This is a genomic window from Photorhabdus kleinii (genome assembly GCF_025384885.1).
Lineage (GTDB): Bacteria > Pseudomonadota > Gammaproteobacteria > Enterobacterales > Enterobacteriaceae > Photorhabdus > Photorhabdus kayaii.
The window spans coordinates 1-46,023 of record NZ_JAJAFY010000039.1; the positions used below are offsets into that span (position 1 = coordinate 1).

Here is a 46,023-nt window from a genome sequence, read left to right on the forward strand (position 1 = left end):
CCCGGTCACATAGTTTGCTATGCTCCCGGGGATTCACTCCCTTGCCGTCTCGATGCATCTTGAAATCCATAGGGTATATGCTGATTCTAAGTCAGACTTATGACTTAATGTTAACAAAAACCATTATAAGAATGAATTGTTTCTTCAAGCCACTGTCATTATTTTGGCTGTTCCGGCCATTCAATATCGGCAGCCTGTGAAGTATCAATCCTGTTCAGCATTACTCTATACTTCTTCCATACCAACAGAGCCGCTTCCTCTTCTTTAGTCGCAATTCCTAAATCAACAGCATCTTGTAATGGTGCTATCTGCTGGCTAGCTTCCACAATAAATTGTTGTTTTTTACTTTCAATATATTGCTGCAACTCTTCTTTTGTTGGTGGAGGAATATCGGCCCATTCCGGTAAACCATTTTGACCTGCTATACGATACTTTCCTTCTGGTACATTATTCGCAGCGTATTCTTGATAAATATCAATACTAACTTCCATAATATCATCAGGCAGTGAACCAGAAGCAATATAATTTTGTTTCAATTCTATTGGGTAGAATGCATTTGTCTTTGCACTATAAAAATACATAATTAATATCCTATCGCCAAATATCTCACTAAATTATTTGATAGTTCGTGTATAGAATTTCTGCACGTCACAATAAATTGACTTGCAGAAATAGGCATAGCAGCAACCCCAGATCCATAATTACCAAAATCAGGATATGTTGCAACAATCTGAAAACAAGCATTAGGAAATGGGATGGTGAAATTTCTGTAATCATTTATATTCATAGAGCCGCTTGCTTGCCCCCATTGAATAATTATTCCCGTATCACCACATTTCCACCAACCGTTTACAACCTTATTAGCAGTATTTACATTAAGATTACAACATTTCGCAATTTTTTGTTCTAACACGTTTTTTAATTGTGCGGTAATTTTGGTTACATTGCCATCATCCACAACATCAGTGCCAGATTCTGTCGCAATAAAATCAGCTACAGCAGATGATATGGTTGATGCTTGACGTAATATCTTATTTAATACGTGATTAGGAATATACTGATTGTCTGGAAACCCAACCAACAAATTCGGATATGTTTCATAGCTTTGTTGACTGGGCACATTAGCGTTACCACTGATAGCAAAAGCTTTAAAATCATTTTTGGCACTCATATACATCTCCTTAAATTAAATGACATTATTTCATAATAAACAGATTGAATTATTAATAAAGATGATCTTTCATAATTCACATCAATAATAATTTAGCTTAGAAAAAGAATAACGAAATATTTTTATCACTAAAAGGGATAACTGTTTTCATATAATTAGCAACAATAAACAAGCCGATATATACCCCTCTGGCACGAAAAATAAGTCCATCATTCCACAATCCTACATAATCTGTTTATTCATATCATTTTTCATTATTTCGGCTGATCCGGCCATTCAATATCTGGAGCCTGTAAAACATCAACTTTGCTCAACATTACTCTATATTTCTTCCATTCCAATAGAACTGCTTTTTCTGCTTCGGAAGCAACGTCCAAATCAACAGCGTCTTGTAGTGGCGCGACAAGATTGTTAACTTTAGTCAATAACTGAGACTTATCATATTCTGCTTGCTGTATTAACTCCTCTTTGGTTGCAGCATAAATACTATCAGATCCTACTGCCGTATTCTCCCCAACAACCTTGTCAGAAGGTTTATTCAACGAATTATATTCTTGCGCCCAAGGCGTCCACGGATTATCGTGAAATTGGCTACGCGTATATACTCGACTACTGTTATAAATAAAATAACGTTGAATAACGCCTGCCGCTTTCAACACAATAAGCGAACCAGCGAACGGCTCAGGGTAATTCGCTCCATTTTTGGCATGAGCATTATACTCTTGATAATAAATCCCGGGTGTTTTATAACTATTTAAATCCGCGTTATCACCTAAATTAATCGACTGCTCGGCGAAGATATCTTGAGAAGTAATATTGATATCCGCAGCCAAAGCTTTTCCATTAATCTTGCGGAGCCCTGTGATATATCGAGAATCAGACTCTGCTTTTGCATACGCTCCAACCTCTCCTGCAGTAGGTCTATTCAGTGTGTTATATTCTCTCGTCCAAGGCGTCCATGGGCTTTCATGAAATTGACTACGTGTATATACCCGACTGCTGTTATAGACAAAATAACGTTGAACAACCCCGGCCGCTTTCAACACAACCAGCGAACCAGCGAACGGCTCAGGGTAATTATTACCATTTTTGGCATGAGCATTATACTCTTGGTGATAAATCCCCGGTATTTTATAATTATCCAAATTCGCATTGTCACCTAAATTATGCGCCTGTCCAGCAAGGATATCCTGAGAAGTAATATTAATATCCTCAGTTAATACTTTCCCATTAACTTTTCGGACATTTGGTATTCTGGTATTAATACTTTCACGTAATGAATTTATTATTTCCTGAGCCAATTTTTGCGTAACCGCTAATGTATCACTGTTGCCCACTACATCGGTAAGCTGAACAACACCTTTTCGTGTTAATGAGGCATTTGGAACTTCTGTTGTAATTTTTTGTTCTAAGGCTCTATTTAGTTGATCGGTAAGTTTAGCTATATTACCATCATCCAAAATATCATTGCCAGATTGTGTCGCGATAAAATTAGCTACCACAGATGATATTGTTGATGATTGACGTAATACCTTATTTAATAAATTAACAGGAATATTATCTGGTGGAAATCCAATCTGTAAGCTCTGGTTTTCTTCATACTTTACTTGACTCACTACATTAGCATTATCACTAATAGAAAAAGCCTTAAAATCATTTTTGGCACTCATATACAATCCTCAAATTGAATAATATTATTTTGAGAGGAAATTCAAAAATAAAAACATCTATTTTGCATTGTAAATTACATATCAATATCCTATTGCAAACCAAAACGCAGAGCTTTCAGTCTCGTATGCCCAATAACTAAATCCTGTTACAGACAATTGTCTTGCAACAACATTATATGATGACTCTAGGTTAGATTTATCACCTAATGTCAACGAAACATTTACACAAGCATTAGGAAACTGAATAGGAAAATTAACTGGTGTATCATATGCTGCCCAGTTCAAAGTTCCCCACTGATAAATCACCCCTGTATCCCCACATTTCCACCAACCATTTACTGATTTCAAAGCTGTATTTTTATTTCCTTTAGCATTAACCAAGTTATCTACTTCTGCTTTTGTATACCCGCTAATAACCTTGTCAGCAGGTTTATTCAACGAGTTATATTCTTGCGCCCAAGGCGTCCACGGATTATCGTGAAATTGGCTACGCGTATATACTCTACTGCTGTTGTAAACAAAATAACGTTGAATAACGCCTGCCGCTTTCAACACAATAAGCGAACCAGAAAGCGCTTCAGGGTAATTAACGCCATTTTTAGCATGAGCATTATAATCCTGATAATAAATTCCTGGTGTTTTACAGTGATCTAAATTTACATTATCACCTAAGCTAATTGCCTGCCCATTCAGAATATCCTGAGAAGTAATAGTGACATCCGTAACTAAAGATTTTCCATTCACCCTGCGAATTCCCGCAATATATCGAGAATCAGATTCTATTTTTGTATATGCACCAATCTCATCAGCAGTCGGTTTATTCAGCGTATTATATTCTCTAGTCCAAGGTGTCCACGGATTATCATGAAACTGACTACGTGTATATACTCGACTACTATTATAGACAAAATAACGTTGAACGGTCCCTGCCGATTTCAATACAACAAGGGCGCCGGCGAGGAATTCAGGATAATTAAGGCCATTTTTGGCATGAGCATCATACTCTTGATGATAAATTCCCGGTGTTTTATAGCTATTTAAATCTGCCTTATCACCTAAACTAATCGCCTGCCCACCCAAAATATCCTGAGAAGTAATAGTGATATCCTCAGACAATGATTTTCCATTAATTTTTCGGTTATTGGATACCTTAGCATTAATACTTTCACGCAATGAATTTACTATTTCCTGAGCAAGCTTTTGCGTAACAGCTAATGTGTCACTATCGCCCAGCACATTAGTAAGCTGAACAACGCCCTTTTGTGCTAATGAGGCATTTGGAACTTCTGTTGTGATTTTTTGTTTTAAAGCCTTATTTAATTGCTCGGTAAGTTTAGCTACATCGCCATCATCCAGAACATCACCGCCAGATTGTGTCGCAATAAAATTAGCCACGACAGATGCGATTGTTGACGATTGACGTAATACTTTGTTTAGCAGATTACTCGTAATATTATCTGGTGGAAACCCAACCTGCAAATTCTGATCTTTCTCATATTTCTCTTGACTCACTACATTAGCATTATTACTAATAGAAAAAGCCTTAAAATCATTCTTAGTACTCATATACACCCCTTAGATTAAATAGCATCATCTATACCCGTCATCTTTCAAGTTGCCTTTTTGTTGGCTGCACTCACTCACCCCGGTCACATAGTTCGCTATGCTCCCGGGGATTCGCTCCCTTGCCGTCGCGATCCATCTTGAAATCCATAGGGTATATAATCAATATATTGAATTATTATTAAAGTAATCATTCATAATTTAAAGCAGCCATAGTTTAATTCATAAAAATAATAATAAAACGTTCTTCTAACTTAGAAGAATAATTATTTTTATATCATTAGCGGTAAGAAAAACCCCAACAACTTTCATCTGTAAATATATTCAAGTCATTCATATTCAATATATAAATTATTTCAATCCGTCATTACTTATTTTTATATTTCAACTTCATAACAAATAAAACCACAGTATAAATGGCCTGTTTATTCAAGCCATTTTCGTTATTTTGGCTGTTCCGGCCATTCGATATTGGGAGCCTGTGAAGTATCTATCCTGTTCAGCATAACTCTGTATTTCTTCCATGTTAATAAAGCATCTTTTTCAGCTTCTGTAGCAATATCTAAATCAACAGCATCTTGCAGTGGTATTACCTTCTTATTTACAATGAATAAAAGTTGTTGTTTCTTATTTTCTGCGTCGTTAATGACGACTTGCTGAATATCATTTTTCCATCTTTCTTCATCATCTTTCGAAATTGACCATTCTCCATTCCACCTATGATATAAGGCAATGATAAATTATTATTTTGATAATACTAAACTACATCGGCCATTTATTGGCGCGGTTGATGCTAATCTGGATAGTGAACCTCCAGTGAATGCTTTACGAATACAACCACTATTTAAAGATGGATTTTGGCCGTGTGAAAAGTCAGGACAATGGGAGCTCGTTGAAAATAAAAAAGGAATCATGATTTATGATATTGAATCAGGGCAATCACAGGAAAATAGAGAAGTCATTATTCCTGATGGTTTTACAGAACAGTCAAGGCCGTCGCTATACTCCCAAATAAATTATAGGTATCATACTGACGTTTAGTGGGCGATTTTCATCTGCCGTCGGTACTACTTGTGATGCATCAAAAGTTGCATATGAGAATATCGAATATTGATCAGGCACATTCTTATGATGAGCACTTGCATTATTACTTGCTTTAACGCCATAAAATGCTCCGCTGACACGAGAAAATAGTCCAGTCGCCCACCATCCTACATCACCTTGAATATTTCTAATCGCATCTTCCTGTATAACACCAGGCTGCAAACCAGCACGCATAAATACTCCGCGCCCATTAAAAAACAGATTAGGGAGGTTTATATTTCCATCACTCTTTTTAATTCTCCATACCTTCTTATATTCCACTGGTAAACTATTTAACACCCTACCGACATTTGAATCAATCGCGTAAACATCACCGTTTGCAATGTACTCACCTTTAGCCAGAGCTGATGCCGGATATGCAGATAAATAAATATTTCCCGGTCTATTAGATGTTCTACTATTGATTTCTTCAAACAATGAATTGACTATTTCCTTAACTAACTTTTGCGTAACAGCCAATGTATCGCTATCACCAATTACATCGGTAAGTTGAACAACACCTTTTTGTGTTAATGAAGCATTAGGAATTTCTGTTGTGATTTTTTGTTTTAAAGCCTTATTTAATTGATCAGCAAGTTTGTCTACATTACCATCATCCAGAACATCATCGTCAGATTGTGTCGCAATGAAACTAGCCACAACAGATGATATGGTTGACGATTGACGTAATACTTTATTTAGTAAATGAGTGGGAACATCATTTGGTGGAAACCCAGCCTGCAAACTCTGATCTTTCTCATATTTATCTTGACTCACTACATTAGCATTATTACTAATAGAAAAAGCCTTAAAATCATTATTAGTACTCATATACACCCCTTAGATTAAATAGCATCATCTATACCCGTCATCTTTCAAGTTGCCTCTTTGTTGGCTGCACTCGCTCACCCCGGTCACATAGTTTGCTATGCTCCCGGGGATTCACTCCCTTGCCGTCGCGATGCATCTTGAAATCAATAGGATATATAATAAATATATTGAATTATTATTAAAGTAATCATTAATAATTTAAAGCAGCCATAGTTTAATTCATAAAAATAATAATAAAATGTTCTTCTAACTTAGAAGAATAATTATTTTTACATCATTAGCGGCAAGAAAAAAACCAACAAATTTCAACTGTAAATATATTCGATTCATTCATATTCAACATATAAATTGTTTCAATACGTCATTACTTATTTTTATATTTAAACTCCAGAACAAATAAAACCACAGTATAAATGGCCTGTTTATTCAGGCCATTTTCGTTATTTTGGCTGTTCCGGCCATTCGATATTAGTATCCAATAGCAATCCAATGGACCGCTCGTGCCCGGTAATCAGTGTTTAGCGCACCAATAGTTGTTGCTGTAAAAGATACCGGTGTAATATTACCAACTTCAACAAAACAACGATCGAAGATCGAAGACGAAGGTTTTCTTCTACCGTCAGTTGTCGCAACCACAGTTGTACATGCATTAGGAAAGCTAATAGGAAAGTTAGCCAAATAATTATCATTACCTAGTAAAATACCCCACTGATAAATTATTCCTGTATCACCACATTTCCACCAGCCATTTGCAGATTTTAAGGCTGTATTTTTATTGCTATATCGAGCATCAGATTCAGATTTAGTATAACTTCCCACATCCCCAGAATTCAGGCTAATATCATTCGACAGCACTTTCCCATTCACTTTGCGGCTATTAGGTACTCTGGTATTAATATCTTCACGTAATGAATTTACTATTTCCTGAGCAAGCTTTTGTGTCACTGCCAATATGTCACTATTGCCAACGACATCAGTAAGCTGAACAACACCTGATTGGGTTAATGAAGCACTGGGAATTTCTGTTGTGATCTTTTGTTTTAATGCCTTATTTAATTGCTCAGCAAGTTTGACTATATCACCATTATCCATAACATCATCGCCAGATTGTGTCGCAATGAAATTAGCCACAACAGATGATATGGTTGACGATTGACGTAATACCTTATTTAATATGTGAGGCGTCATAGAATATGGTGGAAACCCAGTTTGCAACTCCGTGCTCCCTTCATATTCTTGCTGATTTATTACATTAGCATTACTATTAGTAGAAAAAGCTTTAAAATCATTTTTAGGACTCATATACACTCCTTGAATTGAATAATATTATCTCATAAGAAAAATATTAAATTATTGTAAACGTGACTTTTATCAATTCATTGCAACAATAATCCAACGCATAAAAATAATAATAAAAACGTAAAGTTAATAAACCCTTTAAGCACAGTTTTGTCTTGCCAGATTTGTATCAAACTGGTAGGTCGCTTGATTTCGACTGTTCAGCTATATGTTCTATCCTTCCTCATGTAACAACTGATGAGTTATACAATTAATGTAAAATCTTAAAGATAACTGTCAGCCATACTGCTCAGTATCTTCCTCTGCAAGATACGCTCACTTCATCACCTAAAACATCGATACAAAATTATTTTAATATTTAAAATAATTTTTAAAAACTGCTTGACTATGAAGTTTTTCTGATTAAAATCACAGCCACAATTTAGATTTTCGTGAAACAAATCACACTTTACCAATAAAAGAGAGTTCATCATGAAATCTGTTACATCTTTCATATCAAGTGTTCATCGTGTTGTTGTCTACTTGTCAACACCTTGCTTTCTGTAAGTCTGCTTTTTAACCGATACGTGTAAGGCCAGTTTCCAAGCTGGCTTTTATGTGCAGGACTTAACCCCCAGCCAAATTAACCGGCTAATCCATTTTTTTATTTCCTGATTTCGTTTCAACATTCTGATAATAGTTGATGGACTTCAGTGCATTTTCCTTTGGAAAAGGAAAGATGTTAAGGTAATAGCAACTCACCTTCCCTCCTGAAAATGCACTTATTAGTTTCGCCGAATCCATTTGTTATTAATAATCCAATGCGTTAAAAATTCACTTCTTCAACAAAGCAACTTCATCCGCATTTTTCTGGCACAACAGAGTAAGATGAGTAATAGAACGGGTAAGATTATCTATAGTACTCTCCAGCTTTTTAATATCCATTTCCAGTTGCTTATTTTTTATATCCAATGCATTCATTCTTGCCAATTCAGCATATAATTGCTGGCCATTCACCGCCTCCGTACTGTTATTGGAAATATCCCCAGCAGCAACATTCACAATCTTACGTTGATTACCCGGTCTTCCTACAGAAACAACATTCGATTTGCTGGCAACAGAATTTGCGCCTAATGCAATGCCCCCGCTTGCTGTTACAGAGGCGTTTTGACCAATCGCAATTCCCTGAGACGCACTAATACTCACCTTTTGCCCCACGATAATAGAAGACGGAGAGCTGGATTTAGAGTCTGATCCTAATACAATACCCCTACTTCCTGTTACAGAAGAGTTTTGACCAATCACAATTGCCTGAGACCCACTGGCAGAAACCTTTTGCCCCAGAGCAATAGAAGACGAGCCGCTGGATACAGAACTGTCTCCTAATGCAACGCTAGCACTTCCTGTTGCAGAGGAATTTTGACTAATTGCAACTGCCTGATTCCCCCTGGCAATCGCTTTTTCCCCCAGAGCAATAGAAGCTGAACCACTGGATATAGAGCCTGATCCCACTGCAACACTCGAACTTCCTGTTGACGTGGAGTTTTGACTAATCGCTACTGCCTGAGTCCCACTAGCAACAACCTTTTGCCCTAGGGCAATAGAAGCTGAACCACTGGATACAGAATCAGCGCCAATCGCAATGGGCCATTTGACTTTATCATCCTTATTCTCTTTCTCTTCTCTACCCGCCAGTTGATTTTGCCCAATAGCAATAGCACCCTCACTAATTGATTTAGAAATTAGTGGTGAAGCACCAATCGCTATAGCATATATTGCTGGTGCTTCTGCATTCCCAACAACAACGGAATCTTTACCAACTTTCTGATCAGTTATCTTCATATCCTCTGTAGACATATATACCTCTTAATTCAGGAATTAAATTATTACTGGATTAATATATCCAACAATATAACTTAGTATTTTCCATCAAAAAAAATCAAATGGAATATAATAATTTCCTTTCAAATTTGTCACCATAAAATATTAAACAAACTTAACGGAATTTTAAAAAATCATTATACCACACAAACTTATTACGCGAACATAAATTAACACCATCATCGTCAAAATAAATATTATACCAAAAATTCAACTTGTAAATAAATTAAAACCATGTGGTTATGAAATATATTTCATGGGTTTATTTAATATATCACATAACTTCATTAAATATGATGACTTATCGAACCCGTTAAATGCAAACCAATACTATGTTATTTGTATATATTTTCGTTGACCTCAATACAACTATTTATATAATTTACTCGATCAAATGCAATTAGCATGCAAAACCGAGCAGGACAATTATTCTGTTATTCACTGTGACACACCTGATAAACCATTATCAAATAATAATCCCATCGCTAAATCATATATTCTCAGCCTAATAGCCAAGAATATATGAAATAACAACCAACAGATATTAATAATTCAATGCATCGAGAAGCCGTTTCTTCAATGATGCAACATCATCCACGCTATTCTGAACCAACAGAGTAAGATTAGCTATATCACTTTCCAGAGATTGAATCTTCTCTTCCAATTCCTTATTCTTTGCATCTAATAATATGTCAATCCTTGCAGATTCAGCATATAACTGATGACCATTAACCGCCTCATTACTGTGATTTGAAATCTCCCCGGCCGCAACATGTATAATTTTACGTTCATGGCCGGTTTTTCCTACAGAAACAACATTCGGTTTATTAGCAATAGAATCTGCACCTAATGCAATGCTCCCTTTTTCTGTTGCAGAGGAGTGTTGACCAATCGCCACGGCCTGAGCCGCACTAGCAGTCACCTTTTGTCCCAAAGCGATAGAAGCCAGGCCGTTGGATACAGAGTCAGCACCAATCGCAATAGGCCAAACGACTTTCGCATCACCTTGTTTACCCGCAATTTGATTTTGCCCAATCGCAATAGCCGCTTCACTGATTGTTTTAGAATTTCGGGGTGAAGCACCAATTGCGATAGAATGTACTGCTGGCGCTTCTGCATGTCCAAGTACAACTGAATCCTTGCCAGTTGTTTGTTCAGCTACATTGGTATTTTCAATAGACATATTAAACCTCTTAATTTATAAATTAAATAACCATGCGTTGTTTGAAACTTAATAAAATGTGCAACAGAATGTGATATTGATTACGTGAACGCATTTCACATATCAAAACTTAAATTAACGTTATACTTATTCCGCCGACAATATTAGATGTAAATTCCAACTTGTAAATAAATTAAAATTATTGGATGGTGGAATACATTTCATGGAATTTATTTCATGTATTATCAAGCTTTATAGAATATATATTCGATAAAGTTCATCATAACCAATTAATTAGTCACCACAATATTAATTGATTTTTATATATTTAACCTAAGTAAATACAGAAGAAAATTTCATTGTTGATTTTCAATTATTTAAAAAATAATTATCCAGTATATGTTCAACACTACAACTACAAAAATATAATCAAATTTGATTAATTATAATTTTAATAATAAATACTCTCAATGAAAATTTTTACCACTGATGATTTCGCAGCCTTCATGGATGATAATTCACTAACCAAAGAAATTCCCAATAAGCTGTTGAAAGTTTATAATCTATTGGTCAAAAATTTTCTTAATATCAATGGCAGAGCGTTTTCACAAATCTGGCACAATATCAAATATAACTATGAAAAAAAATTAACGTACTGGTTAAACAAGATAAAAACGTGAATCACTCTTTATCTGATGTGATGACTGTAAAACACATAATTTAAGTGAAAGCATGTCTTACAGATCGCATTTCACTAACCGTATCAGCCAGTTCAATTAATTCAGCAGGGTAATCTTGTCCGGTAATAATCACTGTCTGATTAATTGGCCGTCCGTTTAATGCCTTGATAATTTCATCAAGTAATAGATAACCGTTATTTATCGCGCAAGCCAATTCACTCAGCACTACCAATGATAATTCAGGATCACGCATCATGCGCAACGCATGCTGCCAAACCTCAGTACAAGCGGCAATATCCTTAGCACGACTTTGCATTTCTCCAGTCAAGTTCATTGATATTAGTTGAAATTCTACCCCATGCGGCTGCAACAAAACACGCTCACCGGCTAACCATTCATCCCTAATAAATTGGATAACGCCAGCCTTTAATCCATGACCCAATGCTCGTGTAACCGTTCCCATTGCTGCGGTGGTTCTCCCCCTGCCATTACCGGTATAGATAATGGCAATTCCCCGGTTTTCCTGAGCGGCTGCAACTTGTGCCATAAATCTCTCTTTTTGCCGCTGTTTTCTCTGTTTATATCGCTCCTCACTCATTTGTCCGGCTCCAATATATTAGTCAGTCACAGAACAACTGTTTGTTTTGTTTGTATTCGCTTGAGATGACTCAGAGAATAATGTTTCTACCACCCGATCAACTTGTTGACGATCTTGACTGACCAACGATTGCATTAATCGCTCATTAGTGAAAAACCGCTCCCAAAAGTGACGACGTGCAGCCAAATGATGAAAATGTCGTTTTACCCGCTGGCGAAGTGTTCCACCGTAGGCGGCCAGACGACCAAGATGCATCGGTAACAACCGTTCGAGTTTTTCGCGCCATAATCTGACCAATACCGGCGCATTACCCCCGGAGGAGATAGCTATCACCAAGGGTGAGCGATCAATCACTGACGGTGTGATAAAACTGGCTTGCTGTGGCTCATCCACCACATTACAAAAAATGCGGCGCTCCGTTGCACAATCACACACATAGCCATTCACCGCCGCATCATTAGTAGCAGCAATAACCAGCCAACAATGTTCAAGCCAGTGAGGCTCAAACTCACCGCGAATGAGTGTCACTTGGCCATTATCCCCCCATATCTCAAATTGCGGGGTAAATTCCCGTGCGTTAACTAATAGATGTGCGCCAGCATCTAATAACAGACGCGCTTTACGCTCGGCTACCTGACCGCCTCCAACCAGCAGACAGGTTTTATCCCGGATCTGGCAAAACATCGGCAAATAATCCAACATAAGTCTCCTCCTACAGTTAACGCACACCACCCGGTATCATGGTCAGCAAGTGCTGACGAGGATAAAAACGAATTATGTCCTTCTGTTTCAGCCACCAGCATAGGTACTCAACATCATGATGGTGACGATCACACAATAACCCGACGACACTGCCACTATGAGCAACATTCAGCCCATAGATCCCACTCCGCTCTACCAATTCCAACAAACTGTCAAACGCCGGTTTTACCAACAACTTTTGACTGGCCTGTGCACTGAGCGTCGTGGCTTCTCCCAACCGCCAGTAATTCCGAGTCGTCACAGCCTGACAAAATAGTTTCCAAGCATGCTCTAGCACTGCGGCATTTTCCAATAATACCGGATGGCGATCTAAACGGTGATAATCAGCCGTGATCAGGGTTTCCGGGCTTTCCAATAACAAAATGTCTATAGATGGCTGCCAGTCACAAGCAATTTGAGTGGTACCTGTTTGATGATCGAACAAGGTAAGCCGGCTGAACAACGTGCTATCCGTAGGCTCAAGCTGTACGCAAAAGCTAGCCAGTGTCGTTTCATCAAGTGTTTTCCCCAAATAACGCGCCGTCGCCAGCGCTGTAGCGGCAATATCAGCGGTACTACTTGCCAGCCCTTTTGCCATCGGGATCGTAGAAGTCAAGGCGATCCGTAAACCTCGCGCCATCTCCACCGACAAACCAAAATACGCCAGGACGGTTTTCATCACTTGGCGCATACGGGGACGTTCATCTTTTCCCGGCACGCCATCTGTAACAGACACCTCGCTGAACCAATTCACCGGACAAGAGATCAATTTCTCACCACCAAGAATCCACCCTTGGATAAGTTCACCACACGATGCAGGACAACGCGCTTCAGCCATAGCCGAATACCTGACGTAACGCCGATACCAGACGGCGATTATCATGCTCGCCCTTGATGGCGACCCGATAATGAGCTGCGTTCAAGCCCGGATAATTAGCACAATGGCGAATTAATATTCTCTGTTTCAGCAATACTTGTTGAAGATCGATTTCTGGGCGCAGGCAACGCAGGAAGATATAATTTGCCGCGGGAGGCCAAACACGTAATGCCGGTAATGCAGACAATGCCTGATAAAGCCAACGTTGTTGCTCAGCTAGCCAGCGGTGTGTTGCTTGAATGTAAGCGTTATCATTAAGAACAATTTCACCAGCCAACGCCGCAAAAGCATTAATGGTCCACGGCTCCCGCCAGCGCTTCATTGCCCGAATCCCCGTTACATCACTGCTGACCAGATAACCAAGACGCAACCCCGGAATAGCAAAAAATTTCGTTAGTGAACGCAGAATATAAAGACGAGGAAAATGCGCTATCTGAGGAATAAATCCAGCAATATCCGGGAGAAAATCGATAAACGCCTCATCAACAATCAACGCAATATTATGCTGACGACAACGTTCAAATATCGCCTGCAATAGCACAGCATCTGGCATCAACCCCGTCGGATTGTTCGGTGTCGCAAGAAACAAACAGTCAGGCCGATGGCGCTCTAATGCCATCAACAAGCGTTCATCAGGTTGATAGCTATCAGCTTCACTCATCACATATTCATCAATCTGGCAAGCCACTCGCTGCAAGGCGCGTCGATATTCAGCAAATCCCGGTATCAACAACATGGCTCGGCGCGGCTTAAGATAATTCACCACAGAATAAATCAATTCAGTAGAACCATTACCCGCCATCAGGTTTTCGACAGCGCAATGATGAGCCTGCGCTAACGCAGCATGTAACCGGCAATATTCTGTATCAGGATAGTACTCTGCGCATTGCAATTGGTCGATAATGGCCGTTTTCAGGGATTCCGGCATTCCTAACGGATTGATATTCGCGCTGAAATCAATCATCTCTTCGACTGTAACACCGATTTTCAGCGCCATTTCCAGCACATTACCGCCATGTTCGCTCATCAAATAGTATCCCCAAATGTTAAACAGAGAATCAGAGTGCCATCAGTGATGGAACAGAAGACAACAATAGATGATCCCGGCTAAAAGCCAGTGTTTCCCGCAAACGCACCACATCACCAATCACAATCAATGCTGGTGCAGTCAATCCCTGAGCGGCTACCCGCTGAGCCAAAGTGAGCAGGGTTGCGCTGGCAACCTGCTGTTGCTGATGGCTAGCATACATCACAACCGCCGCCGGCGTTGTCGGCGCTTTACCGCCTGCGATCAATTGCTCACAGATACTCGCCAGTTGAGTCATTCCCATTAAGATCACCAACGTACCTTCCAGCTTTGCCAGCGTCGCCCAATCCTGTGATTCATTTCCCTGACGCAGATGGCCGGTAATAACATGAAAACCTGATGCATAATCACGATGGGTGACCGGGATCCCGGCACAAGCCAGACCACCAATGGATGAACTGATGCCCGGTACCACTTCAAAAGGGATTTTCGCCAGTGCCAAAGCTTCCGCTTCTTCACCACCACGGCCAAACACATAGGGATCTCCCCCTTTCAGCCGGACGACATTTAACCCTTGTTGCGCACACTCTACCAAGATTTGATTAATTTGCCGTTGCGGCACTGGGTGATAGTTCGGCGTTTTGCCGACATTAATCATTTTGCAATCATCAGGTGCTTCGGATAACAGCTCCGGGCTGACTAATCGATCATACACCAGCGCCTCAGCCTGACGGATACAATGTAATCCTCTGACAGTAATTAGCGCCGCATCGCCGGGACCGGCGCCTACCAACCAAACTTTTCCGCTATTCATCATTTTTCTCACCCCGTAACGAAAGTCTGTTGGAAGATATATAACCGATAGCCAGCAACGCGATCTGGTGTAAGATCAATAATTCTTCATTTTTGTTAATGTATTGATGATAACCATCTGTCCTGACATCTTGGAGCCTTATCTGCTTGTTTCTCTTAGTAACTTACCCCTGCATCTTGTATCTATACCCTATGGATTTCAAGATGTATCGCGGCGGCAAGGGAGCGAATCCCCGGGAGCATAGAGAACTATGTGACCGGGGTGAGTGAGTGCAGCCAACAAAGAGGCAACTTGAAAGATGACGGGTATACGCCATTTTTATTATAATCCCTAATGTTTCTGTGATTACAGTTGTCTTTCTAACCAAATTGCTGATATTTAATACTGATTAATAAAAAAAAATGCCAACATACGCCTTATTGCAGACAAGAGGCGTAGCGATGGAAGCCAAGGAGTTATTTAGTGTCGGTATTGACATCGGCACCACCACCACACAAGTGATCTTTTCGCGTCTGTCACTGGTGAACCGTGCAGCGGTATCACAAGTGCCACGCTACGAGTTTGTTAGCCGCGAGATTATCTGGCAAAGCCCGGTATTATTTACCCCTGTAGACTTTGCCGGACAATTACGTGAAGACGAACTGTTCAGTCTGATCCAAGCACAATATCAGGCGGCAAACATCGCACCGGAAAGTGTCGATTCCGGTGCAGTGATCATTACCGGTGAAACCGCGAAAACATGCAATGCACGCCCTGTAATTATGACGCTGGCACAAAAATTAGGGGATTTTGTTGTCGCAACAGCGGGACCCCATTTGGAATCGATGATTGCCGGTTTGGGCTCCGGCGCTCAAGCTCTTTCACAGCAGAAAATGACCAGAGTGCTCAATATTGACATCGGCGGCGGTACAGCCAACTACGCGCTATTCGATGCCGGGCGACTTATCGCCTCCGCTTGCTTAAATGTCGGCGGCCGCTTATTGGAGACCGATCTTCAAGGGAACGTTTTACGGGCACATCCGCCCGGAGCACTCATCGTTGATTCACTGTTTGGCGAAAACACAGATATTCAACATCTGACAGCCACGCAATTACAGCAAATTGCTACGCGGATGTCGCAATTGTTGTGGGAAGTCGTCACCGGGCAACTCACACCTCTGGCGCAACAATTACTGATGACCGAGCCGCTGCCAAACTGTGATCAACTCTACGCCGTCACCCTCTCCGGCGGGGTAGGAGAATGTTATCGTGAAACATCGGATCATGACCTATTCCGTTTTCACGATTTAGGGCCATTGCTGGCACAAGCTATCCATCGTGATAATGATTTCGCCAAACTGCCGCTGCAAATGCCAAAACAAACCGTGCGCGCTACCGTCATTGGTGCCGGCGCTCATACATTATCGTTATCCGGCAGCACTATCTGGCTCGATGCACTATCGCTACCACTGCGCAATATTCCCGTCGTCCATCCTGACACAGAAGCCACTGAATCACTGGCAGAAGCCTGGCAACATGCACTCACACAAATGGATCTGAATGCCGAGCAGGATCTATATGCATTGGCCCTACCCGACGCCTTGCCAGTGAATTATGCCGCCGTGCAGACATGCATTACCGCTTTACAGAACTTTGCCAGACGCTATCCCTCTTCTCACCCGCTGCTCATCGTTGCAGGTCAAGACTTTGGTAAGGCATTGGGTATGCTGTTACATCCTCTGATGGGAGAACGGCCGCTGGCGGTTATTGATGAAGTTATCACCCGCACCGGGGATTATATCGACATTGGCACGCCACTATTTAATGGCACTGTGGTTCCCGTCACTATCAAATCACTGGCTTTTCCTTCCTGAGAGAGCGTAAACATGAAATTGAAAACTCAGCTTTTTGGTAAGACCTATCAGTTTAAAGATGTCAAACAGGTGCTGGCAATGGCTAACGAATTGCGTTCCGGGGATGTGCTAGCCGGGGTGGCTGCCGAAAGTTCCCAACAACGCGTAGCGGCTAAACATATCCTCTCGGAAATGACGATTGCGGATATTCGCATGAATCCGATCATTCCTTATGAAGAGGATTGCGTGACTCGCATTATTCAAGATGACATTAATGAAATTGCCTACGCCCGCATAAAAAACTGGAGCATTGGTGAACTGCGTGAATACATACTAAGCGATGATACCAGCGTGGATGATATCGCCTTTTTACGTAAAGGAATCAGCTCCGAAGTCGTTGCCGCCGTGGCAAAAATCAGCTCCAATGCGGACCTGATCTATGGCGCGAAAAAAATGCCCGTGATCAAAAAAGCCAACACCACCATTGGGACGCCGGGAACGTTCAGCGCCCGGCTGCAACCTAACGATACCCGCGACGATGTACAAAGCATTCTGGCCCAGATTTACGAAGGGCTATCATTTGGTGTTGGTGATGCAGTCATCGGCGTCAACCCGGTAACCGACGATGTAGAAAACCTCACCCGCGTACTAGATACCATCTATGAGGTAATCGACAAATTCTCCATTCCAACACAGGGCTGTGTCTTAGCCCATGTCACGACCCAGATAGAAGCCATTAAGCGTGGTGCACCGGGTGGTTTGATTTTCCAAAGTATTTGCGGCAGTGAAAAAGGGCTAAAAGAGTTTGGCGTAGAATTGGCTATGTTAGATGAAGCCCGTGCCGTTGGCGCGGAATATTGCCGTCTTGCTGGCGATAACTGTCTCTATCTTGAGACCGGACAAGGCTCCGCCCTCTCCGCCGGTGCTCACTTTGGCGCTGATCAAGTGACAATGGAGGCACGAAACTACGGTTTGGCGCGCCACTATGACCCATTTCTGGTGAATACTGTTGTCGGTTTCATCGGGCCAGAATACCTCTACAATGACCGCCAGATTATCCGTGCCGGATTAGAAGATCACTTTATGGGAAAACTCAGCGGCGTTTCAATGGGATGTGACTGCTGCTATACCAACCACGCAGATTCCGATCAAAACCAGAATGAAAACCTGATGATCCTGCTGGCAACCGCAGGATGTAATTTCATCATGGGAATGCCGCTCGGTGATGACATTATGCTCAATTACCAGACATCCGCTTTCCACGATACCGCCACTATCCGCCATCTGCTCAATCTGCGCCCGTCACCGGAGTTTGAACGCTGGCTGGAACAGATGGGGCTGATGGCAAATGGCCGCTTAACATCACGTGCGGGCGATGCATCGTTCTTTTTCTGATTCTTTGCTGAGATAAATCATCATGAACCAAAAAACAATTGAAGAGAATGTAAGCGAGCGGGTATCTAACCTGAAACCCCATGCATCCCCTGAAATCACTAACGAAACTGAAAGCTGTACGCCGGATTTAGGCTCCTTAGAAGCCAAACAATGGATCGGTGTCCAAAACCCGAACCGGATAGAAGTATTACAGGAATTACGCCGCAGCACTGTAGCAAGAGTCGGTACCGGCCGCAGCGGCCCACGCCCACGTACTCAGGCATTGCTGCGTTTTCAGGCTGATCACTCCCGTTCTAAAGATACGGTGTTAAAAGAAGTCCCGGTTGAATGGATAGAGAAACAAGGATTGCTAGAAGTGCAATCTCAAGTCAGCGACAAAAATCTCTATCTGACTCGCCCGGATTTAGGGCGAAAACTCAGTGCGAATGCGGTAGAAACTTTACTGACACAGTGTAAAACAGCGCCTGATGTACAAGTTGTTATCTCCGATGGCCTGTCTACTGATGCCATTATCACCAACTACGAAGATCTTGTGCCACCACTGTTAAAAGGGTTGGAACAAACAGGAATGTGCATCGGCACACCGTTTTTTGTGCGCTATGGTCGCGTCAAAATCGAAGATCAAATTGGCGAGTTACTAAAAGCTAAAGTGGTTGTTTTACTGATTGGAGAACGCCCCGGATTAGGGCAATCGGAAAGTCTCTCCTGCTATGCCGTTTACCAACCGACTGTAGAAAAAACGGTTGAAGCTGACCGCACTTGTATCTCTAATATTCATCATGGCGGCACACCACCAATCGAAGCCGCGGCAATTATTGTCGATTTAGCTAAAAACATGCTGGAACAGCAAGCTTCCGGCATTGCTCTTAGTCGTTGATGGAATGGTAGCTATATCCGTCATCTTTCAAGTTACCTCTTTGTTGGCTGCACTCGCTCACCCCGGTCACATAGTTACCTATGCTCCCGGGGATTCATTCCCTTGCCGTCGCGATGCATCTTGAAATCCATAGGGTATATACCCCTTTTACCTCGTTAAGAAAATCATCAATATAAAGATAAAAAATAGGATGGCAGGCCAGAACCTGCCCCCTGATTTATTCATTATAGCCGAACCATAAATGCGATATAACTTCAAGTTCTACATTTTGAACAAGGATACTCATGTTGGTGAATACAATTTTATAGTAATTAAGAATATTAGGAGGTGATGCAAGTATTTCAGTCTTACCGGGGTAAATATCAACATAGCTATACATATTATAATTCCCAAGTGGACCAGCCCAAAAATTTACAGCCCTAATATTTGCCAAGCTATTGTTTTTTATAATTGCGTCAGTGAAATCAGTGGGGAATATTGCATTACCCTTACTATAAATTTCAAATGGCTCGTTAGAGGTCATATATACCATTTTTGATGGCATTCCATCTTTTTTCCACAAAGGGTCCATTACAAATTCAATTTCTGCATTTTCGGTATTGCTAAGATTGGAGACTACAATTTTATAGCGGTAAAGAAGGCTACTTGGTCCTACGAATATTTTAAGTTCGCTAGGATAAACATCAATATGACTATACTGCTGATAATCTCCAATCAAACCAGCCCAGTAATTGATAGCCCTAATTGGTACCATACTCTTGTTTTTTATAATTGCCGTTGGGACAGCACTTGGCATTACAATATTGCTATTACTATAAATCTCAACGGTTCCAAGAGGAGCTATAGATATAGTTTTTTTCAATGACATTATTCTTTTCCTCATTATTTCTGTTATTTAGTAACATATATAACCGGTAGTTTTACCTGTAAAATTTAACTTAACACCTTCCACAAATAGTTAAATGTTGAAATTTGTCAGCACAGTGAAAAAATACAGTCAACGAATTCATTGTATATAATTTGTCATTCAACCGTGTAATACGTAACAACTGAAATAAGATATTTTTTCCACGTTATCTATTCTGATAACACTTTATCCTCTAATTTCTCTTACAAGGACATCACCATATTACTAAGTACAACAAACTTTTGAAAAACAGATCTAAAGAATACATTTATTAGGTATAATAAAAAAATAGTTATGTTACACTAAGTCATTATATCAACGAAAACATTATGAGATTAAATAAATGGATTTTGCAATCCTTTCTATCATTAGTATCGTTCTTCTATATCATTTCAACAATAATATGAATATGCTATATACCCTATGGATTTCAAGATGCATCGCGACGGCAAGGGAGCGAATCCCCGGGAGCATAGGTAACTATGTGACCGGGGTGAGTGAGTGCCGCCAACAAAGAGGCAACTTGAAAGATAACGGGTATATAGACTCAGAGTTGGCGATTATCGGGTTTTGTTTGAATTACTGGATGGAGAACCTAAAATCCTAGAAATTCAGGAAATTAGGCGACGCCAGACAAAAACCTATTAACAAGTAGGTGAGTTTTTCCATCTAACCATTTACCCCTAAGGGCTACGTGACTACGTAAATATACGGAGCAAAAGAATATGGCTAGTATTCAATTTATTACAGACGAACATGGCAAAAAACAAGCCGTTATTTTGCCAATGGACGAGTACGAAAGACTGTTGGCAGCCGCGGATGCGGATCATGATAAAGATTATCAAATTATTCCCTATACAGCGGGGCCAAATGACGATGAAACTATTCCTCATGAAGTCGTTTCTATCATGGTAGACGATGAAGTTTCACTACAAGCCGCTTGGCGCATTTATCGTGGACTATCACAAGCTGAGGTAGCGGAAAAACTGGGTATAAAACAAGCTGCTGTTTCTCAGTTTGAGAAATCAGATCGCCCACGCAAAGCAACGATTGAAAAATTAGCGGCTTTATATGATTGCCGGGTAAATCAACTAGTGCTCGACTGATTAAAGTTGGTAAAAAATTACAGATACGATTGGTATAATTTACAGAGGCATCAGATTTGGCGCCTCGGAAATCTTGCTTATTCTACCAATTATATTTACTCAAAATCCATTCAGTAATAGCAATATAAACGGCATTCATAAGTTCACTGTAAAATAGAAAATGTAATCTTAGTTTCATTATTACCAGATAATTTAGTAAAAAAAACATTATTAATCAGTAAAACAAGAATTAAATTTATAGGAAATATCGAATAATTTAACCACCACTTAAATAACTTTCCAACCATGCTAAAGTTAAAAAAATCAAAAAAATATAATAGAATAATCATTAAGTAATATTAGAAATATTATTCCTGTAAATAATTTTATACAATTTAATGTATAGCAAGTAATAAAATAAAAATCTTTAATCCATAAAAAATACAATATTTTACGTGTTTTTATTAAAAACTTATTCACTTTTATATTATAACCAATATTTTTCACAAAAGTGTTAATACAGAAATCCAACTAATCCGCAAAATACAGGGTTAAAATCAGCATTTATTAGGTATAATAAAATCATAATTATGTTATGATAAGTCATTATATCAACAAAATATTATGAGATTGAATAGATGGATTTGGAAAAATTAAGAAAATTAACCCTCAGTAGTGGATTCACATTTAAAGAGCTTCTTATGTTGCAAAGGACTTTTAAAAATCTTGACGATGACGAAAGAAGATATGTAATAAAGTATTATACAAAAAGCGATAATATTTATAATGTCATAATAGTGCTTGCTGAAGATGCCGGCGATCCAGTGTTATTTTTTTCTCTCATGTATATAGGCATCATAATAATGGAAATTTTCCTTCACAACGAAAATACAGTATCCTATTTATCATTAGTATCGATTCTTTATATCATTTCAACCATTATATGCATATGCTATAAATCTTTTTATCACCGCTATCGTTATAATTTTTGCACATGTGTAAAATTAGTCATTTTCTATATTCGCCTCAAAATAAAAGAACAACTCAAACAGCTATAAGAAATAAGCATGTTACGGTAAAAAATTTATATAATTAAAAAACGAGTTTAAAAAAATGGATTTAATTGACTTAAGAAAATTAATATTAAATAGTGGATTCACCTTAAAAGAATTGCTTAAGATAAAGAGAAGCTTTATTATTCTACACAAAGATGCCCCTGGTATTTATCATAAATACCAAAGCAGAACAGATTGTTTTTGTCATTATCTGTTATTTATAGCTGATGAAGTCTCTTTACCATTAACATTTTCTACTTCAGTTTGTTTATTTATAATATCAGTTATGTTTTTCAGTGATATGGCATATGGAATTCCATTAATGTCATCTATTTATTTATTTTTTGCCATTTCTGCTTTTATTTATTACAGCCTCTCAGTTAGCTGTAATTTAATCACAGGTTCAAAATTGTTAATTTTCTATATTCGTTTTAAAATAAAAACAAGCCCAACTCTTAAATTCATCAATAAAACATTGATAAAAATAACCAATTATAAAACCAAATAAAATTGAGCCTAAATAAATGAACCTAACCGATTTGAGAAAATTAATATTAAATAGCGGATTCACCTTAAAAGAATTACTTAAGATAAAGAGAAGCTTTATTATTCTACACAAAGATGATCCTGATATTTATCATAAATACCAAAGCAAAACAGATTGTTTTTGTCATTATCTGTTATTTATAGCTGAAGAAGTCGCCACACCATTAATACTTTTAACTTCAGTTTGTTTATTTATAATATCAGGTATGCTTTTCAGTGAAAAGGAATATAGTATTTCATTAATGTCATTTATTTACTTACTCTTTTTTACCTCATTCTCAATCTATTATAGCCTTTCCGTTAGCTGTAATCCTATCACAGGATTAAAGTTAACAACACTCTATATTCGTTTTAAAATAAAAAACAGATTTCAATCATCATAAAGCTTATATATGTCCTCTACTAAAAGTTTGACTTTATATATACTACCAGATATTTGAATGGTTAAAATAGGATTTGGTGTTAACCGCCATTTTCTAGTAAAATCCGAATTAATATATCTGAACAATTTCCCCGTTCCCGGTTTAAGCTTGAGCATTCCATACGTTCCATATAAACTTGCCACTAAATCAACCGAACTATAAGCAACATCAGCTACATCATCACCATAACCTAAAGCATGAGAGATATGCCTATATCTTGATTCTCATAAAGAATCGGAGTAATAGATTCATAAGCATTATGAATCCCATGTGCCAACAAAACAACCCCCATAGACTTAACCTTTTTAGATTTTAGCAATTTACTTGAATTAAAAATTGCAATACCAGCAGCTGACTGAACAATACCAGCAACAACCCCACCGCCTATTTTTGCGTATTTAACCACACCGTGATCTTCAAATATATCGGTTACAATATATTTGGTATAATCCTTACGCCTTAAAGCCTGATATTCTTTTTCCGTTATTTCATATTCATCTTTTACTTCATAAACCAATCTCTTTTTTTCACTTACATCAAAGGTATTTTTGAACTCACGTGTTTTTATATTAACAAAGTCATCAATTTCTTTTAAATATGACATTCTCAACTGGCTATCTTCTATAAAAAAGCTGGCAGCCAAGTGTGCTTTACGCTTCAATGACGAAGCGTAATTATTTAAATCGTAAGAAAGATGAGATATCCCTTTCATAAAAACCTCAATAAACGTTGTCTTCCCATATGCTATATGCACTGGTGCCAGACATCACATGTTCCCACGTTATTGATTTATACATCAAAGATAAACTTTCCTGTGGCTGGCATTCATTATGTGTAGATGAATTTGGATAAAAGCCATTCAATCCACATATATATGCGCCGGTGAGTTTTATCTTATAATAGAGTTCTAAACCACCTTTAGTTGATGTTCTGTAAAAATAAAAAATACATTGCAGCGATTCTTTATTGGTTATGGCTAATCCCAAAAGAGGAGAAGACTTATCTATTGGCTTTCTTATCTCAACCGGTTGATGGTTAACATGTTGACCTCTGGTTATATTGGAAGTCAATTCATAAACAAATATATGGTCTTCATGACCAAGCTGACATGTGTTACCAATAGAATCAACCGTTGAACATCCTTGTGATATCAAACCTTGTTTATATCCGTCATCTTTCAAGTTGCCTCTTTGTTGGCGGCACTCGCTCACCCCAGTCACATAGTTATCTATGCTCCCGGGGATTCACTCCCTTGCCGTCGCGATGCATCTTGAAATCCATAGGGTATATCACCCTTAATTTCCAAATAGATTATATTTGCCATAAAAAATCATCAATTAGTTAACATTCAAAAATATGAATATTATGAATATATAGTATATTGATAAGAAATGTAATATAGGTGTTGGTTTCATTTCCAAAGAGTGTGATAAACCTCATGACAAGAAAAGTTTCATTAATCCTTTGATGTTAGAAATAGAATTTAATTGCTATAAATATTCCACTTAAATCAACCTTGAAACCCAAAACGACTAAGTATAACGAAAACCATTAACAATTAAATATTACGAGATATATTTACCAGAAACGCTTAAAATTATTGCTTAATAGAATAGCCAAACCCAAAAGAGTGAAATTTAGTATCAACTAAAATAAAGGATGGCAGGTTAAAACCTGCCTCCTTATCGGTTTGCTAGATAATTAAATTCTTAAAATATGACCATAAAAGTTCAATTACCAATTCCAAAACTGCGATGTAACTTCAATTTCTGCGTTGTAAATAGTGCTGAGATTGGTGACTATAATTTTATAGAAATAAACAGCGTTAACAGGTGCGAGAAATGTTTTCGTCTCACCGGGGTAGACATCAATATAGCCATATTGATTATAATCTCCAATTGGAGGAGCCCAGTAATTTATCGCCCTAATAGGTGCCGAGCTGTTGTTTTTTATAATTGCTTCAGGGTAGTGATTGGGAAATATTATATTTCCATGCTTAAAAATCTCAAAGGATTGATTAGGATTTATATATATAAGTTTTGATGACATTTTATCTCTTCCTTATTATTACTGTTATTTGGCGGCATATATAACAAGTGATTTTACTTGTGAAATTTAACTTAACATTTTCCATGAACAGTTAAACACTGAAATTTATCAGTGAAGTAAAAGGAATACGATATACGAATTCATCGTATATAAGTCATCATTCAATGAAACAGTGGAATTGACAGCATTTCAAACCTGCCAGCAACAAACTCTTTTATTTTCTTATTAATGCTGGTTATTAAATTGTCCTGACAATTAAAACGGTAACACAATATTACTTTCAGCAAGTAGCCCCATATTGTTATACATAGCACAAGCCGCATCCACCAGATGCATAGCCAACGCAGCACCGCTGCCTTCCCCCAAACGCATGTCCAAATGTAAATAAGGTTCCAATTGCAAATGCTGCAACGCAATAATGGAGCCTTTCTCTGCCGATAAGTGCGAAGGGATTAGATAATGACGTACATCAGGTGCAATTCGACAAGCAGCCAACGCCGCCGCGTAAGAAGGGAATCCATCCAGAATCACCGGCAGCCCGGCAGAGGCCGCACCTAACATGACTCCCGTCATCCCCACCAAATCATAACCACCGACTTTCGCCAATACATCAATGCTATCTCTGGCATCAGGTCGATTGATTTCAATCGCTTGTTGCACAACCGCCACTTTGTGATGCAGGCGTTCTCTGGGGAAGTTAGCTCCAATGCCTACGATCTGTTGTGGATGGTTGTCCGTAAGGACGCAGATCACAGCAGCCGCCGGTGTGGTATTCGCCATGCCCAATTCGCCCACACCAAACAGTTTCACGCCATTTGCAGCCTGTTCCAGCGTCAGGTGTGCGCTTGCCAGCAATAGATCTTCTGCTTGCTGACGGCTCATCGCCGGCCCTTGAGCAATGTTGCCACTGCCACGCCCCATCTTCATGTTCACTAATCCCGGCAACGGATCACTATCAATGCCTACGTCCACAACTTTCACATCAGCACCCGTATTTGCCGCCAGCACGCAAACACCGGTGCACCCTTTCATCATATTCTGCGCATGAATAGCCGTCGCTGACTTAGGCGATATGGTCACGCCTTCGTCATAAACCCCATGATCAGCAACCATCACAATAATCTGTTTACGATCAATATGATGGCCCGATAGTCCCCACATTCCGGCAAGCTGAATCGCCAGATGTTCCAGACGTCCGAAACTACCTGTCGGTTTAACCAGCCCATCCAATCGGGTAGCAGTACGCGCCATCGCAACGTTATCCAATGGCACAATAGTATTGATGATCGATGACAATGTTTGCATGGTGTTATTTCCGTATCTCAGGCAGCCAGTCAGTCCGGCTATTAAATGTGCGCAATGTCGTAAATCCATGTTGGATTTCCACGACACTGTATGCTCCCTGTTCAAAATGAAAATGCCACATAGCCGCAGGCGGCATAGCTAGCAGACGCGCCAGTAACAAGCCCAATACCCCCTGATGCGCGACTAATAACAGATTATCCTGACTTTCTTGTATCAGCAGTTGCTGAACCACATGTTCTATCCGGGCCGCAAATGTCGGAAAAGTTTCACCCCCGGTCGGGGATGCCTGTTGCCAATCTGCTAACCAGGCAGCCCAAGCTTGAGCGTCTTCATGTTGTAAATCACGGTGATGGCGCATTTCCCATGCGCCGAAATGCATCTCATTGAGTTGAGCATCAATGCTAGCTGATAGCGAATGATCGGCCAGAATAATCTCCGCAGTATGGCGCGCCCGCCGTAACGTGCTGCTTATCGCTTGTGAAAATGTCACTGCCGATAGATAGTGAGCAACTTGCCGAGCCTGATTGATTCCCGTTTCAGTCAACTCCACATCCGTCATACCACAGAAAACACCGCTCAGATTCGCTTCTGTTTGACCGTGCCGAACCAAAAATAGTCGCATCGTCGTTACTCAACCTCAGATGTGTTTAAGAGCGGTTAATTCAGAAACACGTAGATTCAGACTCGTTTTTTAGCATGTTACCCCCATTCATCATAAAATGACTTGCGAATGTGTATCGTAGTACATGTCCCGCCAGCCTTTTTGCTAGATTGGGAATCATTGATTTAATACCGTTTTGGGTAGCGATTACCCAACGTTCATATGTTGCACTTCGGACTTTGTGCCGAAGCGCTTACGAATATGCTTGCCCTTGCGGGCGAACATCAGCAAGGTACTGCCCACTACCCAGTTTGGATACACTCACAAAATACCTACCAAAAATTTCACCCAAACAAATAACGAGCCACAGCTAATGCCAACCCAGCGGTACCAATTATGGTTGCAGCTAACCACTTCGTCTGTGCACTGATTTCTTTATGTAGATCGCCTTTTGTCGCAAACTCTTCAGATCGAGTTGTTAGCTTGGTTAACTCTATCTTTATTTGCATGACATCTGATTCAAGACGCGCCACTCTTGGCTCTAAACTGCCACCATCACCGCCATCATTACGGGTAGTATCCATATCATCACCCCCTTTACGTTTAGTACTATTCATATAAGATATATTACTCATCATGTGATCCTTTCTCTTGCTGACTCAACCAATGAAGCACAGATCTGACCTCATGAGTGGTAATATAGCCACAATTATCACAACTGAGTTTATAATAATAATTAGCATCACTGTCGGTAGGTTGTTCTGGTGCGTGTCTGAAAAAAGTAACAAATGTTTTGCTAACCGATTGCCCATGAAGCAAGTCAGCAACCACAGCTTTGCTTGTCTCAGCAATAACTTGCTCACCAACACTGTGGCACATCGGGCATATTCGAGTTACTTTCTTCGCGTCCAAGAACTTGAAGAAAGTATCAGCATTTATTGTTTCCAACTTCTTAATAAGTTTGTTTTTGTCTTTCATTTAATCACTATCATAAATGTTTTCGTTTAATGAGTTTCTTAACTTATAAACAAAGGGGAACCCACCACACCCCCAACGTATGTATATCTTTATGCCCCGTTTCATAATTTTTTACAGTACGCAAACCCAATCCTAATTCTTTTGCAAATGCGACTTGCGTTAGCCCCTCTGCTTTTCTAATGAGTTTAAGTTTTTCCGCATAACTGTTTGACAAGACTCCCATAGGAGATCATCCTCATGTTGAAGCCTCCACCTGGAGACCTTAAAGTACGACGAAATTCGGATAAGGACTTGGGAAGAATAAACTATGCCAGCTAAAAGACCTAAACCTATTGTTATAAAAATGCCCGATTGCCTTGTTGTTTTCTGCCTGCCATACCACTCAAAGCTAACGCTTTCAGCATATGCGGAGGTTACAGATCAAACGGTCAGAACCTCCAACAACAAGCCAATGAGCAAAGATTGATACTGACAAAAAAGAAGAAAGGCAGAAAACGTGAAGTAAATACGGTTTTATTATTCCTCTTGGATTTCACAGGAAACTTTATGGATACCAGAACAGCAGAACCTACTACTGTAGGCGAGATGTTGACTGAAGAGTTTTTGAAACCCTTGAAAATAACTCAACAGCAGTTGGCGAATGCGATGGGTGTTTCTCGTAAAGTTATCGGTCAGATTGTGAATAATTCCCGGCGCCTGTCCGTCGAAGAGGCCACACAATTAGCCGGTTTATTTGAAACGGACGAGGATTTTTGGATTAACCTCCAAGCAGCTCATGATCGCTGGGAAAGTCGCCAGATTTCCGCCCGTAAGCATTACGCACCTATTACTGTTATTCTCTCAGCCAGCTAATGATTGGCGTAAGAATAGGGAGTTGGACATTCTGTTAGGAAGTTACTCACAGTAACGCCAGTAAAAACACCAACTCCCCAACTTCCACTGACGCTCCAAGGGTATCACCGGTCTGACCGCCTAATCGTCGATGCAGATACACCGCCAGCAACCCGATAACCAACAACGTAATCGCCAATGCCAACACACCAAACCAGCGCATCAGTAGAGCAATCAACATTGCCCCACCTAACAATGTCAACAGTGTCTGATAACCATTAACCCGACCGATATAGAGATTCCCCAACCCAATTCCTTCACGAGCACAACGCTGGCGGTACATTAACAAGATAATCGCACTCCTACCCGCAATAGATGCGGCAGTCAAAGCCATTAACATAGGAGCACCACGCAAAGATAATTCGCTTACCACCAGCACTTTCGCCAAAATAAGCAAGATCAATGCCAACCCACCATTTGTTCCCAAACGGCTATCACGCATAATCTCTAACATTCTTTCCCGCTTACGGGCAGAAAACACGCCATCACAGGTATCCGCTAAACCATCAAGATGAAGAGCCCCGGTTAATAGCGCCAGCGCTAATACGTAACCCAGCGCCGCCAAGGGCGCGCCACACCAAGGCGCCAGCAAGGTAAAAACCACCGCCGAAAGCATACCGACAATCAATCCAACCAATGGGAAACTCGCTATGCCACGCACGTACTGATCGATTTCTAATCCCCGTGTCCAGCGCGATGGTACCGGGATGCGAGTCATAAATTGTAAGGTGGCAAGAAACAAGCGCAGATTCATTTAATTTTTACCTCAATTCCCGATACCATCAAAAATACTTCACTGGCAGCCGCCGCCAGCCGCTGGTTAACCCTTCCGGCAATATCGCGGAAATGGCGGGCCAGACGGTTCTCCGGCACAATGCCCATGCCTAATTCGTTAGTGACCAGATATATCGGGGAAGTCATGCAAGTACAAGCCGCTAACAGATCGCTAATTTGCTGCTGAATTCCCACCTCCAATACAGCAAAGTCCATGTGTTCAGGTGGCGTCTCTCCAGCTTGCTCAAATAATAGGTTGGTAATTAAGGTGGTGATACATTCCAAGATAACCGCTTCTCCCGGCCGGGTTTGCGTCGTGATAACTGCACCGAGATCGCGATAGCCTTCCCATGTACGCCAATGAGCCGGCCGATTTTCGCGGTGCAGTTGTATACGTTCAGCCATTTCACTGTCTGTCACTACAGCAGTCGCAATATACAATACCTGTTCACTCGCTTGTGCCACCAGCCTCTCTGCCAGCGCACTTTTACCACTTCTAGCCCCCCCAGTGATTAAGATCACGGAGCCGAACCTTGTCGATGGGTTTTCATGCACTGATAAATCCGTTCTATATCCAGATGTTCACGCATGGCTTTCGCCAGCAGGTCAAACTGCGTCTGTTTGTAGTGGGTATAATCCAGTGTTTCCCCTTGATAAGCCGCCAATCCTTTGCGCTGACGCAGAGCATTAAGTAGAGCGCGGGTAAAATTAGCGCTATCAAATAAGCCATGAATATAACTGCCCATCACGCTACCCTCTCGATTAATCGCACCATCGCACCAGCTACCCAACCGGCCGTTACACTCAGTAATACAGGCAAACGGTATTGCATCCGCCCCTAATAACGAATTGCCCATATGAATTTCATAACCCCGAATAGGCTGCTCAATGCAGTCTGATAGCAGGCCCGGCAATGCCGACAAGCACTTACCATTTACTCTGGTTGTCACTTTTTCATCGGCAAAGCGGGTTTCCATATCCAGCAGTCCAAGGCCATCCATCTGTTCAATGCCCGATTCCACCCCATCAATGATCCGTTTCCCCAGCATTTGATAACCACCGCAGATACCGATAACAGGAACACCAGCCTGATGTGCCGTCAACAAGGCATCCGCTAACCCGTTCTGTCTCAGCCATTGCAAATCTCCCAATGTGTTTTTGCTACCGGGCAAGATAATCAGATCCGACGGCTGCAACGCGGATGGTTGAGTCACATAACGCAAGCGAACATCCGGTTGCACCACCAGCGCGTTAAAGTCAGTAAAATTAGCAATATGAGGCAAACGAATCACCGCAATATCCAGCGCTTTTTCTGTTGCGCCATCATATTTGCCCGTTTGTAGCGCTACGCCGTCTTCATCTTCCAGATCAATATTCAACCAAGGCATGACACCCAATACAGGCACGCCAGTTAAAGCTTCAATCTGTTCAATACCCGGCTGGAGCAGGCTGACATCACCTCGGAATTTATTGATGATCACCCCTTTTACCCGCGCTTTCTCCTCCGGGCGCAACAGTGCCAATGTGCCATAGATGGCCGCAAATACGCCGCCGCGATCGATATCCGCGACCAACAACACAGGGGCATCCACCATCTCCGCCATTCCCATGTTAACAATATCTCGATCTCGCAGGTTAATCTCCGCCGGACTGCCAGCCCCTTCCAGCACAATGACGTCATATTCACTCGCCAGACTGTGAAAAACCTCACAAATTTGCTGCTGTAAACTGGGCTTGTATTGGTGATATTCCACCGCATTCATGCTACAGGCTACTTTTCCCATCAACACAACTTGCGCCTTACGCTCACTGGTGGGTTTAAGCAATACCGGGTTCATCCGCACATCAGGCTCGATACCCGCCGCCTCTGCCTGAAAAATCTGCGCCCTGCCCATCTCTTCACCGTTACTAGTGATACCAGAATTCAACGCCATATTCTGTGATTTAAACGGCGCACAGCGATAACCATCCTGAACAAAGATACGGCACAATCCTGCAACCAGTACACTTTTCCCAACATCGGATGCTGTACCCTGCAACATTAAAGACAAGCCCATCATGCTATCTCCTTTATATTGGTGTAGCAGAGCAAAAAGCTGCTCCTCAGTTTTTACAACCGCGATTCCATTCGCCATGCAGCTTTAGCTACCTTTCAAGCACTTATTTCTCAGTATGCCACTGTTTATTCACCAAAATGGTGGAAAAATAAGGTAATTTCTGATCGACGTCCACCTGATCCAAACGGCGCCAGCACTGTTCACTTGGCAATGTAGCATCCGCCATTAATAGGGCATGTTCAAATAAATTCAGGCGCGCCAACAATGTACTCACGGTGGCAAAACGGTTATAAACTTTCATTAGCACCACGCAATCATGCGTTTGCAGCGCCTGTTCCAGCTCAGCTTCCGGCGCAGTGCAAGACATTATCGCCATTGATTGCTGTTCCATCGCCAGTGGTAATACGGTACGTGCGGCAATCGCGGCAAAAGAGGTGATACCCGGGACAATTTCCAACCACTCTTGCTGACCAATTCGCGCCAGCAAAAAGACCCACGTACTAAACAGCATGGCATCACCCAACGTGATAAAACCCACTTGCTGCCCTTGTGCTACTTCATCTTGCAACTGTTGCGCGACTTCATCCCATACCGCCTGTTTCTCTTCGCCATTACTGTTCATCGGAAAATGGCAGGTGCGAATTTCCGTGTGGGGTAGCAGGTACTCACGCACAATGGAGAGCGCCAAGCTATCTCCTCCTTTACGCCCGGCAGGGGCATAAAGCACATCAAGGCCAGCGAGTATTCGCGCTGCACGCACGGTCACCAAGTCACTCGCTCCCGGACCAACACCTATAGCATAAAGTTTTCCATTCATCACACCACCTCCCGCTGATCTGCCTGTAATGCGTCTGTCAAGTGTTGAACGAACATCTGGCGAATTAATGGATTTTCACCTAATCCCTGTAACCAAGATTGCGTTTTGATCCCAACCGCTTCTAATTGAGAACGCCACGAATCCGGCTCATCCGATGCCATATCGTTAATCGCATGATCGCCAGCCACCATCATTAATGGCATCAAATGTACTTTACGCACCGCCTGTCGCCGCAAGCGGATAATGATATTATCGATTTCCGGGTAGCTCTCCACCGCGCCAACCAACGCCGGGAAATTATGTGAATTCATCAGGTGATCAAGACACGCGTAAGCAGAAAAGGCATGATGGGTTGCACCATGTCCCATAAACACCACCCGCTCATCCTCGGCTAATAGCGGCATCTGACTTTTCAGGGCAATAAGCAGTTGTTGATAATCGGCAAAACTGTTAAGCAGCGGTGTGCCTACTACTAATCGTTGGAAATGATCACTAAAGGTACGCACTTCACTGACAATCTTTTCATATTCATCACCGTTGATGACATGGAGGGATTGAATAGCCACATCCTGATACCCCTCATTGACCAAACGCTCCAACGCCTGACGTGGGTTATCTACCTGTAAACCATCACGTTTTTTTAATTTACGGATGATCATCTCTGAGGTGAATGCACGATATAGATCGCGATCACGGTAAGCTGCTGCCAGTTGTTGTTCACAGACATCAATATTCTTTTGTCGGGTTTGATGATAGCTGGTACCAAAGCTGATGATTAATAATGCTTTTTTCATTTTATTGCCCTCATTATTCCTGCCAATTGGCGAGGTGTTGGACAAACTCATCCAGCGAACTAATCTGCTCTCCGTCATCTCCCTGTAAAGTCTGTGTAGGACGGCACACCACAATACAGGGAATATTGAGTGCCAGACAGGGAGCCACTTTCTGTTGATATCCCCCCTCGGCCCCAGACTCTTTTGTGATCACCACATCAGGGTGACAAAATTCATACACTGCATGATTGAATTCAGCCGTAAATGGCCCACGCAACGCGATAATATGATCGACCCCCAATCCTAACGCTTCACACTGAATCAATACCTCGGCGGTCGGCAATACCCGCACCAACAACGTTTTTCCCGGTAGTAAACGCTGATACAGCTCCAATTGCTTACTGCCGGTGGTGAGCAAGATCCGTTGCCCTAGTGTCCGGGCAACGTCGCAAGCCGCCTCGATACTATTTACTTTGTGCAACAATGGATGGCTCAGTAAGTCAATCTCACTGGGACGCTGATAACGAGTAAGCCGCAGTGATAAACGACGACAAGCTGTGAGCACATTTTGGCTTAGTGCATCTGCATAAGGATGAGAAGCATCAATCACCCAACGTACCTTATGCTGATCAAAGTAATCCACCATCGCCTCGGCATCCATTCGCCCCACCACTACCTCTCCCTGAATATCACCCGCCAGTTGTTTCCCTGCATCAGTAGCAACAGAGAGACGATAACGTGCTCCTGCTGCGTCTAGTGCCTGACAGAGCAACCGGGCATCGCTGGTACCGCCAAAAACATGGATAGCCGGATGGCTCATAATTCATACCCCCGTGGCGTGATCATCAATCCATCACGGCAATAGGTCGTTTGATTGCCAACGATTACCAGACTGGTCATATCCACCGGGGAGAAATCCATTTCGCCAAACGTGGTAATCCATTTATCCTGTTTTTTACGTCCCGCCGCTTTTACTACGCCAACCGGTGTTTGCGCCGCTTTCCACGGCCGCATAAGTTCAAACGCTTTGGCAAGATGCCCTTCCCGGCCACGACTACGTGGGTTATAAAAACAAATAACAAAATCGGCTTGTGCGGCGGCAATAATACGTTTTTCAATCATCGGCCACGGCGTTAACAGATCACTTAAACTGATATGACAAAAATCGTGCATCAACGGTGCGCCCAACAACGACGCAGCAGCAATACTGGCGGTGATCCCGGCGACCAACTTAACTTCAAGATCACACTGTTGCTGGCAAACCAATTCCAGCACTAAACCCGCCATGCCATAGATTCCCGCATCACCGCTGCTGATCAAAGCGACTTTACGGCCGGACAGTGCCAAATCGATCGCCTTCTGGCAGCGTTCAATCTCCTTGCACATACCGGTCTTAATCACTTCTTTATCCATCGTCAGATACTTAACTAAATGGGTGTAGGTTTTATAGCCGACAATAATTTCAGCTTCGCGGATCGCCTCAATGGCCTCCTGTGTCATCATGGATTCATTGCCTGGCCCAATACCGATTACTGTTAACATGATTGTGATACCCCCAAAGTGATAGTGACGCCCTGCTGACGCAAGGTCCGACCAACCAATTTTCCTTCGCTCATCAACCAGGCGACAGGTTGTGAAACACTGCCAACCCCTACCGTCTGGCGGACAAAATCGGAAGCAGGAAAACGTTGCTCATGAAGACTTAACTCATTAACACTGAACAACTCAAACGGTACACGCCAACGCTGTGCAAGCTGATTTAGCGCCGGTTCATCCTTTTTAATCACAACACTGCCGATGGCGCGTAACGCCATCAGATCGAAATGGTTTTCCGCCATCTGCTGCTGCAATAGCTCAATCACTGTTTGCAATGGCGTATCCCGGCGACAACCGATCCCGGCCACAACACGCTTCGGCACCAGTTTGTAAACCGGTAGAGACAATTCCGGCAATGAATCTCGCAATGTGATACACACCAGCGCATCCAGCGCTGGTAATGTATCCAAACACGCTACCGGGACAAAACCCCGGGTATCACACCGCTCGCGTTCACTAAGTAGTCGCTCATCCCACCACAGCCCTACTTTCTGACCACTGACCAGCATTTGATTTATCACCTTCACCACGTGGCGAAAATCCTGCATATCGGCATCTAATTGAGTGGCAAGGGTGTCCAGCGCCGCCATCCCGTTAACATCCGTGGCGGTTGTAATCACCGGATCAGCGCCTAATAACTCCGCCAAATGGTGAGTCAATGCATTAGCGCCACCCACATGACCGGATAACAAGCTGATAACATGCTGACCACCTTCATCAATCACCACTACGGCGGGATCATGCATTTTGTCGTTTATCAGTGGCGCAAGCATGCGCACCGTGATGCCAAGCGCCGCTACTACTACCAACGCTGAATAGTGTTTAAATGCCTCGCGCAACGTGTCGCCAAAGCTGCCATTAAAAGGCGTAAACCCCGGCTCCAACAACTTTTCGCTGGTAAAACAGGTCAGAGGAAGATGAGTTTTCAACCGACGTACCAGTCTGACCCCTCCCGGAGTCAGACAGAACACCGCAATCGACTCATGCCCGGCGATATTCATGGCTAAACCCCGCATCATAAAGCTTGGAATAGTGGTACTCCTCTCCCAAAAAAGCACCGACCAAAATCAAAGCGGTTTTACGAATACCCGCAGCCTGTACTTTTTCAGCGATATCCGCCAACGTCCCGCGCACAGTTAGGCTTTCATCCCAGGTCGCTTTGTATACCACCGCGACCGGCGTCGTTGCCGGATAGCCGCCGGCTTGAAGACGCGCGGCCACATGCCTCATCTTCTGTACAGAAAGATAAATCGCCATTGACGTTTGATGAGCAGCGAAGGATTCTAACTGTTCGAGCGGCGGCACCGGTGTGCGCCCTTCAATCCGAGTAATAATCAAGCTTTGCGCCACTTCCGGTACGGTGTACTCCACCCCTAATTGCGCTGCTGCCCCAAGAAAAGCACTGACGCCCGGTATTGAGACAAAACTAATGCCCGCATCGGTCAAAGCTTCCCCTTGTTCGCGTATGGAACCGTACAACGAGAGATCGCCGGTTTGCAGTCGCACTACCAGTTTACCCGCACGTACACCATCGACCATCAGTGCAACAATCTGTTCCAACGTCAGGCCGGCGCTGTCATGACACTCAGCCTCTGGCGGGCAATAATCCAACAGTTCGGTATTAATCAGCGAACCGGCATAAATCACCACCTGTGCCTGTTGCAGCAAACGGTAACCTTTTAAGGTGATCAACTCCTTATCACCCGGTCCGGCCCCGACAAACCACACTTTTCGAGGATCAAAATATTCAGACATCGATCTTCTCCTTGTAACAGGAAATTAGATAAGTCGGATTATTCGGTTTGAAATAGTGACCATTACCAAGGGACGCCAGAGTAGATGCTTGTAGCTGTATACACTCCAAATTACTGATCTGACAGGTCCGCAAATGTTCCAGTGCATCATTTAGGTTATTCAACAAAATGAAAGTCAGTACCAAGCGGCCACCGGTGTACATGTGATCCAGTGCCCAATCGATCAAAGCGGTCAATTGCCCGCCACTGCCACCAATAAATACGGCATTTGCCATCACATCCAATGCTAACGGAGCTTCTCCTGCAATAATCTCCACATTATGACAACCTAGTCGTTGACGATTCTCCTCAATCAAGGCCAGTGCCGCCGGGTTACGTTCAATGGCAGTAACGGTTAACGCCGGGAAGCGTAACGCCGCCTCCAATGCCACACTGCCCGTACCCGCCCCCACATCAATCAATTGGCTAGCATCATTCAGTTCCAGCCTCTCCAGCGCCAATGCACGTACGGGTTCTTTGGTCATCGGCACTTTCTGTCCGCGTAAAAATTCATCATCTCTCATTTAGGATCACCACCACATTCATGTCATAGTCAGTCGCCACCGCTTCCGGCCGCAGACGGTGAATACGCTCATTAGGCAAAGAGAGGTTTTCACCAATAATCAATGTACGGCTCAGGCCACGCTCAATAATGGCCTCCGCAATTGCCCGCGGGCCGACGCGCCCATCAGTTACCATGCCTACTTTGTCGTGTTGCAGAAGCCAGCTAAAATCCGGGGTACGCCCGTGACTGCTGGTCAGATAGATATCGTTCATATCCAGTGCAGCTTTGGCACACAAATACTGAATTGAACTGATACCCGGAATGATGCGCAGATCATCTGCGGTAAAATATTCAGACAATAATTTGCCAATGCCATATAACAACGGGTCACCAGACGCTAATACCACAATCCGGCGTGTACTGTTGCTCTGTAGCCAAGCAAGCAAACTGGCAAGATCAGCGTCCAGTACGCGGGTTTCGTGGGTGACACCGCTAAATATCTCCAGGTGACGTCTACCACCAACCAATACCTCCGCCTCAGTGATATAGTGCTGTGCCTGCGGTATCAGATACGCAGTATCGCCGGGACCAATTCCCACTACGGTGATCATCGCATTGCCTCCAAAATGTCATTTAATGGGCGACTGGTGCCAAGTATTTGATTATCAAAGGAGAACATGATGGCATCACAGCGCGGTGGGTTAACCGCAAAACGCAACATTTCACTCATTCGTTCACAAATGCGTTCGGCAATACGGTCATAAACCTCTTGCAAGCCGTGTTCTGTGATCAGTTCCATTGCCGCTTCCGTGGTATCGCAACGACTCACCTCTAACAGCAGTTCCTGCGACGCCCCCATCAGTGCCAGATAAGCAATCAACGTTTCCATGCGGCCATCAGCAATATGACTGTGGGTATGGAAAATTCCTGCGGCCACTTTCACCAACTTGCCGGGGTGTCCCACCAACATGATATGGCGGAACCCAAGCCGTACCGCTTCCTGCAACATGTAGCCCACGAAGTTACTCATGGTTACCACTAACTGACCATCAAGCCCCAATTGTTCACGTACAAAACGTTCACCATGATTGCCGGGCACCAGAATGACCTTTTCAGCACCCGCCGAACGTTTCATTTCCAGCTCTATCGCCAGTGAGCGTTTCCAACTCTCTTCCGACATTGGCGTGACAATGCCGGTGGTACCAATGATGGAAATGCCGCCAAGTATCCCCAAGCGCCCGTTGTAAGTTTTCTTTGCCCGCTCTTCACCTTCCGGCGCGAAAATTTCCACCTCCGCGCCCCGTAAAGGACCAATAGCCTCCCGTACCGCTGCCTCAATAGTCTGACGCGGTGTACGATTAATCGCAGCGCTGCCTACCGCTAATCCGACACCTTTGCGGGTAACCGTACCCACACCTTCCCCACCACGCAGATGGATCTCACCGTGATCACATAAAGTGACGCGGGCAAAAATCAACATGCCATGAGTGGCATCTACATCATCGCCACCATCTTTACGGATAGCAGCAGTCGCCTGCTGGCCTTCAATCAGTGGCTGTTCAACGTTAAGGCGTAATGTCACACCAGAAGGTGTCACAATAGAAACATGATCAATAACTTGCTGACGCAGCACCATTAATGCGGCAACCTTGGCGGCAGCGGTAGCACAAGAACCCGTGGTATAACCTTTGCGATACTGCTTACCGTTATGCCAGATGCTGTCTAGTTGCATGGTGTCACTCATTGTGCCTCCCGCAATCGGTACAGAATGGCATTGATAATCGCCGCCGCGATATTACTTCCCCCTTTACGACCTGAGGCAGCGATACAAGGCAGTTCACTTTGCATCAAAGCGGCTTTCGATTCCGCCGCACCGACAAAACCAACAGGCACCCCAACCACCGCCAATGGCAAAGCCTGCCTTTCCAGCAAACGGAACAGCGCGGTTGGGGCGTTACCAAACACGAAGATTTTGTCGCCTTCTTCCGCCAATGCGACATCTACCGCGGCCATAGAACGCGTAATACCCTGCGCTTTCGCCATCGCTACTACACGCGGATCACTGATATAGCAGCGGCATTCACACCCCATCTGATGTAACAGTGCTTTGTTGATACCGGACTGAGCCATCGTAGTATCGGTATACAAGGTACATCCCCGGCTCAATGCCTCTGTCATGCGGGCCAGCACACCCGGCGAGAACCATAAAATATCCAACCAGTCAAAATCTGCAGTGGTGTGGATCACCCGTTTAATTACCGCTTCTTGCATCTCATCAACAAAACGATAATCAGGGCGCTCACTGGCAATAATATCGCCAATGATTGCAAAGCTATTCTGTTCAATTTGCTGAGGTTTCTGGAGGTAGTTCATATTGTTGCCCTTTTCTAAGCCATTCCGACCAACAGTAAACGCAACAGCGCAAACAACAGTAAGGCCAGTTGCGAAGCTATCATCATCAAATGGATACTGCGCGGGATATCCATCAGCGCGATTTTACGGCGTTCATCACCAATCCAAGGTTTATCTATTCGTTCACCAAAATAACAATTTGAACCACCAAGGCGGATACCCAAGGCTCCCGCCACCGTCGCTTCCGGCCAGCCACAGTTAGGACTGCTATGCTGATAACGATCACGCCAGCCAATACGCAGAGCCTGACGAAAATCAAGCCGGATGAACCAGGCTGCAGCACTCAATAACAGCCAACTCAACCGCGCCGGTAACCAATTCGCCAGATCATCCATGCGAGCGGAAACATACCCAATGGCGCGGTATTCCGGCGTTTTGTACCCCACCATTGAATCAAGGGTGTTAACCGCTTTATAAGCCATTGCCAACGGCGCACCACCAATCATTAGAAAAAACAGTGGAGCAATAACCCCATCAACGCTGTTTTCCGCCACCGTCTCCACCACCGCGCGGGTGATTTGCGGTGCATCTAGTTGGGAAGTATCGCGCCCAACAATCCGTGACAATTGCTGACGACTCTCATCCAATGAGCCTTGTTGTAATACCTCATGTACCTCTAGCGCGGCGTCACTCAGACAACGGCCAGCCAACAGGGTATAAATCATCCACACTTCAACCAGCCAGCCGACCCAAGGATGAATAAGGTTCATCAGCCATAGACACCCCCAACTCACCAACCAAGTCAGCCCCACAACCACTATCCATAGCCCTGCTCCACCAACTTTCAATGCACGTTCACTGTGACAACAGCGCCGAACCGCCCGCTGTACCAGAGAGATCAGCTTACCAATCCAACGCACCGGATGAGGCCAATGCGGCGGATCGCCTAACCAGCTATCGAGCAAGAAAGCAGCAAACCAGGCAGCAAGTGTCACAACAGCCTCCTTGCAGACCTCAACCAGCGATCAAGCAGGCTAGGACGCTGAGCAAAATGGATATGAAGATAACTGGCCAGTGTCTGCTGTACCTGATAGCCTCCGGCCCATTGCTGTATTGCCATCCCGTCACGCCATTTAGTACAGTCAAAGACTGAGGGTACTGAGCTGATAAAATCAGAATAATGAAACTCGTGGCCCCGCAAAATCTCACCTTCTGCGGCCAGCAAAGTGTCAAAACGGGCCTGTGCCTGACAGTAACCAAAGCGCATCAACCGCGTACCCATATGGCTTTCCCCCGGCAGAATACCGGCCATCTGGTGGCTCGCCCCCTCGCCATCGATTAACGATTTACCAAGGTACATCAGGCCACCGCATTCAGCATAAATGGGAACTTGACGACAATGCGCATCCTGTAAAGCTTCCCGCATGGCACTATTGGCGGCCAACTTAGCGGCATAGATTTCCGGGTAGCCCCCACCGAGATAAATCATCTGACAATCGGGTAAACGGCGATCATGCAGTGGACTAAAACGGTGAATACGTACCCCCACCCGTTCCAACATCTCCAGATTATCGGGGTAATAAAAATTAAAGGCCTCATCATCTGCCAACGCTAGCGTCAAGCCATCAGCCAGTGCGGGATTAGGCAATGATGGTGCCTCACCTGGGGGTAAAACAGGACAGTCACAAAGCGCCAACAGACGGTCAAGATTGATATGCGCCTCCACCTGTTGAGCCAGCCGCTGCCAGCGAGCATCATTGTCCACCTGCTCTTGAGCAGGAATAAGGCCAAGATGACGAGACGGTAACGACACATCTTTCATCACGGGTAAACGCCCTAGAACAGGAACACCGCAATAATGTTCAATCGCATGACGAATAAGTTCGAAATGATTTTCAGAATTGACGCGGTTAATAATGACGCCCGCAATCGTTAGAGAGGGATCAAAACGACAAAAACCCAGAACCGTTGCGGCAACAGAAGTCGATACAGCCTTACCGTCTACCAACAAAATCACTGGACATCCCAACTGCTTAGCCATTGCAGCGCTACTGCAATAGTTTGGGTTGGTACCATAACCATCATACAACCCCATCACACCTTCGATGACCGCGACATCAGCATGACGCATATGCTGATTATAAAGACCATTAAGCGTTGCTGTTGGCAGCATAAATGCATCAAGATTACGCGATGCTACGCCACACACAGAGCTGTGCCAGCCGCTGTCCAGATAATCGGGCCCCACTTTAAACGGCTGGACAGTCAACCCTCTCAACATCAATGCCCGCAAAATGCCAAGGGTAACCGTAGTCTTACCACAGCCACTACCCGTACCCGCGATAACAAATGCCTTCCTACCTGACCATTGCATAGAAAATTCCCGATATGTCGATCGGAAAAGGAGCGCCCATAAGACGTGCCAACACTGCGCACACCACTTGGATGACAACTCGCTTCCCACCGAAGGAGTTAATGTCTCGTGCCTGTCAGGTCGGTCTTCTGGCTTAGCGTCATCCTTCCCCGCAACCTTCCCAGTCTTTCCGACCAGTGGCATCAGCGGAGTTGTCAGCATCACAGCAGCGGGGGCTGCGGAGGATTTTCACCTCCTTCCCAACCACACCATTAAGGTGCGGTATTAACCTAACGGCGGTTTATACCCGTCATCTTTCAAGTTGCCTCTTTGTTGGCTGCACTCACTCACCCCAGTCACATAGTTACCTATGCTCCCGGGGATTCGCTCCCTTGCCGCCGAGACGCATCTTGAAATCCATAGGGTTTATTTATTTTTAACGTGGTCTACTTTTCAAGTTATTAAATTATTAGATAACTAATGATATATATTCACTTTTACCATAATAACCTTATTAAATTCATTAAATTAAAATGCAGATTAAATATATATTTCCCATACCAATAAAGCGGCTAATTTTATTATTTTCGGCGATAAACTTATACGATTTATAACAAAATCCACCGTCAATCTGGTGATAAAGATAGTAGCAACACCACAACAGATTAATCGTTGATCATAATCAACTATCTATTCATAACATATAAGCTTATGATGTGTTTATGCTGCTTACACCATCGGTATAACCCAATCATAATGAGAACTTTCCATGTTATTAGATACTGCTGTACCTCGCATTATTGGCGCCTGTTTTTATTACTCACCGAAATCAGAACAAGTCCGTCCACTAATTCCCTTACTTATCGATATTGATAAATTATTTCCCTGGTCAAATAACCGCACAATAGAAAATCTGACGAAAAAGCTCTCTAGCTTCTCAGTCGAATCTCTACAATATGACTACTCCATCTTGTTCGAAGGGCAAGGTGTTATGCCAGCCCCACCTTGGGGATCGGTTTATCTGGACCGAGAAAACTCGTTATCAGGTGAAAGCACGCTGGCTTACCGGGAATTTCTGACAAAACAGAATATCGCCATGTCCAGTAAACAACGGGAACCCGAAGATCAATTCGGTCTGATGCTGCTGGCCTTAGTTTATATTTTAGAACAAGGGCATAAACCTGCTGCACGTACATTGTTAGAACAGCACTTACTACCTTGGGCTTACCGTTATCTGGAATTGATGCAGACAACCAAACTAGAAAATGATTTTTATCCCATTTTAGCCACTATTGCTATTGACTATTTAAAAACACTGCAAACTGAATTAAAACTCATTCCGGCAAGACTACAATTATTTTACTAACACTTTTATTATTCCATAACAAATGCTCCGGGTGATAAATTTAGTAACAACGAATAAATATACATTCTCCTGGAGTTCAACTCTCATTTAATCAACTCATCCTTTATAACAACGAATTTATACCAGAAAAACCTTTATAGCCAATTCTCGTTCCATTGAACGTTATAGCTCTATTGCAGTATATAAAACTATTTAGCTGATTTTTATGTTATTTATTATTGGCTATGGATAACAGGCACTCAATAGAATGATCTTATGCGCTAAAAAAACTGTCTATTAATTCATAAATTAGTAAACATTAAATACTCATATAGAGGATTTATTAAAGTTTTAAAAAACACTTAGCGATAATTTTTTCTTCATTGAATGTCTGTTTCCATTACATGGAAAGATTAAAAATGTAAACAACATGAGGTAAAAACATGAGAAAAACCTTTTTAGCTACACTTATTACAGGGATTATGTCAACAAGTTGTTTTGTACAAGCACTTCCCGAAAATAACAGCAAACATATTGCTGATCTGCAAGACAATACCAGCAACGAAGCTCCGCTATTAAAATCTACCGATCCGGGCGCTGAGCGATTTAAGCATGTGGGAAAACTAAGCGGTCGTGGTCTGTGTACCGCGACACTTATTGCCGGTTCAGAAACCCCTGATGCCAATCAACAAGCCCTTATTCTTTCCGCAGGCCATTGTTTTGACTCTTCATTAGATACTAATGAAGTCGTGATTGATCAACCTGTAGGTCCTGGTTGGACATACACACCAAATTACTTTATTGACTTAATCAATAAACACCAACCTGTTGGTGTTGATAGGGTTTTATACGCAACAATGAAAGACGGTGACCTTGCAGTTTTCAGACTTAAAGCAACTTATGGTGAGTTGGCAAATCGCGGAATACTGCCGGTGACTTTACAAAAAGATTATGCACCATCAGAAAGCCAACCGATTGAACTTGCTCACATTCCGGGCAATGGCATAGCAGGTAATAAACGCTATCTACGCTATTCGGCTTGCTCCATTACTGGAAAAACCTCTCTTTTGTATGAAGGCATATGGGCTTGGTCTCCGGCCGTTTCGGTTAATTGCGCCGGTGTTGCGGGAGGAACTTCTGGTTCATCTGTTATATTGAAAGATCAATCTAAAATAATTGGTGTATTAAATACCACCGTCGATCGAAATTACACGGGATGCGGTCTTAATCGGCCTTGTGAACTGGTTAAGAATCAGGGTTTCTCACGTGAAGGTGCCAGCTATTATATTCCTGTTGATAAAATTGCACGTGCATTTACCCCTGATGGAAAACTGGATTTAAGTAAATTTGATGATGGAAAAGGGATCACTATTAACGCTGGCGGCCCACTAATTACTAAAAGCACAGTTAACAACAAACCTGCCACTTGGAATTTACATCTTGAGGAGCAGGGTTTTGATAATATTCGCTATAAAGGAGGACTTGCGAGTAATATTGATTGTTCAGATCCTAAAGGATACAGCAAACCTATTCCAGTCACTACACAACCGCTGGAAAAACTTACCGTTCCTTCCAAAGAAGGGATTTACGCCATGTGTGTCATTGGACAACATTCTGCAAATAAAAGCTGGCAGAGTACGTCTAACGCATCAATAAAATTACGTGAAATTGATGACACACCTCCGACAATAAAACCAACAACAAGATTAGTTTTTGAAACAGAAGATAGTTGGATTGTTGATCCGATTTTTAACGTCTATGAAATTGTTGACTTACGTGTAAAATCAGGCCCATTAAAATCCACAAAATGCGATGATGACACAGGTTACTCTATTTATAGACGAATCCCAATTTCTCTTAAAAAGAAAGATTCCCCAGTACGCTTTTGTGTATATGGATTGGATCAGGCGGATAATAAAGGCCCAATAGATTATCGTGATTTTGGTGTTAAGAAATAAGTCTTTAAAATTGGCCAGCGTTTGCTGGCCTTTTTTATCTCTACTGATAAATATAAAATACGAATTATACTGACGATACTAAGGATTCAAGATAACAACTAATTAATGGAGAAAATAAATATTTTATGTAATCAAGCAACACCTATTAATATCTATAAAAATATCCTTTATACGTATTAGATGTGATAGAAATCAGACATATCCATGAGTCAAGTAATATCCAAAATGACGATTTGTAGAAGAAATTATTAACTTAATATCCTATGAAGACGATCTTATGGATGATAGTTAGCTCACAAAAATCACTTGTTGAGGTTTCAAATAATTTCATTAAAGGAGCCTGTAACATGACAATATCGAAAATTTTAACTGGTGCAGCTA

45 protein-coding genes, 2 pseudogenes and 1 riboswitch are annotated in these 46,023 nt (G+C 42.5%); of the genes and pseudogenes, 9 read left to right on the forward strand and 38 right to left on the reverse strand.

Annotated elements, in window-relative coordinates; all coding sequences use genetic code 11:
* Positions 1 to 158: 158 nt before the first annotated feature.
* The 14 genes and pseudogenes from LG003_RS16660 to cobA form a co-directional block, all read right to left on the reverse strand.
* Entirely contained in the window at positions 159 to 581 is a 423-nt protein-coding gene (locus LG003_RS16660; RefSeq protein WP_112878661.1) for a tail fiber assembly protein, read from the reverse strand.
* 2 nt (positions 582 to 583) lie between these two features.
* Positions 584 to 1,171, reverse strand: coding sequence for a gp53-like domain-containing protein (locus tag LG003_RS16665; RefSeq protein ID WP_112878660.1), 588 nt, complete (start codon positions 1,169 to 1,171; stop codon positions 584 to 586).
* A 254-nt stretch (positions 1,172 to 1,425) separates the two neighbouring features.
* Positions 1,426 to 2,841, reverse strand: a complete 1,416-nt coding sequence (locus LG003_RS16670; protein ID WP_262981202.1) for a tail fiber assembly protein — start codon at positions 2,839 to 2,841, stop codon at positions 1,426 to 1,428.
* A gap of 81 nt (positions 2,842 to 2,922) precedes the next feature.
* Entirely contained in the window at positions 2,923 to 4,407 is a 1,485-nt protein-coding gene (locus tag LG003_RS16675) for a pyocin knob domain-containing protein (RefSeq protein ID WP_112878658.1), read from the reverse strand.
* A gap of 440 nt (positions 4,408 to 4,847) precedes the next feature.
* Entirely contained in the window at positions 4,848 to 5,141 is a 294-nt protein-coding gene (locus LG003_RS16680) for a tail fiber assembly protein (RefSeq protein ID WP_315903393.1), read from the reverse strand.
* A 262-nt stretch (positions 5,142 to 5,403) separates the two neighbouring features.
* On the reverse strand, positions 5,404 to 6,318 hold the full coding sequence (locus LG003_RS16685; RefSeq protein WP_262981203.1) for a tail fiber protein: 915 nt from the start codon (positions 6,316 to 6,318) through the stop codon (positions 5,404 to 5,406).
* Between the two features lie 468 nt (positions 6,319 to 6,786).
* On the reverse strand, positions 6,787 to 7,620 hold the full coding sequence (locus LG003_RS16690) for a gp53-like domain-containing protein (protein ID WP_240000834.1): 834 nt from the start codon (positions 7,618 to 7,620) through the stop codon (positions 6,787 to 6,789).
* Positions 7,621 to 8,430: 810 nt separating this feature from the next.
* Positions 8,431 to 9,453, reverse strand: a complete 1,023-nt coding sequence (locus tag LG003_RS16695; RefSeq protein WP_262981204.1) for a hypothetical protein — start codon at positions 9,451 to 9,453, stop codon at positions 8,431 to 8,433.
* A gap of 568 nt (positions 9,454 to 10,021) precedes the next feature.
* Positions 10,022 to 10,660 carry a hypothetical protein gene (locus LG003_RS16700; protein ID WP_262981205.1) on the reverse strand — a complete coding sequence of 213 codons (639 nt, stop codon included), beginning with the start codon at positions 10,658 to 10,660 and terminating at the stop codon, positions 10,022 to 10,024.
* Positions 10,661 to 11,359: 699 nt separating this feature from the next.
* Positions 11,360 to 11,917, reverse strand: a complete 558-nt coding sequence (gene cobO, locus LG003_RS16705; RefSeq protein ID WP_262981206.1) for a cob(I)yrinic acid a,c-diamide adenosyltransferase — start codon at positions 11,915 to 11,917, stop codon at positions 11,360 to 11,362.
* 69 nt (positions 11,918 to 11,986) lie between these two features.
* Positions 11,987 to 12,616: pseudogene (locus LG003_RS16710) on the reverse strand (NAD(P)-dependent oxidoreductase); the annotation flags it as partial.
* A 19-nt stretch (positions 12,617 to 12,635) separates the two neighbouring features.
* Positions 12,636 to 13,496 carry a GHMP family kinase ATP-binding protein gene (locus tag LG003_RS16715; RefSeq protein WP_262981207.1) on the reverse strand — a complete coding sequence of 287 codons (861 nt, stop codon included), beginning with the start codon at positions 13,494 to 13,496 and terminating at the stop codon, positions 12,636 to 12,638.
* On the reverse strand, positions 13,489 to 14,562 hold the full coding sequence (cobD, locus tag LG003_RS16720; RefSeq protein WP_262981208.1) for a threonine-phosphate decarboxylase CobD: 1,074 nt from the start codon (positions 14,560 to 14,562) through the stop codon (positions 13,489 to 13,491). The genes LG003_RS16715 and cobD overlap by 8 nt, the downstream gene beginning before the upstream one ends.
* Positions 14,563 to 14,593: 31 nt before the next feature.
* Positions 14,594 to 15,376, reverse strand: coding sequence for a uroporphyrinogen-III C-methyltransferase (cobA, locus tag LG003_RS16725; RefSeq protein WP_112878671.1), 783 nt, complete (start codon positions 15,374 to 15,376; stop codon positions 14,594 to 14,596).
* Between the two features lie 440 nt (positions 15,377 to 15,816).
* On the opposite strand from cobA, the gene eutA reads away from it, so the two are divergent.
* The 3 genes from eutA to eutC are packed head-to-tail and all read left to right on the forward strand — an operon-like array spanning position 15,817 to position 19,480.
* The gene (gene eutA, locus LG003_RS16730; RefSeq protein ID WP_262981220.1) at positions 15,817 to 17,229 is read left to right on the forward strand and encodes an ethanolamine ammonia-lyase reactivating factor EutA; all 1,413 of its coding nucleotides are present in this window, start codon (positions 15,817 to 15,819) and stop codon (positions 17,227 to 17,229) included.
* Between the two features lie 12 nt (positions 17,230 to 17,241).
* Positions 17,242 to 18,603 carry an ethanolamine ammonia-lyase subunit EutB gene (locus LG003_RS16735; RefSeq protein ID WP_112878649.1) on the forward strand — a complete coding sequence of 454 codons (1,362 nt, stop codon included), beginning with the start codon at positions 17,242 to 17,244 and terminating at the stop codon, positions 18,601 to 18,603.
* Between the two features lie 22 nt (positions 18,604 to 18,625).
* Positions 18,626 to 19,480 (forward strand): ethanolamine ammonia-lyase subunit EutC, encoded by an 855-nt coding sequence (gene eutC / locus LG003_RS16740; RefSeq protein WP_112878648.1) that lies wholly within the window; start codon positions 18,626 to 18,628, stop codon positions 19,478 to 19,480.
* A 217-nt stretch (positions 19,481 to 19,697) separates the two neighbouring features.
* On the opposite strand, the gene LG003_RS16745 is transcribed toward eutC, so the two are convergent.
* Entirely contained in the window at positions 19,698 to 20,348 is a 651-nt protein-coding gene (locus tag LG003_RS16745) for a hypothetical protein (RefSeq protein WP_262981209.1), read from the reverse strand.
* A 764-nt stretch (positions 20,349 to 21,112) separates the two neighbouring features.
* Here LG003_RS16745 and LG003_RS16750 point away from each other — a divergent pair.
* From LG003_RS16750 to LG003_RS16760, 3 genes are all read left to right on the forward strand, one after another.
* Positions 21,113 to 21,493, forward strand: coding sequence for a helix-turn-helix domain-containing protein (locus tag LG003_RS16750; RefSeq protein WP_262981210.1), 381 nt, complete (start codon positions 21,113 to 21,115; stop codon positions 21,491 to 21,493).
* A 1,092-nt stretch (positions 21,494 to 22,585) separates the two neighbouring features.
* Positions 22,586 to 23,035, forward strand: a complete 450-nt coding sequence (locus LG003_RS16755; RefSeq protein ID WP_112878645.1) for a hypothetical protein — start codon at positions 22,586 to 22,588, stop codon at positions 23,033 to 23,035.
* 16 nt (positions 23,036 to 23,051) lie between these two features.
* Positions 23,052 to 23,456, forward strand: a complete 405-nt coding sequence (locus tag LG003_RS16760) for a hypothetical protein (RefSeq protein WP_112878643.1) — start codon at positions 23,052 to 23,054, stop codon at positions 23,454 to 23,456.
* Here LG003_RS16760 and LG003_RS16765 read toward each other — a convergent pair.
* From LG003_RS16765 to LG003_RS16805, 8 genes and pseudogenes are all read right to left on the reverse strand, one after another.
* A pseudogene (locus LG003_RS16765) lies at positions 23,444 to 24,207 on the reverse strand (DUF4225 domain-containing protein). The gene LG003_RS16760 and the pseudogene LG003_RS16765 overlap by 13 nt on opposite strands.
* Positions 24,208 to 24,214: 7 nt before the next feature.
* Entirely contained in the window at positions 24,215 to 24,676 is a 462-nt protein-coding gene (locus LG003_RS16770) for an Hcp family type VI secretion system effector (protein WP_112878641.1), read from the reverse strand.
* Between the two features lie 553 nt (positions 24,677 to 25,229).
* Positions 25,230 to 25,544 (reverse strand): hypothetical protein, encoded by a 315-nt coding sequence (locus LG003_RS16775; protein WP_112878640.1) that lies wholly within the window; start codon positions 25,542 to 25,544, stop codon positions 25,230 to 25,232.
* A gap of 255 nt (positions 25,545 to 25,799) precedes the next feature.
* A complete protein-coding gene (cobT, locus tag LG003_RS16780; RefSeq protein WP_262981211.1) occupies positions 25,800 to 26,849 on the reverse strand; it encodes a nicotinate-nucleotide--dimethylbenzimidazole phosphoribosyltransferase in 1,050 nt (349 codons plus the stop codon).
* Between the two features lie 4 nt (positions 26,850 to 26,853).
* Complete coding sequence (locus tag LG003_RS16785) at positions 26,854 to 27,471, reverse strand: adenosylcobalamin/alpha-ribazole phosphatase (protein ID WP_112878638.1); 618 nt, start codon at positions 27,469 to 27,471, stop codon at positions 26,854 to 26,856.
* A 323-nt stretch (positions 27,472 to 27,794) separates the two neighbouring features.
* Positions 27,795 to 28,088 carry a hemolysin XhlA gene (locus tag LG003_RS16795; protein WP_240003008.1) on the reverse strand — a complete coding sequence of 98 codons (294 nt, stop codon included), beginning with the start codon at positions 28,086 to 28,088 and terminating at the stop codon, positions 27,795 to 27,797.
* Positions 28,078 to 28,428: a hypothetical protein gene (locus tag LG003_RS16800; protein WP_217469717.1), complete on the reverse strand. Its 351-nt coding sequence runs from the start codon at positions 28,426 to 28,428 to the stop codon at positions 28,078 to 28,080. Before LG003_RS16800 ends, LG003_RS16795 begins: the two co-directional genes overlap by 11 nt.
* Positions 28,429 to 28,471: 43 nt before the next feature.
* The gene (locus LG003_RS16805) at positions 28,472 to 28,651 is read right to left on the reverse strand and encodes a helix-turn-helix domain-containing protein (protein WP_112878636.1); all 180 of its coding nucleotides are present in this window, start codon (positions 28,649 to 28,651) and stop codon (positions 28,472 to 28,474) included.
* Between the two features lie 323 nt (positions 28,652 to 28,974).
* Here LG003_RS16805 and LG003_RS16810 point away from each other — a divergent pair, with 323 nt between their 5' ends.
* A complete protein-coding gene (locus LG003_RS16810; protein ID WP_015833758.1) occupies positions 28,975 to 29,280 on the forward strand; it encodes a HigA family addiction module antitoxin in 306 nt (101 codons plus the stop codon).
* 46 nt (positions 29,281 to 29,326) lie between these two features.
* On the opposite strand, the gene cobS is transcribed toward LG003_RS16810, so the two are convergent.
* The 15 genes from cobS to LG003_RS16885 all read right to left on the reverse strand — a co-directional run bounded on the left by cobS (position 29,327) and on the right by LG003_RS16885 (position 42,360).
* Positions 29,327 to 30,073 carry an adenosylcobinamide-GDP ribazoletransferase gene (cobS, locus tag LG003_RS16815; protein ID WP_112878635.1) on the reverse strand — a complete coding sequence of 249 codons (747 nt, stop codon included), beginning with the start codon at positions 30,071 to 30,073 and terminating at the stop codon, positions 29,327 to 29,329.
* Positions 30,070 to 30,615: a bifunctional adenosylcobinamide kinase/adenosylcobinamide-phosphate guanylyltransferase gene (gene cobU, locus LG003_RS16820; protein ID WP_112878634.1), complete on the reverse strand. Its 546-nt coding sequence runs from the start codon at positions 30,613 to 30,615 to the stop codon at positions 30,070 to 30,072. Before cobU ends, cobS begins: the two co-directional genes overlap by 4 nt.
* Positions 30,612 to 32,150: a cobyric acid synthase gene (locus LG003_RS16825; protein ID WP_262981221.1), complete on the reverse strand. Its 1,539-nt coding sequence runs from the start codon at positions 32,148 to 32,150 to the stop codon at positions 30,612 to 30,614. Before LG003_RS16825 ends, cobU begins: the two co-directional genes overlap by 4 nt.
* Before the next feature lie 103 nt (positions 32,151 to 32,253).
* A complete protein-coding gene (locus LG003_RS16830) occupies positions 32,254 to 32,967 on the reverse strand; it encodes a cobalt-factor II C(20)-methyltransferase (RefSeq protein WP_262981212.1) in 714 nt (237 codons plus the stop codon).
* Positions 32,967 to 33,761: a sirohydrochlorin cobaltochelatase gene (cbiK, locus tag LG003_RS16835; RefSeq protein ID WP_112878632.1), complete on the reverse strand. Its 795-nt coding sequence runs from the start codon at positions 33,759 to 33,761 to the stop codon at positions 32,967 to 32,969. Before cbiK ends, LG003_RS16830 begins: the two co-directional genes overlap by 1 nt.
* Positions 33,762 to 33,774: 13 nt before the next feature.
* Entirely contained in the window at positions 33,775 to 34,560 is a 786-nt protein-coding gene (locus LG003_RS16840) for a cobalt-precorrin-6A reductase (RefSeq protein ID WP_112878631.1), read from the reverse strand.
* Positions 34,557 to 35,282, reverse strand: coding sequence for a precorrin-3B C(17)-methyltransferase (locus tag LG003_RS16845; protein WP_112878630.1), 726 nt, complete (start codon positions 35,280 to 35,282; stop codon positions 34,557 to 34,559). The genes LG003_RS16840 and LG003_RS16845 overlap by 4 nt, the downstream gene beginning before the upstream one ends.
* The gene (gene cbiG, locus LG003_RS16850; protein ID WP_262981213.1) at positions 35,276 to 36,337 is read right to left on the reverse strand and encodes a cobalt-precorrin 5A hydrolase; all 1,062 of its coding nucleotides are present in this window, start codon (positions 36,335 to 36,337) and stop codon (positions 35,276 to 35,278) included. Before cbiG ends, LG003_RS16845 begins: the two co-directional genes overlap by 7 nt.
* Positions 36,318 to 37,091 (reverse strand): cobalt-precorrin-4 methyltransferase, encoded by a 774-nt coding sequence (locus tag LG003_RS16855; protein WP_112878628.1) that lies wholly within the window; start codon positions 37,089 to 37,091, stop codon positions 36,318 to 36,320. Before LG003_RS16855 ends, cbiG begins: the two co-directional genes overlap by 20 nt.
* On the reverse strand, positions 37,084 to 37,653 hold the full coding sequence (locus LG003_RS16860) for a decarboxylating cobalt-precorrin-6B (C(15))-methyltransferase (RefSeq protein ID WP_262981214.1): 570 nt from the start codon (positions 37,651 to 37,653) through the stop codon (positions 37,084 to 37,086). Before LG003_RS16860 ends, LG003_RS16855 begins: the two co-directional genes overlap by 8 nt.
* Complete coding sequence (locus tag LG003_RS16865; RefSeq protein WP_112878626.1) at positions 37,643 to 38,245, reverse strand: cobalt-precorrin-7 (C(5))-methyltransferase; 603 nt, start codon at positions 38,243 to 38,245, stop codon at positions 37,643 to 37,645. The genes LG003_RS16860 and LG003_RS16865 overlap by 11 nt, the downstream gene beginning before the upstream one ends.
* Positions 38,242 to 39,378, reverse strand: a complete 1,137-nt coding sequence (gene cbiD, locus LG003_RS16870) for a cobalt-precorrin-5B (C(1))-methyltransferase CbiD (RefSeq protein WP_112878625.1) — start codon at positions 39,376 to 39,378, stop codon at positions 38,242 to 38,244. Before cbiD ends, LG003_RS16865 begins: the two co-directional genes overlap by 4 nt.
* Positions 39,375 to 40,007: a cobalt-precorrin-8 methylmutase gene (locus LG003_RS16875; protein ID WP_112878624.1), complete on the reverse strand. Its 633-nt coding sequence runs from the start codon at positions 40,005 to 40,007 to the stop codon at positions 39,375 to 39,377. The genes cbiD and LG003_RS16875 overlap by 4 nt, the downstream gene beginning before the upstream one ends.
* A 14-nt stretch (positions 40,008 to 40,021) precedes the next feature.
* Positions 40,022 to 40,981: an adenosylcobinamide-phosphate synthase CbiB gene (gene cbiB / locus LG003_RS16880; protein WP_262981215.1), complete on the reverse strand. Its 960-nt coding sequence runs from the start codon at positions 40,979 to 40,981 to the stop codon at positions 40,022 to 40,024.
* Positions 40,978 to 42,360, reverse strand: coding sequence for a cobyrinate a,c-diamide synthase (locus tag LG003_RS16885; RefSeq protein WP_262981216.1), 1,383 nt, complete (start codon positions 42,358 to 42,360; stop codon positions 40,978 to 40,980). The genes cbiB and LG003_RS16885 overlap by 4 nt, the downstream gene beginning before the upstream one ends.
* A 101-nt stretch (positions 42,361 to 42,461) precedes the next feature.
* Positions 42,462 to 42,647, reverse strand: a riboswitch (cobalamin riboswitch).
* Between the two features lie 461 nt (positions 42,648 to 43,108).
* On the opposite strand from LG003_RS16885, the gene LG003_RS16890 reads away from it, so the two are divergent.
* Both LG003_RS16890 and LG003_RS16895 read left to right on the forward strand, forming a co-directional pair.
* Entirely contained in the window at positions 43,109 to 43,705 is a 597-nt protein-coding gene (locus tag LG003_RS16890) for a TorD/DmsD family molecular chaperone (RefSeq protein WP_262981217.1), read from the forward strand.
* A gap of 422 nt (positions 43,706 to 44,127) precedes the next feature.
* Complete coding sequence (locus LG003_RS16895) at positions 44,128 to 45,642, forward strand: trypsin (RefSeq protein WP_262981218.1); 1,515 nt, start codon at positions 44,128 to 44,130, stop codon at positions 45,640 to 45,642.
* The last annotated feature ends 381 nt before the right edge of the window (positions 45,643 to 46,023 follow it).

Bases quoted from the DNA above. Each gene is read 5' to 3' on its own strand.
- cobA (WP_112878671.1), bottom strand. From the start codon at position 15,376: ATGAATAGCGGAAAAGTTTGGTTGGTAGGCGCCGGTCCCGGCGATGCG.
- LG003_RS16755 (WP_112878645.1), top strand. From the start codon at position 22,586: ATGGATTTAATTGACTTAAGAAAATTAATATTAAATAGTGGATTCACC.
- eutC (WP_112878648.1), top strand. From the start codon at position 18,626: ATGAACCAAAAAACAATTGAAGAGAATGTAAGCGAGCGGGTATCTAAC.
- cobD (WP_262981208.1), bottom strand. From the start codon at position 14,562: ATGAGCGAACATGGCGGTAATGTGCTGGAAATGGCGCTGAAAATCGGT.
- LG003_RS16685 (WP_262981203.1), bottom strand. From the start codon at position 6,318: ATGAGTACTAATAATGATTTTAAGGCTTTTTCTATTAGTAATAATGCT.
- LG003_RS16795 (WP_240003008.1), bottom strand. From the start codon at position 28,088: ATGATGAGTAATATATCTTATATGAATAGTACTAAACGTAAAGGGGGT.
- LG003_RS16885 (WP_262981216.1), bottom strand. From the start codon at position 42,360: ATGCAATGGTCAGGTAGGAAGGCATTTGTTATCGCGGGTACGGGTAGT.
- cbiG (WP_262981213.1), bottom strand. From the start codon at position 36,337: ATGAATATCGCCGGGCATGAGTCGATTGCGGTGTTCTGTCTGACTCCG.
- LG003_RS16775 (WP_112878640.1), bottom strand. From the start codon at position 25,544: ATGTCATCAAAACTTATATATATAAATCCTAATCAATCCTTTGAGATT.
- LG003_RS16860 (WP_262981214.1), bottom strand. From the start codon at position 37,653: ATGAGAGATGATGAATTTTTACGCGGACAGAAAGTGCCGATGACCAAA.
- cobO (WP_262981206.1), bottom strand. From the start codon at position 11,917: ATGAGTGAGGAGCGATATAAACAGAGAAAACAGCGGCAAAAAGAGAGA.
- LG003_RS16810 (WP_015833758.1), top strand. From the start codon at position 28,975: ATGGATACCAGAACAGCAGAACCTACTACTGTAGGCGAGATGTTGACT.
- LG003_RS16665 (WP_112878660.1), bottom strand. From the start codon at position 1,171: ATGAGTGCCAAAAATGATTTTAAAGCTTTTGCTATCAGTGGTAACGCT.
- LG003_RS16865 (WP_112878626.1), bottom strand. From the start codon at position 38,245: ATGATCACCGTAGTGGGAATTGGTCCCGGCGATACTGCGTATCTGATA.
- LG003_RS16785 (WP_112878638.1), bottom strand. From the start codon at position 27,471: ATGCGACTATTTTTGGTTCGGCACGGTCAAACAGAAGCGAATCTGAGC.
- LG003_RS16890 (WP_262981217.1), top strand. From the start codon at position 43,109: ATGTTATTAGATACTGCTGTACCTCGCATTATTGGCGCCTGTTTTTAT.
- LG003_RS16840 (WP_112878631.1), bottom strand. From the start codon at position 34,560: ATGAGCCATCCGGCTATCCATGTTTTTGGCGGTACCAGCGATGCCCGG.
- LG003_RS16745 (WP_262981209.1), bottom strand. From the start codon at position 20,348: ATGTCATTGAAAAAAACTATATCTATAGCTCCTCTTGGAACCGTTGAG.
- LG003_RS16830 (WP_262981212.1), bottom strand. From the start codon at position 32,967: ATGAATGGAAAACTTTATGCTATAGGTGTTGGTCCGGGAGCGAGTGAC.
- LG003_RS16695 (WP_262981204.1), bottom strand. From the start codon at position 9,453: ATGTCTACAGAGGATATGAAGATAACTGATCAGAAAGTTGGTAAAGAT.
- LG003_RS16660 (WP_112878661.1), bottom strand. From the start codon at position 581: ATGTATTTTTATAGTGCAAAGACAAATGCATTCTACCCAATAGAATTG.
- LG003_RS16825 (WP_262981221.1), bottom strand. From the start codon at position 32,150: ATGGGCTTGTCTTTAATGTTGCAGGGTACAGCATCCGATGTTGGGAAA.
- LG003_RS16855 (WP_112878628.1), bottom strand. From the start codon at position 37,091: ATGTCTGAATATTTTGATCCTCGAAAAGTGTGGTTTGTCGGGGCCGGA.
- LG003_RS16735 (WP_112878649.1), top strand. From the start codon at position 17,242: ATGAAATTGAAAACTCAGCTTTTTGGTAAGACCTATCAGTTTAAAGAT.
- LG003_RS16700 (WP_262981205.1), bottom strand. From the start codon at position 10,660: ATGTCTATTGAAAATACCAATGTAGCTGAACAAACAACTGGCAAGGAT.
- LG003_RS16675 (WP_112878658.1), bottom strand. From the start codon at position 4,407: ATGAGTACTAAGAATGATTTTAAGGCTTTTTCTATTAGTAATAATGCT.
- LG003_RS16800 (WP_217469717.1), bottom strand. From the start codon at position 28,428: ATGAAAGACAAAAACAAACTTATTAAGAAGTTGGAAACAATAAATGCT.
- LG003_RS16670 (WP_262981202.1), bottom strand. From the start codon at position 2,841: ATGAGTGCCAAAAATGATTTTAAGGCTTTTTCTATTAGTGATAATGCT.
- cbiD (WP_112878625.1), bottom strand. From the start codon at position 39,378: ATGAGTGACACCATGCAACTAGACAGCATCTGGCATAACGGTAAGCAG.
- LG003_RS16750 (WP_262981210.1), top strand. From the start codon at position 21,113: ATGGCTAGTATTCAATTTATTACAGACGAACATGGCAAAAAACAAGCC.
- LG003_RS16805 (WP_112878636.1), bottom strand. From the start codon at position 28,651: ATGGGAGTCTTGTCAAACAGTTATGCGGAAAAACTTAAACTCATTAGA.
- LG003_RS16895 (WP_262981218.1), top strand. From the start codon at position 44,128: ATGAGAAAAACCTTTTTAGCTACACTTATTACAGGGATTATGTCAACA.
- LG003_RS16845 (WP_112878630.1), bottom strand. From the start codon at position 35,282: ATGTTAACAGTAATCGGTATTGGGCCAGGCAATGAATCCATGATGACA.
- LG003_RS16760 (WP_112878643.1), top strand. From the start codon at position 23,052: ATGAACCTAACCGATTTGAGAAAATTAATATTAAATAGCGGATTCACC.
- cobS (WP_112878635.1), bottom strand. From the start codon at position 30,073: ATGAATCTGCGCTTGTTTCTTGCCACCTTACAATTTATGACTCGCATC.
- LG003_RS16715 (WP_262981207.1), bottom strand. From the start codon at position 13,496: ATGGCTGAAGCGCGTTGTCCTGCATCGTGTGGTGAACTTATCCAAGGG.
- cbiK (WP_112878632.1), bottom strand. From the start codon at position 33,761: ATGAAAAAAGCATTATTAATCATCAGCTTTGGTACCAGCTATCATCAA.
- LG003_RS16690 (WP_240000834.1), bottom strand. From the start codon at position 7,620: ATGAGTCCTAAAAATGATTTTAAAGCTTTTTCTACTAATAGTAATGCT.
- LG003_RS16875 (WP_112878624.1), bottom strand. From the start codon at position 40,007: ATGAACTACCTCCAGAAACCTCAGCAAATTGAACAGAATAGCTTTGCA.
- cobT (WP_262981211.1), bottom strand. From the start codon at position 26,849: ATGCAAACATTGTCATCGATCATCAATACTATTGTGCCATTGGATAAC.
- eutA (WP_262981220.1), top strand. From the start codon at position 15,817: ATGGAAGCCAAGGAGTTATTTAGTGTCGGTATTGACATCGGCACCACC.